We start from the raw sequence: 57671 nt of genomic DNA on the forward strand, positions 1-57671 counted from the left end.
GTAGTTTGTCTTTTCTTTTGCGCTATTGTACTAGTACATACAAAAAGCAATAGTACGACTGTAAGTCGTAGGCTATTTTTAAACATAATTTAAGATAGTTTAGTTAGTAATTTTTTATAAAACTATAAAAAAAATACAGTAAATACAAATAGATTTAATGAGCTTAAGTGTTGCTTTTATTAAGGGTAATTATTTTGTTTACTATTTTGGATATTATTTAAAACAAACATGTAGTGTTACTGAATAACTTATTAAGATATTAACGAGAATACCGCCTGAAAACCAATAGTTTTTTTTGTGAAAATCATCAAAATTACTTCATGCTGTTTTACTTTTTTTTAAAATTATTTAACAATTATATTAATAAAAAAAATGATTTATTATTGCTTTTTTAAATTTTACAGGATACCGTGATTTTACCAATCCATAAACATTAAGTAACTATTACTTTAAGAGGAAACATCTTTTTTGTTTTATTATTACAGTGTTATTCCATCATAAAAGTATGTTATAATTAGTTGTGTTAGAAACCATGTTGTATAGCATGGTTTTTTTATTTTTACTATTATATACCAGTGACTTTAATTTAGAATATTATTTTTTAAACAAGAGCTTTCCATCTTGGTATACTGTTATTTCTTTACCTTTTCCTCGAACTTCAAAATTTTCTCCTTTATACCAAATGCCTGACCCCGGTTTTTGATTTTCTAAAATATAGTCTTCACTTTGGAATTGTAGAACCATTTCTTCTTTTTCGTTGTAGAATTTCAAAATTAACTCTTGTCCTGTGCTAATGTTAATGGTATCTACACGTATTATTGGAGTTGGTAATGGTTTACTTTTTTTGATTCCGATGTACACAAGATACAGGTTGAAATAAGTAAAATAGAACCCAGGAGATATCGTAGCATGATGATTGATTTTTATTTGGTTCAAGATACCATTATTGTTGTTAAATTGCATTTGTTTACATCATAAAAATATTAGAAATTAAATCTTTTTATCAAAGTTTGCCTTCTTTAGTTCAACGAAATGATTTTTCAGTTTAAATTCTTCTTTCTATTGCTACAAATATTATTATATTCGTACTACAATTCCCCTCAGTGTACTGTTTATTTTAAAATTGTTAATGCTTTGTATTCTATGATTTCTAGAAAAGAGAGATTTAAGGTAGTTGTTTTTGTTCTTTTTTTATATTTATCAACTTTTACTATTAATGCTCAGAATTGTTCTGTAAACGCCGGTGTGGATTTTACTATATGTGAAACAGAAACACTTACGCTAAACGGTGTTTTGGGAGGGCAAATTGCCTCCTCTTTGTGGGTGCAAACTAGCGGTCCTTCTACCATTATACAAAATCCGAACAATGCAGTTACCGATGTAACCGGTATTGTTGGAGGTAATGTGTATACCTTTGAACTAACTGCAGTTTGTGGGGACACTGTCGCAGCAAATTCTCAGTCTATTTCAGTTACTGTAAATCCTATACCCATAGCTAATGCTGGAGCAGATATTGAAGGTTGCCCTGGGACCTACAATTTACAGGCTAACTCCTTTGATACTAGTTCGGGTGATGTCATTGGATATTGGATGGTGCTCGGTAGTAATCAGGCAGGAGTAACTTTTAGTGACAAAAGTTCTCCGACATCTAGTATTACCTTGTCGGATACTTCTGTAGGGACCACCACACTGCGCTGGACCATTGAAAATACTAAAACAAATTGTATAACCGAAGATACGATGGTCGTAACAAATTTTGGGGGAGAGCCTATAGCAATTGCTGGTCCTGATAAGACCTTGTCAAATTGTTACATGACAACAACCTCCACAGAATTAGATGGATCTATAGGTGGGGATGGAACTGGTTCGCAAATTGGTACCTGGTCTTTTGTTTCTGGTCCTAATGTGCCTAATATTTTAGACCCAAATGATGAAAAGACACGAGTTACTGGTCTTATCGAAGGTGTATACGTTTTTCGTTGGACGGTTACAGGGCCCTGTGCGACAGGAAAAGACGAAGTAACGATTACTGTTCCTCCAGCCACACAAGATATTACCGATGCAGTGGTTAAAAGAAGAAATATTAGATTTTGCGATCCTACTGTAACTACGGCTGTTTTAAAAGGAAATGTTCCAGAATTTGCAGGAGAAACTGTGCAATGGACACAGGTGGGAGGACCAACTTTGCCGCCAGGCTCGATTGTTAGCCCTAACAGTCCTACAACACAGGTAATTAATTTGGATGGCTCCTCTCCAAAGGTATATACCTTTAGGTATAGTATTATTGGAGGTGCTTCCAATTCAAATTGTATTTCGAGAAGTGAAACTAAAATTCATTTCAATAAACCATCGGTTACCATTGCGATTAATAATGGAAACGACATGGTGTTAAATTTAGACCAAACGGTAGTTAATGTTCCCTATTCGATAAAAGGAGGAAACCGTACTCGTTATGAAATTATTGCGGCACCCGATCCTTCTGGGTTAGTTTCTCTACAAAATGCAGGACAAAGTCCTTTGCGATTGGATTTAAATGCAGGGCCAGGTGTATATACCCTAAGAATGGTGCGAGATTCCCAAGGCGATGTGTTAACAGGTTGTAACCTAGCTTCTGATGAAATAAACATCACGGTGTCGCTTTCTCCCACAGATTCGAATGCAGGTTCTGATTCGGTACTCGATTGTGGGCAGTCTTCCACTTCCCTTGCCGGAAATCCAGTAAGTGTAGGAATCGCTACGTGGTCTCAGGTTAGTGGACCCAATACAGCAGTTATATCCGATATCAATATCCCGAATCCTACTGTAACTGGTTTAATTCCGGGAGAGTATGTGTTTAGATATGTAGTTTTTGCAGGGCCTAACGCACCAGTTTCTTCGTCTGATACAAAAGTAACCTATGCAACGCCACCGGTAGCAGATGCTGGCCCAGACGATTCCATATGTGCAGGAACCTATCAACTTCAAGGAAATACTCCAGAGCCAGGACAAACTGGTAAATGGACGGTAAATCCAAGTGCTGGGATTGTTTTTTAGACGATGCCCTGCCCAATACTTCGGTTTCTGGATTACAAAAAAATCAAACGTATGTATTTACATGGACCGTTAGTACTTTAAAATGTGGTAATGCCTCGGATGACGTAACTATCGACACTAAAGTCGTAGAAGCTCCTTCAAGAGCTGATGCAGGACCAGACCAATGTTTAAACACCGGCAGCTCTGCGATAGTTTTAACAGCAGTAGAAACGGAGACGCCATTTCGAGGAAAAGGAGAGTGGACCTTCGTTTCCGGGCCTTCCGTTCCAATAATTGTAGCAACAGGAGATTTTACAGCCAATGTGTCAAGTATGACTAGTGATGGAACTTACGAATTCAAATGGACGGTAAATGCTCTGTTTTGTTCTGCGTCTACAGAGGATACTGTTTTAGTTACCATAGGGCCAGATACTAGTATTGGTATCGATGCAGGTCCGGATCAAGAGGTTTGTTCGGATAGGGTAGTTATGGATGCGAATGTCCCTGCTGCAGGACTTTCCGGAAAATGGGAGCAAGTTTCAGGAAATGCGGGTTGGACGGTAGACGATATCCATAACCCAAAAGCTACTTTTACCAATTTAATCGAAGGAAAGTATAGTTTTAAATGGGTAGTTTCGAAAGGCAGTTGCGAGTCTTCGGAAGATCAGATTGATTTTTCAATTAGCCAAGGACCTACTCCTGCAGTTGCAGGCCCAATAGCAGATGTTTGTAATGCTGCTACCTTAACGCTTACGGGAAATATAATTACGCAAGGAACAGGAACTTGGACGGTAGTCTCTGGTCCGAATAACCCAACAATTGTTGATCCAAATGATCCTACCTCTGAAGTGAGAAATTTAATTAGTGGTCGTTATGAGTTTAAATGGACTAGTAGAAATGGTTTTAATTGCCCAGATTCGGAAGCTACAACTACAGCCGAAGTGGTTGCAGAAATTAATTTGGATGGTAAAGACCAAGAATTATGTGCAGCAACACAAGTTTTATTGGAAGCGAACAAAGGAGCTATTGGAGTTTGGACACAAACAGCACCTATAAATACTGCTGTGGTTTCTTTAACCACCACTTCAGATAATACTGCTATTGCAGAGCTAGATCCATTGGTGACCGATACGTATGTTTTTACTTTTACTGCGGGAACAACCTGTACGAGTTCCGATTCGCTAGAGATAAAGAATACAAAATTACCAGATACGCCATATGCTGGCCCAGACCAAGAAATTTGTACCGACACTACAAGCAGTGTAATCATGGCCGCTACGGGAGAACCTGGAAATTGGATTTTAGTAAGTGGTCCAAACACCCCAACGATTTCAGACGATACCGATAAAAATGCTACGATATCTAACCTTATCCAAGGGCTTTATATTTATGAGTGGAATGTCGGGTCTGCACCGTGCACAGAAATTAAAGATGTGGTTAGAATTAATGTGTATGATACACCGTCAATAGCAGATGCAGGTCCTGATCAAACAGGAGGTGCATCTGCTTGTCAAGTTTTACCGCAGTTAGATGCCGTGCCACCAACAACTGGTATTGGTACCTGGACGTTAACTGCGGATCCCTCGGGAGGAACTGGAATTATTATTGATAGCCCGAACGATCCGAAATCAACTCTTACAGTTAATAATCCTTTTACCTTACCGCTGGGTAGTTATGAGTTTACATGGACAGTTTCCAATGGAAACCCTGTATGTTCTGATTCTGTAGATACAGTTATTGTAGAATTTAATGAGCCTCCTGCCTCTGATGCCAATGCAGGACCAGATCAGGAGCTTTGTGATGCGGATACTACTACCTTATTTGGTAATACTATCAGCGTTGGGACTGGAACTTGGACACAAGATTCCGGACCAAGTTCTGCAGTAATTGCTAATCAATTTGCTCCTGAAACAGCAATTTCAGGCTTGCAATCGGGAACTTACGTTTTCCGATGGACCGTAACCAGTGGCGGTTGTAGTACTTTCGATACAGTAGAAATTAAAATATACGACGATTCTACCATAGCTACTATAGATGCAGGACCCGACCAAACTGTAGGACAGTTTGATAATATTTTTATGAGTGCTTCTGATGTCACTCCTCTAGTAGGGGAATGGTTGTTTAAGAATGGTCCATCCACACCTGTAATTATCAATAAGAATGATCCAAACACCCAAATTACTGGGGTTATTCCAGGAACCTATGAATTTACTTGGAATGTTTCTTTTGGCGTTTGTCCACCAAAAGAAGATACGGTGATTATTACCGTTACAGGAGTTACAGATATTAGTGTAGCAAAATCGGTAAGTGTACCAAATCCAATAATAGGATCTACGGTTACCTATTCGATAGCGGTTAAAAATGAAGGAATAAATGATGCTACTGGAATTGTTATTTTAGACGAGCTACCTGTTGGTATTTCGGTAGTAACAGGTTCTGTAAGCGATAACGGAGTTTTAAATCCAGGAAACAGAACCATTGAATGGTCTAATCTTGCTATTGATGTCGCTAATTCGCAAGTACTAACCTATGAGGCTACTGTTCTCGATCCTACCAATGTAGCAGACGAGTATAAAAATACCGTTAGCCTTCAATCTTTAAATGAAATTGATGAGAATCCAGATAATAATGAAGATAGTGTCGAATTAACGCCAGTATCTTTGGTAGATGTAATACTGACAAAAACAGTGAATAATTCGGCACCGAATGAAGGAGAAAATATTTTCTTCAGAATAACGGTAGAAAATAATTCTTTAAGTTCGATTACCAATACTGTTATTACAGACCTATTACCAACAGGTTTAACCTATGTGAATGCAACAACTACAACACCAAATTGGAATTATCCAAATTGGAATATTGGAACTATGTTGCCAGGAGCAAAAGAACAATTGATTATTGAGGCAACGGTCGATACTGGAACTGCCGGACAATCTATCACGAATGTTGTTTCGAATTCTCAAGACCAAGAAGATAAAAATTTAACGATAGATGACGACACTGAGACCATTCAGGTGACAAGTACAAATTTAGTTACTAAGAAAACAGTACAAAAACAATTAGTTGAAGAAGGAGAGACCATTTGGTTTACGATAAATGTAGCGAATAAAGGACCTGGGTTAGCCACCAATATATCGCTAACCGATGTTTTGCCTACTGGTTTAGACTATGTCGTCGATGTTGCAAGTCAAGGAACCTATAATTCTGGAACAGGTTTATGGAATATCGGAGATATCAAAAATGGAAGTGATGCCTCTCTGCGCTTATTTACTAAAGTGGGTGCTGGGACGCAAGGACAACGAATCACCAATACTACCACAGCAGCAAAGGGAGATCAATCCGATCCAATAACCGATGAAGATATTTTACAAGCTACCGTTTTCGTAAATACTTTTACAGACATTGTAGTAAACAAAGTAGCAGATAACCCAACGCCAAACGTTGGTGATATCGTGAACTATACAATAAGTGTTACCAATGCAGGTAATATTGCAGTGACCAATCTCGTCTTAACCGATTTGCTACCAAACGGATTAACCCATGTTTCTGGAAACACCTCTGTTGGCGTATGGTCTCCACCTAATTGGAGTGTTGCTGTAATTCAACCTGGAGTTACCGAAGTTTTAACATTAGAGGTTCTCGTAGGACCAGGGACAGAAGGACAATCCTTAACTAATGTGGTAACACACCAACAAGATCAATTTGACTTAAATCAGAGAGCAGACGATCTAGAGGAAACAGTAACCGTGACATTATCTGATTTGGTAACGGTTAAAACTGTTGACAATACTCTGGTTGGAGAGGGGGATGTGATTACGTATTCGATTGCGGTAACCAATAACGGCACAAGTGATGCTACTAATGTTAGTTTAATAGATGTTTTACCTAGTGAAGTAACCTATATTAGTGACAATAGCGCCGGAAACTATAATATTGGTTCTGGTCTTTGGAATATTGGTGATATTAGTTCAGGAGATACAGAAGTGTTAACAATTCTCGCTCGCACCAATACCGGTACTGCAGGGTCAAAAATTACCAATACTACCACTGCAGCGATTGGAGATCAATCTGACCCTAGTACCAAGGGTGATGTTTTAGACGCAGAGGTATATGTAGATAACGGAACGGATATCGTATTGCGTAAGGTAGTAAACAACAAAACGCCAAATGAGGGCGATACGGTTTTATATGAAGTGTCGGTGACAAACAATGGTACAATAGCCGCCACAAATGTAGTAATTACAGATGTTTTAGATGCAGGTTTAGTTCCTGTTGGAGGTGTCCCTTCAGAGGGTATTTGGTCGTATCCAACTTGGAATATTGGAACCATTGCTCCGGGCGTTACCGAAAATTTAGTTTTACAAGTTTTTGTTGCCAACGGAACTGCTGGACAAACTTTAGTAAACAGAATTTCAAATACACAAGACCAATTCGATCAAAATATAACGCCAGATGATACTGAGGAGTCTCTCACTGTTAATAGCTCGGATTTGATTACTGTTAAATCTGTAAATAATAGTAGACCAACTATTGGAGATACTGTTATTTATACTATCGCTGTAACTAATAACGGACCTAATGATGCCACTCGAGTTTCTTTAATAGACAAATTACCAAATGGCGTTACCTATATAAGAGATGATGCAAATGGTTCGTATAATGTGGGTTCAGGTGTTTGGTTTGCAGGTAATTTGGTAAATGGTGCTACCAAATTACTTAATATAGAGGTTAGTGTTGATAATGTTGCGGGTGGAACAACCATTGTTAATAAAACCACTGCAGCCGTGTCAGACCAAACAGATTTATCTACCAACGGGGATGTATTGGAAGCATCTTTATTTATCGATAATGAAACCGATATTGTGCTAGCAAAAACTGTAGATAACTCCAATCCAAATGAAGGAGATAGAATATCTTACACGATAACGGTTACCAATAACGGACCAATTGATGCGACAAACATTAGCGTTGCTGATATTCTTCCTTCCGGTTTAATTTACGTATCTAGCCTTGCTACTAATGGTGCCTATTTGAATTCGAATTGGGAACTACCTTCTTTATCAAAGGGTGCTACAGAAACCCTAATTTTGGAAGTTTTAGTGGATGGAGGAACCGCAGGTCAATCAATAACAAATACTATTTCTAATACACAAGATCAATTTGACACAAACATTACCACAGATGATTCGGAAGAAACCATACGAGTTACTTCGGCAGATTTGGTAACGGTGAAAACAGTTGATATTTCGGAACCATCAGAAGGAGAAAGTATCACATATACCATAACAGTTACCAATAATGGACCAGATGATGCTACCAATATTGTTTTAGTAGATAATTTACCAAATGGGGTGACGTATCAAAGTGACGATTCAAACGGTACTTATAATAGTGCCACTGGAGAATGGAAATTCCCAACACTTACAAACGGTGCTATTGCAGTATTAAATATTGTGGCATCGGTAGATGTGGGAACTTCGGGAAGCTTTATAAAAAACCATACCACAGCTGCACAATCGGATCAGACCGATACAACCACGAACGGTGATGTATTGGATGCTACCATTCACATAGACAACGCCGCAGATATTGTTATTTCCAAAACAGTTAATAATGCAACTCCAAATGAAAATGAGATCATCGAGTATACCATTAGTGTAGTAAATAATGGCCCTGTTCAGGTAACAGGATTATCAATTAAAGATATTTTACCAAATGGATTAACTTTTGTCTCTGCCACTCCATCTGCAGGTTTTTGGAATAATGCAGTGTGGAATGTAGGAACACTTGCCAATGGAGCTAATGCATCACTTTCTTTAAAAGTACGCACGAACCAAGGAACAGCAGGCTTATCGATTACCAATACGATTAACAACAGTCAGGATCAGTTAGATACAAATCTTACTTTAGATGATAATACCGAAACCATTGTTGTTTCAAGTGTAGATTTAATAACTACTAAAATTGTAGATATTACAAATCCAGAGGAAGGAGATACGATAACATATACAATTACTGTAACCAATAATGGACCTAGTGATGCAACTAATGTACGTTTAACAGATAACCTTCCTTTCGGAGTGAATTATAGCAGTGATAATAGTTCCGGACGATACAACAGTAGCACCGGAATATGGGATATTGGTTCACTTGCAAAAAGTAGTAGTGCTTCTCTCCAAATTCAGGCGCTGGTTGCCCCAGGAACAGCAGGAAAATCGATAACTAACAGAACTACTGCAGCTGCTGGAGACCAATCTGATTCGCAAACTACAGGCGATAGTTTAGAAGCAACCATTTTGGTTAAAAATGAGGCAGATGTTGTCATCGCAAAAGCAGTAAATACTAATACTCCTAGTGAGGGTGAAGAAATAATATACACTATTACAGTGACTAATAACGGTCCTATACCAGTAACTAACTTAGTGGTTGAAGATGTGTTGCCTTCGGGCTTAAGTTATATTCAAGGAATCGCCTCTGAGGGAACATGGATTGCACCAAAATGGAATGTTGGTACCTTAGCATCAGGAAACAGTGAAACCTTGCGATTAAGGGTACTTGTAAATTCCGGAACAGCAGGAACTGTATTAACCAATACCATTACCAATACACAAGATCAAATAGATACCAACCTAACACCAGATGACGCAAGCGAAACCATACGAGTTTCTTCTGCAAATTTGGTAACTATTAAATCAGTAGATAATAACACGCCGAGTGAGGGAGATACGATACAGTATACTATTGCTGTAACTAATAAAGGACCAAACAACGCAACCAACGTAGTCTTGACAGATATTTTACCAAATGGAGTTACCTATATTAGTGATACGAGTGGCGGAGCTTACAATAGTGGTTCCGGAATTTGGAATATTGGTGATGTTTCCAACGGTTCCTCTGTTGCATTAACAATTGTCGCTGAGGTTGACGCTGGCACCGCAGGAACTAGTATAACAAATACTACTTCCGCAGCAAAAGGAGAGCAATCGGATACAACCATCCAGGGCGATGTTTTAGATGCAACGATAACTATTTACAATACTACAGATATCGTCCTTTCTAAAACTGTAGATAATAACCTACCCAATGAAGGAGATATAATAGAGTACCAAATTACAGTGACTAACAATGGTGCGATTGCTGCAACCAATTTAATAGTGGAAGACGCATTACCATTAGGTTTAACTTTCGTGCAAGCAATACCTTCGGAAGGATTGTGGTCTTCTTCACAATGGAATATTGGAACACTAAATGCTGGGGCTAGTGAAACTTTATTACTTCGTGCTGTCGTTAATACTGGCACAGCAGGACAAACTATCGTCAATTCAATTTCCAATACACAAGACCAAATAGATGGGAATGTAACTCCTGACGACTTAGAAGAATCAATACAAGTTGCTAGCATAGATTTGGCTGTTACGAAAACGGTAGATAATGCAATTCCTATTGAATTAAGCACTGTTAATTACACGATAACAGTAACTAATAATGGAGTAAACCGTGCCACCAATGTGCGTATAACCGATGCTTTGCCAAATGGCGTAACGTATGTAAGCGATGATAGTTCGGGTGCCTATAATAGCGGTTCAGGAATTTGGACTATTGGTACTTTGCAAAGTGGAGAAACCGCTACACTCGTTATTGAAGCTAGGGTTAATATTGGTACCATTGGACAAACCATTACAAATACAACATCTAATTTATCTGCGGATCAAACAGATATGGACGTATCGAATAATGTAGGCAGTGTTTCTATTGTTCCCGATCGAGGGGTTGATTTGAGCTTGACCAAACAATTTGTAGATAATGATGGGGCACCAGTGAACGGAAATATTAAGACTTTTGAAATAATAATTTCTAATTCAGGAGCTTCCATTGCGACAGGAGTTGAGGTTACCGATGTATTACCATCAGGTTATAAGTTTGTCAATTACAGTTCTACAAGTGGTACCTATGACGAAACAACTGGAATTTGGAATATCGGAACCGTAGTACCTTCTGTAAATATCGTACTTTTAATAGATGTCGAAGTTCTAGGATCAGGGAATTACCAAAATTGTGCCGAGATTACCAAAATGAATGAAGACGATTTAGATTCTATTCCGGGTAATTCGGATCCAAATGAAGATGATTACGCTTGTGCTTCCATATCTTTTGGTTCAGACCTCGATTTAGGCCTTGAAAAAACCGTGCAAGGAAGTGCCAATGGATTTACCATTGGAAGTGAAGTTACCTTTCAAATCGAGTTAACTAATTACGGGTTATTAGATGTTAGAGAGGTAGTCGTTGAAGATATCGTACCAAACGGATATACGTTTACCAGGTATCAGGCAACCTCAGGAGTATATGATACCTCTACTGGATTCTGGACTATTACCAATATGATGAAAGACACTAGTGAGGTACTAACAATTATTGCCACGGTAAATAGTACCGGGAACTATGAGAATTGTGCTTCCATAGTTAGTTCTACCATTACGGATAAAGACCCTAGCAATGATCAAAGTTGTGCATCGATTAGTCTTACAGATCTAATCGACTTGGAGTTGGTAAAAATAGTAAGTACCAATAATTCGTATGCGCTAGATCAAGTAGATTTTACCATTCAAGTTTCTAACGAAGGTCCAAGCACTGCAACAGGTGTAACGATTCTTGATGTACTTCCTACTGGTTACGAATTTATATCCTACACCGCTAGTGTAGGAGTATACGATGCAACTACTGGTATATGGGATTTGAATACTAGTTTGAATTCAGGTGCTGTAGAAACTCTCGACATTACTGTAAAAGTTTTACCGTCTGGAAATTGGAAAAATACTGCGGAAGTTCTTACTGCAGGCCAACAGGATGCAGATTCTACTCCGGGGAATGGAAATCCTAATGAAGACGATTTCGATTCTGCAGATTTGGACGTAGATGTACGAGTAATTGCTCCAGAAGAATTTACACCTAATGGGGATAATATCAACGATACCTTTGTTATCCAAAATTTACAGATAGTATACCCTAATTTTAAAATCGTTATCGTTAATCGATGGGGAAATAAAGTTTACGAATACCAGCACAATGGAAATCCTAACAAAGAGCCTCTGTGGTGGAACGGTATTTCACAGGGAAGAATGAATACGGGTGATGGCATTATGCCAGATGGCTCCTATTTTTATTCTATTGAGTTTAACAATGGAGATCGCAAACCTATCACAGGGTGGGTTTATTTAAGACAATAAAATGCTAATTGATTGAAAATAATGAATAAAATCAAATTTATAGTTATACTGTGTGTTTTTGGTATTACCAGCGTATTCGCGCAGCAAAATACACAAATAACACAATATATGTATGCCATGCCGGTATTGAATCCTGCATATTCAGGTTCCAATGGAGTTCCGGTGGTTCGAGTATTAGGAAGAACCCAATGGGTTGATGTTGTTGGCGCTCCGAGAACTGCAGTTCTCAGTTTTGATACTCCTATCGGAAGATCTTTAGGATTGGGGGTATCGGTACTTCACGATAGGATAGGTCCAGTACGAGAAAATAGAATTACCACTGATTTATCTTATACCGTTTTTACGGGTTCAGAGGGGAGATTAGCTTTTGGTTTGAAAGCAGGATTAAATACCTTTGATTTAGGAACGTTAACTACCATTGATCCCGATCCAATAAATGTTCCCATTAATAAAACATCTGCTATCCTTGGTGCGGGAATTTTTTATTATACCGATAAATTTTATGCAGGCTTTTCTTCACCGAATTTACTAAAACTAAAATATGATGACTTAGATGTAGACGATAATATAAATACCGATGATACGGCACCATTTTATATTACTTCAGGATATGTTTTTGAAATATCCGATAATATTAAATTAAAGCCATCAACGATGTTGAAAATGGCCTCTGGGTCGCCTATTTCCATTGATTTGTCTACGAATTTATTGCTTAATGATAATTTAGAATTTGGTCTTTCCTACAGAGTAGATGATTCTCTTGCGGCAATGATGGGAATTCAAGCTACTCAAAAATTTAGAGTTAGTTATGCCTATGAGTATTCGTTATCCGATTTTGGTCGTTTTAATTCTGGTACCCATGAGCTTTTACTTATATATCAATTTAACAGAAGAGACATGAAAAGTCCTCGATTTTTTTAACCTAAATAGATATGCAGAAGCCTTATATTTTTACAGTATTTATTTTTCTAGCAGCTAGCAATCTTCTTTTTTCACAAGAGGATAAGTGCTCCGTTAAAAATTTAAATCTGAATTCCAAATACCAAGATTTTGATTTGTTTTCCTATACAGACTCTACAGTCATATTTTCTTCTTCTAGGAAAGAGAGGTCGATTCGTCAGCCTAAATGGAGTGGGAATAACCAACCTTTTTTAGAATTGTATACCGCGACGCTAGGAAAAAATGGAGAATTCTATGGCACAAAGAAGTTTTCTAAATCGATTAATACAAAATTCCATGATGCTGATGTAGAATTCACCAATGATTTAAATACCATCTATTTTTCTAGAAGTAATTATTTTAAAAAGAAATATGTGAAAGATTCTCTTGGAAGAAATTTAATTCAGTTGTACAAAGCCGTTCGCGATACCCAGGGAAAATGGGTGGAGCAGGAAATGCCTTTTTCCAACAAAAATTACCAAACTGGGCATCCCGCATTAAATGCAGACGAAACAAAATTATATTTTGTTTCGGATATGCCGGGCGGATATGGAGAGACTGATATCTATATGGTAACTATTTATCCGGATGGCAGTTATGGAAGCCCCATTAATTTAGGACCTAAAGTAAACACCAAAGGAAAAGAAGTTTTTCCTACAGTTTGGAAAAATAACGAATTGTATTTTTCAAGTGATGGTTATGTTTCTGGCCAGGGAGGCTTGGATATTTTTTCGGTTTCTTTAAACGAGGATGGCCTTCCTACTGCAGAAGCAAAAAATTTGCCTCGACCATTAAACAGTTACAGTGATGACTTTTCCATCTCTTTCCGAGATACCAAAAATAGTGGGTACTTCTCTTCTAATAGACCTGGGGGTAAAGGAGATGATGATATATATTCTTTTGAATGCAGTTGTATGCAATACATCAAAGGGATTACCTATAAAGAACCTAAACGATTAGATTCGATTCAGGCGATGGAGTATTATTTTCATGATGAAATGAAAAGAATACGTGATTCTATTCAGGGCGTCTCTACAAAAAGTTCTATTGCTATAGCGAATAATACGATCACAGAATCGAACACTAAATCTTTCATTGATAGTATATTACAGACAAAAACAGCCGGGAAAACTATATTACCGAATGTAAAAGTGAATTTATATCAAGAAAATACGGGTAAAGTAGATAGTGTTTTTAGTAATGCCAAAGGAGAGTTTTTGTTCAGCGTAAACTGTTTTGAAAAACTCGATCTCATTGCAGAAAAACCCCAATTTTCAAAAGATAGTATCCAAATTAGTTCTACCGAGCAAAATGCAGATACAATTTATGTAGCACTTACTCTTAAAGAGAAAGATATCTTAATTGAAAATAACGAACATGTCTTAAATATTGCACCCTTTTACTATGATTTTGACAGGGCGGATATCTCTACCCAATCGGTACTTAATATCTTAACCATTGTGGATATAATGCGAAAATATCCTAGTTTACACATTGAAATTAATTCGCATACAGATAGCCGAGGAAGTGATTCGTACAATATGGAATTGTCACAGAAGCGTTCTGCTGTAATGAAACAATGGATTCTCGCTAGAGGAATAAAAGAAGATAGAATTTCGACCAATGGATATGGGGAGTCAAGACTTACGAATAAATGTTCGGATGGAGTACCTTGTTCGGAAGACGAACATGCCATGAATCGCAGAAGTGAATTTATAATTACAAAATACACGCCACAGAAGTAAGAATAATATTTTTATTTGGTGTTCAGGGGTAACAAATGATAACTATTAATTTACGTTGGTTAGGCGTAAAAAGGTTAATTTTGCCTCGTATTAGGGAGATACAATATAAAAACTTTGAATTAGTTAGAACAAAACACCATGGTTTGCCCATGGTGTTTTTTATTGTATTTGCTAAGATTTATAAAAATGATAGCAAGGGGTTCTACACTATTTTTATACATTAGCCTCTAACAATTGTAAATTATTCATTTTTTCAATTAGGGCACCTGTAATCGCTACTACGGTAGGTTTGGGTATCTCATCGTCATCAAAAGGGAATTTACTTGTCGGATTTAGAATATCTTTTGTTTGCTCGCCAGGGTGTTGTACACTTAAAAATAATGTTTTTCCATCTGGGGAGAACCAAGGCCCTGTAAGTTCTGCGTCTGTTGGAGCAGAAGCCACACGAATAACTCTACCTTCGTCTTTGCCATACCTGGGAATTACGAATAAACTATTGTTTTTAAAGGGCATGTATGGCCTGTCTATTCTATTCATAGAACTTCCAGATATATCTGATGTAAACCATAAATTACCAGCCATATCAAAAGCCATATTATCCGGACACGAAAAACCATTTTCTTCCCCTCCAGCAATATAGGTAGAAGCTTTAAAAGTTAAAGCATCAAACGCACCTCTGTGTTCTTCAATTTTTAGAATAGACCCATGATAATCATTTTTTCTTTTATTGTTGGTTAAGGTGATTAGAATATTTCCGGTAATCGGATCAATTTCAATATCTTCCGGTCTATTAAGCGGGGTAGCACCCAATATTTTAGCAGCTTCTCTAGCTCGGATTAAAACTTCTGTTTGATTTTTAAACCTCTTCTGTAAGCTTGGTTGTGTTTCCCAATCTAAGGCTAGCCATTTTCCGTTTAAGGTATCTGCAACATATAAAGTTCCCTCTTTTAACGATCTTGGTTTCGAGGACACAAATTTATAAAGATGCTCATCGTTAGCATCATCCCCTGTGTACGCTACAACATGCTTATTAGGTAATTCGTATAGCGTACAACATTCATGCGCAAATCGTCCAAGCGCAATGTGCTTTTGCGCGGTTCCATCTTTTGGGTCGATTTCAACGACCCATCCATAATGTTCCGGGGGATAGTTATAAAATTTTTCCCATCCATAAGAGCTGGCTCTGTGCGAAGGATTATTATTGGCATCGTATACGGTTTCCCCAAAACAATCATCGTAATTTTCTTCACAAGTTATAAAAGTTCGCCAAGGCGTTAAACCACCGGAACAATTACTATTAGTTCCAATTACTGTGTTCTTACCCATAATAGCTTCGTCCCAGTTTAATGCTATTGGTGTTGAACCATTTATTCTTCTATTATGCGGATCATTTTCTACAATAGTCCAAGTGCCATTTGTCTCTTTAATTCGAACAATACTACCACCAACATTATACATTTCTTTGGTTACTTGTTCTTTAGTTCTGTGTGCCTCCGGATTCGTAAATTCTCGGTGGTTAAATCCAGATACAAACAATGGGTTTACCGATTCGTGATTCACCCATAGCAAACCATCTTTAGGATTCGTATCGTCAAGAGGAATAAAGCAGGTGAAATCATTATTAAAACCAAAGGTGTCTTTATCGTTAATTTTATCTCCCCATTTAAGTACTGTATGATAGTGTAAACCTTCTGTAAGTACTAAATCATCCCTGTCGGTAGGCGCAAGGTGTTTTAAAGCAATGGTTTTAAGTTTTTCTAGTGTCCTCTTGGATATTGTTCCCTTTTCAAAAGGACTAGTTGTGCTACTACAATTCACCAAAAACGGAGGAACGAATACTGCTCCTATGCTCGCTTTTCCTAAAAATGAAATAAATTTTCTTCTGTTATACGTCATTTGAACTTTTTAATAAATATTTTGAAATATCATAGAATTTATATGGGTTTCTTTGACCTAAGCAATTTGTAATATAATCCTATACCCATAGGATAAGGTTTGAAAAATAGCTATTTAATTTTAAAAATAATATTTCGTGAATGTTAAATTATTTTAAAATCCGCACCAGTAATCCTTGAATTGTATTGTCGTGCATGTTTAAAATAATAAAACCTGTAATTTTAAGGTAAGTAATTAGTATACAGAGCTAACATCAAATAACGTATGATTTAAATATTACTGGGTAAATTATCAGGGCTCTAAAACCCATTTTTTTGCTGCTTCAAATTCAGAAAAATCGAAAGCTTTTATCGAAACGCCAGGAAGTAAAAGGTCAGTAGTTTTGGCAAGCGTATCCATATATGCTACTTCGGAGACAATGGCATATTTGTGAAGTCTACCAAATATTTTTAAATCTACTTTTAAACCTTCTATGAGAGTTTTGAAATTTTCAATCGATGGGATTTCTAGAAATTTTATAACTAAATTGATTTTACTTCCCTTCTCTAAGTTTTCTAAAATTGAGGATAAGGCTGTCATTGCAGCATGATCTATTTTTTCATTATTTAGTTCTATCAAATAACACCGTGTGCCAAGCTTATCTATTGTTATACCCGTTAAGTAATCTTCTGGTAAGTATTCTTTGTTTTCTTTTTTTTCTAACCATGCAATCGCCGCTTCTTTGTCACTTTTAGGGAATGACTTAACTTCAAAAGAAGGAGTAAAAAAGTTAGCTATAGGAATGAGTTCCTTTAAACGTTTTTCGTCAGCGAGAATCGCATACTTTCGAATAATACCAAAACCCTTAAACTTGAGTTTAAAAAAACCACTAAGAGTAACAAGGTTACTAAAGGTAGGGAAGCTATCAAAAATGGCCAGTAAATTTATTTTCTCTCCTCTATCGTGAAATTCCTGAAAGGTACATGCCATTATATCAAAATCTTCTTCGGTTATTTCTTTGTGAATATTAAATTCGTAGGTACGGTCTGCAATTCTATATAATCTCATAGGTATGGATTTTAGGATACTTTTTCACTTTTTAGTACAATAATTTGGAGAAAAAACAAGTTGACACGCAGTTCCCAAAAGGTAAAGCTTTTGCTTGAAATTCTTAATCTTTACGATTCTTTACAGCCGGTAATAATAACAACTTTTGAGAAACATTTATGGGTTTTTTAAAGATACAAAAAAATTAACGTAGTAGAATTACAGAGCCAATATTTTACGATGTAAATATCTCTTTTTATCATATAAAAAAGACAGTTTTACACTATTAGAAGTCATTAAGCTTAGATTTACGAATGGAATCTTTTTGGGAATCGCTCCAACTTTTTTTGTTTTCATAGATGCCTTTGGATTCCCAGTCTCCATACATTGGATTTGGAAAAACAATAAATTTAGTGCCAAAATCATTGCGTAAACTGTCCACTATTTTATTTCTTTGCATGGTGCTTTTAAGGTCAAATTGCGCTGAGAAATCAGATAAGTTATCCCCTAAAAACAATGCTACTTTGTAATTTTTTAAAACTTCATCCCTTCTTTTTTGTTTGGCGCTAGTTTCTTTTTTTAAAAAACATGTTTTGCATCACAATTTGGAAGTTGCCATTTTTTAAGATTGTTTATTGTTTCTTGAAGTTGTTCATTCGATCGATTGGAAATATAAAATACAGAAAAACCTAAAGAATCTGCTAGGGTAAAGAATTCTACTGCGCCAGGAAGTGCTTTTGCTTTTTCCAATTTCCCCCATGTGATCCAATCTTTACTATTAAAATCAACATCTTTTTTTATTTGCATAGCACTGTAAGGACTATTATCTAGAACGGTTTCGTCGATATCGGTTATTACAGCATATTTAAACCCTTTTTCAAGTTTCATTTCTTTTAACTTTAAAGCGGCAATATTAAAAGCTTGATGCACAATGCTTTATATTCTGCAGCATTTTGTTGCCATAAAACTGCTAGCGAAGTATGCTCTTTTATCTTTTGAATGTCTGCTATCTCTTTTTTTTCATTTACCGTTGGTTTTGTTTTCGAACAACCATTTAATAGTAATATAACCACTATTAAAAGTTTAGTAATAGTATCTTTTGCGTTCATTGATTTTCATTTTTAACAATCTCACTTACTGTAAATATAGATATTTTAAATTTTTAAAATTACTTTTTACTTTCCTTAGAAATAGCCTATATCCCTTGTAAGTGCTATTTTACTTTTTACAAAATTTCCTGTACCAAAAGCTATTGGGTTTCCTTCCTCATTGTACAAAATCGATTCTGCGATAAAGAGATTTTTCGATTGGTGCTTTAATTTGCCGGTTGCCCTAAGTTTTCCTTGGTTTTCTGGTTTTGTTAAATTTACGTGAAACGATGTAGTAAGAACAAATACATCTTCCACGATAGAGTTAACTGCGAAAAAAGCGGCGTCATCTAACAATTTAAAGTATACGCTGCCATGAATAGCTCCGAGTGAATGAAAGTACTTTTCAGAAATAGTTAATCCTATTTCGGCACTTTCTTTTGCGATTTTGCATGTTGTGGTATTGTAGAGCATGGCGTTTACGTTTGCTCTAAGGTACATATTTTCTAGTTTTTCAAAATGTGATGCCATGTGGTAATGATTGTGATATTCTGTGCTAAAAAGTCTACTATTATAAAATGAGATTTTGTATTAAAATTGTGTCGGCTTCATAAAACGAAATGAAATTATTTTAAATAATTAGTAATCAAGTAGTTGTTTTTTATGATTATCAAGTAAATTTTTAATATTTAACATTTTTATAAGAGCATTACTAATTTTTATTTTCGAAAATTAATTAATTTTGCAATAGGATTTTAAATTATTGCGTATTAGTTTGAGTCCTTTTATGAACCCGTTATTTTTAACGGGTTTTTTCGTCTGAAAACTCTGGTTATTATCTTCATCGTATACACTGCATTGGGTCTGGAAATTTATAGCTATATTCTAAATATTGTTTACTTTTTTCATTACATACCTTTTTATAAGCTGTTGTTGCTGTATTTTTAAATTCTGGAGGAGTAAGGCCCAAGTTTTTGCTAGCCAAGCGGTAAAATTTTTCCCGTAAGGGATGTTTGTCTGCACAGCCATTTATGATTTCTCCCCAAATATTTTTATGAAGTATCGCTTGAATTAATCCAATGCAGTCGTCTCTGTGAATAAGGTTAACAGGAGCCATTGCATTGTCTAGGTTTTTTTATTTGCCAAAAATCGACCTGGTTGCCGATCATTTCCAATAAGGCCTGCAAAACGTACTATTGTTAGTCGTTCGCTAAAGGCTTTAGAGAGGATATTTTCTACTGCAAGAATAGCTTTTCCAGACTGTTTTTTAGGAGTACAAATCAAGTTCTCATCTACCCAAGAGTTTGTGTTGGGATATACGGAGGTAGAACTAATGAAAATTACCTTCTGCGTATTGTTTATAAATGGCAAAACACTCTCAATTTGCCTCTGGTATAGCGCTACTATATTCTCAGATCTCTTTGGAGGAAAGCTAATAATTATACTTTCACTGTCTTTTAAAAATAAGGCTAAAGAATCGTTTAAATCTTCATTTCCTAAGGCAAATGTAAAAGGTATTATTCCGTTATTTTTAAATAGAATTTCTTTGGATTTTGATGTAGAAGAGCCTTTAACTTTATATCCCGCACTGACCAGAGATTTCGCAAGTGGAAAACCAAGCCATCCACAGCCTAATATGCTTATTTGTTTATTTCCCAATTTACCATTTTTTATGTCGCTGTTAACTGTTAGTAGAAACAGCCTGTCTATTTTCTTTATTATACGTGGTATTATCAAAGATACGTTAGGATTTATTAAATCAAACAGATGGTTGGTCTTTTTTTGTGACAATCGATCTCTGTAAGTTAATCTACTTTAGTAAATTAAGAAACTGTTAACATGACTTACTTATCTTTGGACATATGAATTTTAGTAACACCTCAAACATTTTCACTGAAATTCTATTATTTTTACCACTTTAAAAAACTAAACATGCTTTATTTTATTACTGGAGGCGAACGATCTGGGAAATCAACTTATGGGGAGAAGTTAGCACTTTCTTTATCAAAATCTCCGGTTTACTTGGCAACTTCAAGAATTTGGGACGCTAACTTTAAACAACGAATAGAGTACCACAGAAATACTAGATCGGAGGCTTTTATCAATAGAGAGGAGGAAAAGAATTTAGCCACTGCAATTTTTGAGGATGAAGTGGTTTTGATAGATTGCGTTACTTTGTGGTTAACTAATTATTTTAGTGACTTAAATTCTAATCTGGAAGCCTGTTTAGCACTAGCAAAGGCAGAAATAGATAAAGTAGTTTCTATAAACGCTACGGTAATATTTATATCCAATGAAATAGGAATGGGGATGCATGCAAGTACTCCAGAAGGAAGAAAATTCACTGAACTTCAGGGTTGGGTAAATCAGTATATCGCAGAAAAAGCAACGAAAGCTACGGTGTTAATTTCTGGTTTACCATTGCATTTAAAATAATATAAAATGATAAAAAGTACTTCCAATCATCCATTAGAACTCGAGTTACAAAACAAAATAAATTCAAAAACCAAACCACAAGGAGCACTTGGAAAGTTAGAAACCATTGCTTTGCGATTGGGAAAAATTCAACATACTTTAACTCCAGAAATAACACAACCAACAGTAGTGGTGTTTGCGGGTGATCACGGTATAGCAGAGGAGGGTGAAGTGAACCCTTTTCCTCAGGAAGTTACCAGCCAAATGGTATATAATTTTTTATCTGGAGGTGCTGCTATTAATGTTTTCAGTAAAACCAATGCCATCGCTTTAAAAATTGTAGATGCAGGGGTAAAACACGATTTCACCTTTCATTCAAATTTATGGGACCAAAAAGTAGCTATGGGAACCAAGAATTATCGGTATGAGAAAGCAATGACAAAAAAGGAATGTAGTATTGCCATGGAAAGAGGAGCTATCATTGTTCAGAAGGTGTTTGATAATGGTTGTAATACCATTGGTTTTGGGGAAATGGGGATTGGAAATACTTCAGCAGCAGCTTTACTTATGAGTTATGTCACTAAAATTCCTATTGAAGATTGTGTTGGTGCAGGTACAGGTTTACATTCGGAGGGGATTCTAAGGAAAAAGGAGATTTTAAAGGAGGTGTTCGCAAAACACGCACCTGCGTCAGCTTTAGAAGCGTTACAGTGTTTTGGCGGTTTTGAAATAGCCATGATGTGTGGTGCTATGTTAAAAGCAGCTGCCCTTCAAATGGTTTTACTCATTGACGGTTTTATTGTGAATGCAGCTTTGTTGGTAGCTAAAGAATTGCATGTAGAAGTTCTCGATTATTGCTTTTTCTCGCATTGTTCTAATGAACAAGGGCACCGTAAGGTTTTAGAGTATTTAAACGTCAAGCCGATACTTGAATTGGATTTACGATTAGGAGAAGGAACAGGAGCCGCACTAGCCGTTCCTATCGTAAAAGCATCTTGTGATTTTTTGAACCATATGGCAAGTTTTGAAAGTGCGAAAGTATCGGATAAAACGTAAATCACATCGACCCTTCTTTTTTGAAGAATTCAATATTAGCGATTTAGTATATATAGCTTCCAAGACCTTAATTTTACTAAGATTTATCTAGTTTACTTTTGTTTTAAAAGTGAAATTTAATAATTTTACACAAAAAGAATGAGCTTAACTAGAAAAGACCAAACTTTAAAAGTTTTAATTGTTGAGGATGAGGTAACTATAGCCAGAAATTTGTTTTCCATAGTGTCTCAATATGCAACTGTAAAGATGGTGCATACCTACGAAGATGCGGTTGCGATTTTACCAGATTATAAACCTTCCCTGATATTATTGGATGTAAACCTTGAGGCAGTTCTAAAAATGGAATTGATTTTGCGGCGGAATACAAAGAAAAATACCAATTCGAAGTTATTTTTATCACAGCCTATTTTGATGGCCTAACTTTTTCTAACGCCAGTAAATTGACTCCTTTAAATTACATTATTAAACCATTCAAAAAATCACAATTAGTTATCACTTTAAAATTGATAATTGCAAAAATATGGATGGAAGAAACTAAAAGAGAAGATATTTCCAAGCATTTAGAGGAACTCACCCCGAATGAGAAGAGAATTCTTTACCTTGTGAGCTTAGGATTGTCTCCAAAACTTATTGCGCTAGAATCTAAAAAATCCACCAAATCTATATTTGACGCACAAAAATTAATAGAGTCTAAACTAGGATTGGAAAACTCGGAAACATCACTTCTAGAGTGGTCTATCGCACAAAGGGATCACATCTTACAGGTTTTGCAATAGAAATTAAATTTTGTAATCTTCTATCGGTACCTTTCTACGTTAAAGGGGGAAAGGTTTAAACTTGTTTGTTTATCCATCAGTAATTCTGATATCAATTTACCGGTTGCAGGAGCTAGGCTCCATCCCATCATAGCGTGCCCAGTTGCAACGGTTACATTATTGTACTCGGATAATCTTCCGAGGTAAGGAAGGCCATCGGGTGAGCAGGGGCGAAAACCAGATTGTGCCTTTTTAATTTCTGTATGGCTTAATTTTAGGTTTTTAAAATAAGATTCGGAAGTATTTACCATTCCATTGATTTTAGTCAATTTTATTTTTGTATTGTATCCACCTATTTCCATAGTTCCGGCAAATCTAGTAAATCCACGCATTGGTGTTACGGCCACTTTCGCCTCTGTTAAAATGGATGGAATTGTTATTCCTGTTTTCTGCATTGTATCAATAGCATATCCTTTTCCTGGTTGAATTGGAATCGTGATACCTAATGTTTTTATCAATTGTGCAGTCCAAGCACCACCTGCTACTATAATTTCGTCTCCTTGAATGCATTTTTCGTTGGTTTCTATTCCAGTGATTTTAGTACCTTTTTTGATAAATCTTTCTGCCTTTGTCTGTTCGATAAAAAGAACGCCTTTTTTTTGCAGATATGCCTTCATTTTAGCCATAAATTCGATGGGGCTCGAATGGGCATCGCAGTCATAGTGAATAGCGCCATCTACCTGTAGTTGCGCATTGGGTTCTATTTTTTTAACCTCGGATGAAGATAGTCTTGTAACCTGTAATCCTTCCTGTATTGCTCTTTGTGCAATAGACCATTCTTGATCTCCTTTTCTTTCTGATTTAAAGTACATTAGTAGTCCTTTTTTTTCAAAGTGAAAGTCAAAATCTTTGGAAGTCCTTAGATCTTCATATAGTTCTTTGCTAAAAAGATTTATGTCTTTTAAAATAGGGATAGCGGTAGCTACTTTTTTAGCATTTGCTGCCTTTTTAAACAAGTATAACCATCTAAAAAATTCAGTATTGAGTTTTGGTTGAATGGCGAAAGGACTGCTCGAATCTAACATCCATTGTATGCCTTTTGAAATTACTCCTGGTGCTGCTAAGGGAATAATATGACTTGGTGTAATTATTCCTGCATTAACATAGGAGGCCCCTGACGATAGGTTAGATTTATCTATAATGGTAACTTTATGCCCTTCTTTTTCAAGGTAGTACGCACTACATAATCCTATGATACCTGCTCCAACTATTAAAATTTCTTTTGCCATTAGTTAAATTACTTGAAATCCGTAAGCATAAGGATCTTCGGTGTCTATCGTTATGGTATTATGACCATAAACTCTAGCCCATCCTTGGATGCTTGGAACTATTGCTTTGTATTTTCCTACTTTAGTTTCTTGCGTTACTCTTCCAATAAACTTACTTCCAATATAACTTTCGTGAACATAATCTTCATTTAAGGAAAGCAGCCCTTTTGTGTAGAGTTGCGCCATTCTTGCAGAAGTTCCTGTGCCACAAGGACTTCTGTCAATAGCTTTGTCGCCATAAAACACAGCATTTCTACCAGAGGAACCTTCATGTACTGTTTTACCGGTCCAAAGGATATGCGATACATCTTTAATGGTAGCATCCTCGGGATGCATAAAATTATTCGGATATTTTTTAGCAATTGCACTTCGAATAATTGGAGAATATTGAATCAGTTTCGCAGCAGTATAGTTTTCCACTCCTTTGTAGTTTTTTTGAGGGTCAATAATGGCATAATAATTCCCGCCATATGCGACGTCAAAATGAATTTCTCCTAATTCAGGACATGTGATCGATAGGTTTTCTGCGGCCAAATAACTTTTTACATTTGTTAAGCGCACCCAGTCTACCTTGTTACCAGTTTGTTGGTATATTGCTTGTACAATTCCAGCCGGAGTTTCCATGCTTATTTTACCCGGGTATTTAGGCGTTATGAGGCCTTCCTCAATAGCTATCGTTATACTTCCAATACTTCCGTGACCACACATGGGTAAACAACCAGATGTTTCAATAAATACAATAGCAAAATCGTTATTTGGATTCTCTGGAGGATATAAAATTGAACCACTCATCATGTCATGTCCGCGAGGTTCAAACATTAATCCTTTTCTTATCCAGTCAAATTCAGTAATAAAGTGTTTTCGCTTTTCGTGAATACTTTTTCCTTTTAATTCTGGAGCTCCTCCAGCAATTACTCTTACAGGATTACCACAGGTATGGCCATCGATACAAAAAAATGTTTTTTTCATTGGTGAACTATACTACCAACCCACCATCTCCATGTTAGAAAAAATACCCTTCTACATTTTTTCAGTTCGGAGAGGTGAAGTTAGTTTACTATATTTTTGAATTGGTGAATTGGTTGTTAACTAATCTTTTAATCTTCAGCGTGTTTTCATTTTGCAGTGCCACCGGTAAGAGCGAATCTGGCCAATTTTGAAAACTAAAAGGTCTCACCCATCTTTTTATAGAGTTTGCACCAACAGCAGTGAATCTAGAATCTGTTGACGCGGGGTAAGGTCCACCATGAACCATGGCATTACACACTTCAACCCCGGTAGGGACACCATTAAAAATAAGACGACCCACTATAGAAGATAAGACGGTTATGATATTTTTATACTCTTTTATTTCAGAATTATTTCCAATTATAGTTCCGGTAAGCTGTCCTTGTAAACTTTGCAATACCGCTGCAATTTGGTTTTTATCTTTACATATAACCACAAGAGAAAATGGGCCAAAAACTTCTTCTTGAAATCTTTGATTTTTAAGGAAGTTCGTTGCAGTAATAGAGGCTATACTCGGTTGTCCGTAATTATCGTCGCAGTGATTTGTTGCAGTAATGGAAGAAACATGCTTCTGTTCTACAATTTTTTCTCTATTTTTTTCAAAGGCTCCTTTAATCTTAGGATGTAACATACAGCTGGGTTCCACAGCTATTATTTCTCTTTTTAGTTTTTTTAGAAATAGCTGGAGTGCTGCATCATCAATAGCTAATAATAAGCCAGGTTTAGTACAAAACTGGCCGCTACCGGTTGTTATCGAATTAGCAAATGATACGGCAAGTTCTTCTCCTCTTGTTTTTAATGCCTCCGGAAGTAATACTACAGGATTAATACTTCCCATCTCTGCAAAAACTGGTATGGGAATATCTCTTTTTGCAGCAATATCTAGTAAGGCTCTTCCTCCGGTAATACTACCGGTAAATCCAACCCCACAGGTAGCGGGGTGTTGTACTAGTTTTTGCCCTACCGCAATTCCTTTGGAATTCAGGTTAGAAAAAACTCCGTTGGGCATATTTGTTTTTTTTGCTGCTGTAACAATCGCTGAGGCAATTAATGTTCCTGTACCGGAATGCATAGGGTGTGATTTTACAATGACAGGGCATCCTGCAGCCAATGCTGACGCTGTATCACCACCGGCAGTGGAATATGCCAAAGGAAAGTTACTAGCTCCAAAAACCACTACCGGACCAATAGGTATGTTCATTTTTCTAATATCCGGTTTGGGAATTGGTTTGCGTTCTGGAATTGATGTCTCGATGCAAGCCTCTATCCATGAATATTCTTCAACAACATCTGCAAAAAGACGTAATTGTAACAAGGTTCTGGCTTTTTCTCCATGAGCTCTATTCTTTGAGAGTCCTGTCTCATTGCAATACATGTTAATTAGTGTCTCCCCTAAGTTTTCAATTTCCTCGGCAATTGTTCTTAAAAAATTAGCTCTTTGTTTCGCAGACGTTTCCTTGTAGAATGGAAATGCTTTTTGTGCTAACGATAACGCATCTTCTATTTCCTGATCACAAGCTTCATAAAAGATAGTAGTATTGTCGACTTTAGTTGCCGGATTATGGGTCTTAAAGGTTATAGTACCATTAGATGATTTTTGAAATCCAATATAGTTTTCTCCAGTTATTTTTACAGTGTTTGCTATTGTCATAAAATTGGTTCGTTTTGAATTTTTATAAACTACCTCTGATTGTCCGTTTCCTAAAACTAGTATTATAATTCTAAAATTACTGCTAACGAATCGAGACAGGGACGACTTTTGATACCTTTTTCGATGATTTGCAATACCTGTGCTCTTTCTTCCCCTATTAATTGCAGTCTTGGCTCTCTTACGTATGGAGTTCCAATACCTGTGGCAACCTCTGCTAGTTTTATGTTTTGTACTAATTTAGTACTTATATCTAATTCTAACAATGGTAAAAACCATCTGTAAATCTCTAGCGCTTTTTCAATGTTTCCTTTCTTAATTAAATTATAAATTGCTACGGTTTCCTGCGGGAAAGCACAAACTAGCCCGGCGACCCATCCGTCTGCACCAAGGACCAAACTCTCAAGAGCTAGTGTATCTACACCACTTAAAATCGATAATTTTTTTCCAAATTTACTTTTGAGTCTTGTGATATTAGAAATATCTCTGGTAGACTCTTTTACGGCTTTGATATTGGGGCAAGATGTTACTAATTCCTCCAACATATCGATAGTTACTTCGATACCATAGTCAATAGGATTATTGTATATCATTACAGGTAAATCAGTTGCATTTGCAACTTTTTTGAAGTAGGTAATTGTTTCTCTTCGGTCTGCTTTGTATCGCATTGGAGGTAACAGCATTAATCCGTTTACACCATTTTTTTTTGCATTTACAGCAGCTTTGATTGCTCCTTGGGTTGTCTGTTCTGCTATATTCATGATAACGGGAATTGTTCTGTTTACAATTCTAAGGGTTTCTCTACTTAAAATTTCCTTTTCTTTGGTACTTAACGTAGAGGCCTCCCCGAGGGTTCCTCCTAATATGATTCCATGAACTCCAGCATTCATTTGTGCTTTAATGTTCACTTCAAACATGGTAAGATCTAATGTATCTTCTCTTGTGAATTTTGTGGTTACTGCAGGCATTACACCTTTCCAATCTATGTGCATGGTTCTTTATTTTATTGCCAAAATTAATGGTATCAAGTATGTGTTATTTAGATACAATTACCCTAAATTGATATTATATTATCAATTTTATATAAATATATGTGTATAATAAGTATATATACTATATATTTCCGCTATGAAAGTATATCCTTTTAAAATTCCAAAAGCACAAAATATTGGTTTAATTTACCAAGAAGATAAAGAGATTGTGTTCTACGACAAGTTGCATCAACACGATGAAATTCAAATTAGTTACATAGCTCGCGGTGAAGGAACATTAATTGTCGGAGATGCTGTTAAAGATTATTCTTGTGGTGATATAATTGTTGTTGGGGCAAATCAACCACATTTGTTTAAATCAGATCTAAGGTTTTCAGAGGAGTCCTACATGATTTCTTTATTTTTTACCAAAGAATCTTTCGGTGAATTATTTTTTGAATTAGATGATTTTAAAATATTAAAAACCTTTTTCCAATGGGCCGCAGTAAGCTTTAAGGTAATCCAACCAGAAACCAGATTGCGTGCTTATTTTTCCGAATTGTCCTATCGAAGTTCCTTTGAAAGATTCATCATTTTTATGAAAATTCTAGAATTTATTACCTTCTGTGAGAAGGAAAAACTTTCTTCTATGTCTTATGCAAATGAACTTTCGGATAGAGAAGGGAAGAGGATGCGTAACATCATAGACTATACTTTAAATAATTTTCATCTCCCAACAAACCTTGCTACTATTGCTAGTATAGCCAACTTATCAACCAATTCTTTTTGTCGCTATTTCAAACAAAGAACCAATAAAACCTACACGGTATTTTTGAATGAAATTAGAGTAGAGTACGCATGTAAATTACTGCGTTCTTCTGATGCCTTAGTTTTAGAAATTTCGGAACGTTGTGGATTTAACAATATTTCAAACTTTAACAGGAAGTTTAAGGAATTAAAGGGGGTGCCACCATCCCAATATAGAATTGCACAGCCTAATTGAAAAAACAGATAATTTTTTGATAAAAATTAACAGTCATTAATTTCCTGTTAAGTATCTTTGGTACCGTTATTTTAGAATGCATGAAAAAATTACGTTTTTTAACCCTGCTATTTCTTGTCAGTGTTTATTGTAAATCCACGGCGCAAGAGACCTTACCTATTTACTTTGATTATCTATCCGATAACGTGTTTTTGCTACATCCTGCTGCTGCGGGAATTGGGGAATGTGCAAAGCTAAGATTTACAGCGCGTCAGCAATGGGTTGGACTTCAAGATGCTCCGGAACTACAAACCTTAAGTTACCATTCTAAAACAGGAACGGACTCCAAGGCAGGATTTGGTGTAGTCTTATTTAATGATAAAAATGGATACCATTCTCAAAAAGCCATACAGGGTACCTACGCTTATCATCTAGACTTTGGTAGTGAAAATTTATTTAACCAATTATCTTTTGGTCTGTCTATGTCCGCAGTGCAAAATCAAGTAGATCAAACTGGCTTTATAAACGACCCAACTATTAGTCAGGTGATAGAAAGTAGTGCCTACTTTAATGCTGACTTTGGAATGGCCTATCACTATGGAGGCTTTGCCTCTTATCTTACCGTAAAAAATCTATTTCTATCGGCTAAAGATAATCTGAATTCGAATTTTGAATCGTTTAACCTTAGAAATTATATTTTTGGTGCGAGTTACTTTTTTGGAAAAGAAGATTTCCTACAGTTTGAACCGTCTATTATGTTCCAATTTAAAGAGCAAACCAAGGAAAAAATAGGAGATTTAAACTTTAAAGTCTATAAGAAATTTGACAAAACGCAATTATGGGCAGCACTTTCTTATAGAAGAAGTTTTGATGGGCAAGTTTTTGGAGATGCCTCTTATGTATCGCCTATTCTGGGGATTAATTATAAAAAAATCATGTTCTCTTACACGTATACAAAACAAACAGGAGATATTGTTTTTTCTAACGGTAACTTTCATCAAGTCACTCTTGGTGTAGATGTTTTTTGCAGAAAAAGACGTGCCTCAGCGTGTCCTAATATAAGCAATGGATTTTAGAAGTTTGTAGTTGATATCGTAACGTTTTTGTATTCCTTTACGATCTCTTTTATCAGAGCGCTGTTTTTGTTGCATAGAAATGTATAGCTTGGTTTTGTATTGGTAAACCTGTTGAGTTTTTGTTCGGTAAGTATTTTTTTGGTTTGGTTTGCTACCGCATATCCTGAATCTATAATGCGTATTTCTCCTCCTGTAATTTGTTCGATTTGTTTTTTAAGATACGGATAATGCGAACAACCCAAGACAATACAATCTACATTTGCTGCTTGCATTGGAGCAAGATAGGTTTTTAAAAGACGATTCATTTCAGGAGTCTCTATCTTTCCGGCTTCAATTAATTCTACCAATCCTTCACCAATTTGTTCAGTAACGCTAATAGTACTCTTTAAAGTAGCTGCGGTTTTTTCAAATAGCGCACTGTTTAGCGTCCCTTTGGTAGCCAATACTCCTATAGAATTTGTTTTTGTATGTAATGCTGCAGGTTTGATAGCAGGTTCAATTCCGATGAAGGATATCGAGGGGTATTTTTTTCGCAAGGTTTGTATGGCATTTGTCGTAGCAGTATTACACGCTACCACAATTAGTTTACAACCTTTAGCTAATAAATAATCTGTATTTTTTACAGAAAATTGTATAATGGTTTCCCGATTTTTTTGCCCGTAGGGAGCATTTGCACTGTCGGATAAATAAATGGTGTCTTCCAGTGGTAATACCTTTTGAATTTCTTTCCAAATGGATATTCCACCTATTCCAGAATCAAATATACCAATAGGAGCCTCTCTTTGTTTTGTCATAGTAACAAAAATAAAAAACCTACTAGTATAAGTAGGTTTTTTGTAATAAAGGATATTTTGTCTTAAAATCCTAATTTTGATTTAACAGCATCGTAAATATCGTCTCCCTTGTCGTAAACGATTAAACCTTTACCTGGAGATGCGTCAAAAACATAAATAATTCCTTTTTCTGCTGCTACTGCTTTTATTGCATCCTCAGCTTTCTTTAATATAGGAAGAGTTTTTGCTTGGTATTTTGCTTGCATATCCTTACTAGCTGCTTGTTCCGCTTGTTGGATTTTTAATCGGTCTTGTTGCACTTCTGCTGCTCTTTTTTGATTTTCTTCTTGCGTTTGCGCTTTTCCTTCTGCTTCGTATTTCTTTACTTTAGCTTCTAGTTTTTTAAACATTGCCTCTATATCATCACGATAGGTTTTATTTAACTTTTCCAAATCAGCTTTCATTGCTTGTGTATCTGGCATTTCCGCTAATAATTTGTCAGTGTTAATATGTGCAGTTTTTTGTGCGTTTACAACACCGTTCATTCCCATCGTAAAAATTGCAACTAATAATAACGTTTTTAAATGTTTCATCTTTGTCGTTTTGATTTAATTTATTGTCTCTATTTTTTATTTATTTACTTTCGTTTTTCTTTTCTTCTTCTAATTTATTCTTTTCTTCTTTAGCTTTTTTTAATGCTTCTCGTTTTTCTTGTAATAATTTTCTCTTGTCTGCTTTGGCTTTCAGTGCTGCCTGTCTTTTTTCTTCTATCCTTTTAATTCTTTCTTCTCTTTCGGTAAGCTTTTTTTGTTTTAATGCTTCTTTTTTCGCTTTAGCTTCTTTTTGTTGTTCGGTTAAATTATCATCTTTTAACAATTCTTTTTTTGCTGCTATTTTTTCTTTCTTCGCTTGTTGTCTCTGATCTATATTAATCATTTTTACAATTAGGTCGCTAATATCGTGTTTTTTATTAGAATATAGCATTACTAATTCAGAAGATTTATCAAAAACAAAATCATATTTTTTTCTTGTTGCTATAGTTTGAACTGCATTATAAACCTGGTCTTGAACTGGCTGCACTAATTGCTTCCTTAGGTTAAACAGATCTCCCCTAGGGCCAAAGTATAAGGATTCTAATCTTCGCAGGGCTTCTTGTTTAATTTGAATATCTTCTTCACGTTCTTCGATTAAATCTTTGGTTAAAATTGCTTTTTCTGTGGCGAGATCACTTTTTATTAGTTCAATATTTCTCGCTTCTTTATCTAATTGATTTCTCCATTTCGTAACCTTGGCATTTAATGATTTTTGGGCTTCTGTATATTCAGGTATGTTTTGCAATATATATTCCATATCAATGTATGCAATACGTTGTGTTTTTTGACTAAACAACGTTGAAACTGTAAGTAAAAGAACGAAGGCGTATACGTTTTTTTTCATCATTATATAATGTGTTAAGGAAAAACCGTGCCAAAAAAACCTGACACCTTACAAATGTAAGGTTTTAGAACTGTCTTCCAATAATAAAATGTGTTTGCCAGCCAGATTTTTGAGGGTTAATTGTATTTTCAAGACCAGGTAACGGATCAAAGCCATGAGCAAAGTCGATACCTAGTAAACCAAAAGCGGGCATAAAAATACGAACCCCGAGTCCTGCCGAACGTTTTAACTTAAACGGATTAAAATCGCTAAAATTGTCATAAGAGTTACCAGCTTCTAAAAACCCTAATGTATAGATAGAAGCAGATGGTTTATCGGTTATGGAGTAGCGTAATTCTAACTGAAACTTATTGTAAATTGCACCTCCGTCAATATCACTAAGACTATTGTTTTCATATCCTCTTAAACCTACTACCTCTCTACCATCTAATTGTCCTTGCGCAATCCCATCTCCACCAACAAAATATCTTTCAACGGGGGTAAGACCTAATTCGCTATTGTAATATCCTAAGAAACCAATTTCAAAGTTAGACATTAGTACTAATTTTTTTGCTAATTCAGTATACCATTTTCCTTTGGCGGATATTTTATAATATTCTAGCCATTTGTATTTGTCGGCAAATAATCTTGTTCCTCCGGTGATCCTGGGTATGCATCATCAGGTCTTGAATAATCTTTATTGTTCAAGAGAGAGTATGGTATTGTAGCTTTGGCGCGTAGCGTAAAATCCGATCCATAGGTGGGGAATATCAAACCAGGACCAGCATCTTTTCTATTTAACGCTATGGTATACGCTAAATTATTTAAGTCACCTTGGCTTAATATGTCATTTGATGAACCCACGCGATACCCATAGTTGTTTAATTCAATTCGTTGGAAACTTATTGATTGTGATAACGAAAAATAATCATCCGGCCAACGCAATCGTTTACCAAGCCCTATTTGTGCACCAATAATACCTAAATTTTCATCTCTTATAACATTATTGGTTTGAAAATCAAAGCGATACTGATTCGAGTAATATACAGAGAAAGACAAGGATTGTGGCTTTCTTCCACCTAACCAAGGTTCTGTAAAGGAAAAACTATAGGTGCTGTAGGTTCTACTAGCTTGCAGACGAAGTGATAAACTTTGTCCATCTCCCATGGGAAGCGGTTTGTAAGCTTCCTTATTGAATAAGTTTCTTACAGAAAAATTGTTAAAAGAAAGACCAAGTGTTCCGATAAAAGATCCTCCACCGTATCCACCTTGTAATTCTATTTGACTTCCACCTTTTTCTACTACAGAGAATTCTATGTCGGTAGTTTTGTCTTGATAGTTTGGGTTAACATCTGGAGTAACATTCGCGTCAAAAAAGCCCAATTGCCCTATTTCTCGGATCGATCGGATGATGTTTTGACGACTAAATAAATCTCCTGGCTTTACTCGCAATTCTCTGTATATTACATGGTCGTTTGTTTTATCATTACCAACCACAGTTACTTTTTTAATAGTTGCCTGCTCGTCTTCACGAATTCTAATTTCTAAGGTAATCGAATCGTTTTCAACCTTGGTTTCTATTGGGTTGATTTGTGAAAATAAATAACCGTTGTTTTGGTAAAAACTTTGTAAATCTTGTGAGGTCGGTGTACCATCTCCAGAAATTCGTTCTTTGAGTACTTTTCCGTTGTAGACGTCTCCTTTTTCAATGCGTAACAAACTTTGAAGTTGTTTGTCTGTATAATTTTTGTTTCCAACAAACAATATATCTCCAAATCTGTACTGACGTCCTTCCTCTAGTCTAATACTTAAATTGATGGTGTTATCATTATTCCACGTTACATTATCGGATAATATTCTTGCATCTCTATACCCATTTTCACTATACTTTTCTAAAATTGCCTCCAAGTCTTCCTTGTAGTCTTCTTGTATATATTTAGAACTCTTCCAAAAACGACCTAACATTTTTTGTTTGGTGTTTTTCATGGCAGATCGAAGGGTTCTGTCAGACAATGCTTCATTCCCTTCAAAATTTATTTCTCTAATTTTTATTCGATTCCCGCGATCGATAAAAATACTCATACTTACAGTATTAACATCTGAGCTATCTTTTTTAGTATCTAGGTTTACTTTTGTTTTGAGAAATCCTTTATCGGTATATTTTTTGGTTATGTAGTTTTTGGTGGTTACAATAAGATTTTCTGTAACCATCATTCCTTTTTTTAGTTCTGTCTCTTTTAGAATTTCTTTTTTCTTCGATTTACTTATTCCTGAGATTGTCACATCGGTAAGCTGTGGAAGTTCTAAAACATCAAATTGAAGATATACTGTTTCGCCATCTAATTTTGAAATGTAAACATCTACTTGGCTGAACTGTTTACTTTCATATAATTTCTTTATGGCGCTAGTAAGTTTATCTCCAGGAAGTTTAATGGCTTGTCCGTTGATAAGGCCGGTGTATACTCTAACAGTTTCTTCGCTAAATTTTTGAAGACCGGTAACCGTTATACCTCCCAATATATAATCCTTTCCTTTTTCGTATTGGATAACATTGTTGTTTACAGCAGTAGTATCTTTAACTGTTTCTTGTGCTTGCGTATTTCCTATAGTTAAGGCACTAACTAGTAGTACTACTAAAAATGAAATCTTATTCATTGGTTTCAATCTGTTCACTTGTTTTTCCAAATCTTCTCTCCCTGTTTTGATAATCTAATATGGCGTCGTAAAGATGTTCTTTTCTAAAGTCTGGCCATAGTAAATCTGTAAAGTAAAATTCTGCATATGCCATTTGCCAAAGTAAAAAATTACTTATTCTTTGCTCTCCACTTGTACGTATCATTAAATCAACGTCAGGCAAATTAAATGTATATAAATGATTATTTATAATATTATTGTCAATTTTTTCAATTTCGATTTCATTATTAACAACTTTTTTAGATATGTTTCTAATAGCGTTAACAATTTCTTCCCTAGAACCATAGCTCAGCGCAAAGGTTAAGGTGATTTTGGTGTTGTTTTTTGTTTTTTCGATTACATTGTTTAGAACTTTTTGCGCTCTTTTTGGTAAGTTTTCCGTATTTCCAATAGCATTTACCTTCACATTTTTTCTAATAAATTCTGGTAATTCTTTCTGTAGGTTAATAATTAAAAGATTCATTAAGGCTTCTACTTCCAGTTTTGGTCTATTCCAATTTTCGGTAGAAAATGCATAAAGTGTTAGGTATTCAATGCCTAAATCGCTTGCAGTATCTGCCGATTCTCTGATTGCTTTTAGGGCGTTCCTGTGACCAAAAACCCTTTGCATCCCTTTCTTCTTCGCCCAACGACCATTTCCATCCATTATGATGGCAATGTGATTAGGTTTTTTGTGTGAATTAATACTAAGTAGTTTTTTGTCCATCTTTTATTTCGTTAGTCCACTGTAACACTGCGGTTTGCCAAAGGTATAAACTATTGCTAAACCAGAAAAGACATACCAATCATTTCCATTACCCGTAAAATTAAGGGCGGAGATTTCTGCAGTGCTGTAATCCAATTCATCGGTAAATGTGTATCTAGCGCCTATCTCAAAGGATATGGCTATATTGTTTATCAATTGTCCTTTAAACCCTACACCAACGGGTATACCGTATGAAAAATCGCTCCTAAAGAGCACATTATTATCGGGAGTTAAACTTTCAGGAGCTCTGTAGTTAAATGCAGCAAATTCAACAAAGAGATAAGGGGTGTATCTCGTTTTGTAGTTCGCAATGTTGTAGTCAAAATAATTTATTTCTATTCCAACCGCAATCTCATGAATCGTATTGCTAAAGCTTCTTCCTTGGTTTTTTCTATAGGCATTATCCGAGTCGATATCATTTCCTTTAATAGGAAGGTACGTATAAGTTCCTCTTGCTACTATTCTAGGATTAATGTTGTATTTGTATACAAGCCCACCAGCAAATTGGTTGGGATAAATATAATTTGTCCTACCAATATCCCCAATGTAATTAGACCCACCAAAAGAGAATCCAATTTCATGGCTTTGTGCCACGGAAACAAAAGTTACGAGTGTAAATAATATGCTTGAAATAAATTTTTTCATTGTAAAAATAGCTGGCAAATATAAGGATTTGTATTCGCTTTAAAAAGTTAATAATAGGTCTTTTTTGATTAACTTTTTTTTACATTTTTATTGTAGAATGCGCAACTTATAGTGACTCGTTTCTAGTATCTTCACCCCATAGTAATTTGCTTCTTAATGTTTTTAAATAGGATTCATTATTTGGTAAAATGCTTTTAATTGTAAAAGGCGCTTTTCGAATTTTAATCTTAATTTTTTTATTTGCAGTAGCAATTCTAGAGTCTAAGGTGATTAGAAAATCTTTTTCACGAGCACTTACCTCTAATTCAATAATCGTTTCGTCCGGAATTACAATTGGTCTTGCGTTCAGGTTGTGTGGCGCAATCGGGGTAATTACGATGCTTTTAGAATCGGGTAATATTACCGGTCCTTCGCAGCTTAAGGAGTATCCGGTAGATCCTGTAGGTGTACTGATAATTAGGCCGTCAGCCCAATAGTTTGTTAAGTATTCGCCATTCAAATAGGTTTTAACTCCGATCATGGAAGTGGTATTTCTTCTGGCTATGGTGATTTCATTTAACGCAAAGTCTATTTCCTCAAATGCTTTAATTTTGGGATCTGTTTCAATTTCTAGTAAAGTTCTCTCTTGGATGCTGTAATCGTTATTGAGTAGTAATTCGATTGCTTGTTCAATTTCGTTTTTTTGTACAATAGCTAAAAATCCTAATCTCCCTGTGTTAATTCCCATAATAGGATGTTGAGGTCTCTAACATAGGTAACTGCTCTTAAAATTGTTCCGTCTCCACCAATTGTAAATAAAACGTCGAAAGAAGAGGACAGATCATTAAAATGTGCGAAAGTTGGATATTTTTTATCCAATATGTCATGTTCTATGAGCAAGTCGTAAAAGGCTTTTTCAAAAAATACGACTATCTGTTTATTTCTTAGAATATCCAATAAAATCAATAATTCTTTCTCTGAAGATATGGTGTAAGCTTGTCCGTATATGGCTACTTTTTTCAAGATATGTAAATTTTAGGTGATATAATAATTGGATTACATGTCTAGATATTTCTTTAGATATCGAGCTCTGTCTTTAAGTTCTTCTAGGTAGTTGTCGTCATCGTGTTGTGTTAACACGGTATAGTCATACCTTCTGAAAGTTTGAATAATTTCATTAATGATACTCGTGGATACTTTTAATGTGATTTGAACAATATCTTGCCCTGCATGAGAGATATACATTCCTAAAAGCTTACTGTTATTGCTTTCGATTATTTGTGCTATTTCACTCATGGAATAGTCATCCTTGTTTTTTTGTATCATTAACGTTTCGCTTTCAATATGTAAAAAAGGACTGTCTGCAAAAGCATCGAGAATGTCACCTAATTCGTAGTAACCAACATAATTTAAATCTTTGTCTATTACAGGGATAAAATTACTATCGTTATCTGCAAAAAGTGCCACTAAGTCTAATAGTGTGGTATTCAGATGCGTGTAAAAGTGATCTAATAAATAGTCTAATTCTTTAATACTGTCTTCCTTGTTTTCGATGGTTTGAATGTCTCTTTTTGGCAGGCATCCAACTAATTTACCTTTTTTGAGTATTGGTAAATGCGTTAAAGGCAACTCCTCAAACAGTTGCTGCGCCGAAAGAATAGAAAAATCTAAACCAAGCTCTTGAATATCATTGGATATGAAATCATTAATTTTCATTAGTATCTATATAGGTTAAAATGATTTAATGAATTACTTTTGTAAGGTATTAATTAGTCGTTTTGTAATGACGTAAAATAGACTGAAACACCCATGACAAAGTTAAGTGTAAATATAAACAAAATAGCAACGCTAAGGAATTCAAGAGGAGGGAATGTTCCTAATTTGATAAAGGTAGCTGAAGATGTACAACACTTTGGTGGAGAAGGTATAACAATACATCCAAGGCCTGATGAACGGCATATTCGGTATCAAGATGCATACGATTTAAAACCTGTTGTTTATACAGAGTACAATATTGAAGGCAATCCGATACCACAATTTATGGATTTAGTCTTAGCAATAAAGCCAACACAAGTGACGCTTGTTCCAGACGGTGAAAACGTATTGACTTCCAATGCTGGATGGGATACCGTTAAACACCAATCTTATCTAAAAGAAGTTATTGCCGAGTTTAAAAAGGAAGGTATTAGAACCTCTATTTTTATTGATACAGATAAAAAATTAATAGCAGCAGCAGCCACAACAGGTACCGATAGAATTGAGTTGTATACAGAAAAATATGCTAGAGAGTATGAATTAGGAAACCAGGAGGCTGTTAATGCATATAAGGAAGCTGCAATATTGGCAAGTGATCTAGGGCTAGGGGTAAATGCTGGGCATGATTTAAATCTTGATAATATTAAGTTTTTTAAAGATAATGTACCGGGATTAGCTGAAGTTTCGATTGGGCATGCTCTTATTTCAGAGAGCTTATATCTCGGGATTGAAAACGTAGTTAATATGTATTTACATAGATTAAAATACTAACGAAGAAGTAAAAGGTTTCATGTAATGCAAGAACTGTATTCAAAAATTATAGGAGAAGGAAAGCCTCTGTTGATTTTACACGGCTATTTTGGAATGGGCGATAATTGGAAAAGTTTAGCTACTAAATTTTCGCAAATGAACTTTGAAGTTCATTTGATAGATCTCAGAAATCACGGTAGAAGTTTTCATTCGGAAGTTTTTAATTATGAGGTTATGGTTGCTGATATACACAATTATATTACCGCAAATAATCTTGAAAAGGTTTCTGTTATAGGGCATTCTATGGGAGGAAAGCTAGCGATGGCTTTTGCAGCCCAATATCCAAGCATAGTTAAAAAATTAGTTGTTGTGGATATCTCCCCAAAATACTACGTTCCGCATCACAATGAAATTCTTGCAGCACTCAATGCCGTTGATTTTTCAAAACAAAATACAAGAAAGTTGGTCGATGGTAAACTTGCGGAGTATATTGAAGAAGTTGGTGTGCGACAATTTTTGTTAAAATCAGTATTTTGGAAGGAGAAAGGGGTTTTAGATTTTCGCTTTAACGTAAAAGCACTTACAGTGAATAACAAAGAAGTTGGAAAAGAACTTGCTGCAAAAGCTTTTTATCTTGGTCCAACACTTTTTTTATCGGGAGAAAACTCTGCCTACATTAAAGAGGAGGATGTTTTGCTAATTAAAAAACATTTTTCAAACGCAGCCATAATTACTATACCTCGCGCAGGTCATTGGTTACATGCTGAAAATCCGGGCATTTTTTTTGACGAGGTTTCTAGATTTTTGCAATAGAAAATATATGGTAATTTGATGTTTTCGTTTTTTTGGTAAGTTCTTGATTTCTAACATCTCTTTATTACAGAAAGAACTGACAAAAATGCAGTATTATGGTTTTTGGTACAGTTATGGTATTGGTTATCTCTGAATGAAAAAAAATTAACAATGAAATTTTTATTGAAACTATTATTAACCGCTGTAGCTGTTATTTTTTTATCTAATATTTTACCCGGTATCTTGGTAGATAATTACACTACTGCAGTAGTTGTGGCTTTTACGATTGCATTATTAAATATGTTTGTAAGGCCTTTATTGGTATTCTTTACCTTGCCGGCAACAATACTTACATTTGGCTTGTTTTTATTTGTTATTAATGCAGTCATTGTACTTTTAGCAGGGAAACTAGTAACAGGTTTTGCCGTTAGTGGTTTTTTTACGGCACTATTGTTTAGTTTGTTACTATCCGTATTTAGATCTATGTTATTTGCATTGATCAAAGAAGAGTCATAGCGTAAATACAGAATAACAAACTCATAACCAGAGTTGAACCAAGTTATCGAATATATAAATGTGTTAAATACTACTTGTTGTCAAAAGTCTTGGTTCTCAATAAGAAAAGTAGTAATTTTGCACCCGATTTTAAAGAAACAGAATTTAAGATGAACATAACAAAAGAAAACGTAGATGCATTAAATGCAATTGTAAAAGTAGATATTGTTGCAGAGGATTATAAAGAAAAAGTAACAAAAGTACTTAACGATTATCGTAAAACTGCAAATATACCAGGATTCAGAAAAGGGCATGTGCCAATGGGAATGGTAAAAAAACAGTACGGTAAAGCGGTGATGATTGATGAAGTAAATAAACTTTTGCAAGAATCGTTGAATAACTTTTTAGTAGAGGAGAAGTTGGATATTTTAGGGAATCCATTACCAAAAGTTTCTAATGATTTTTCATGGGATAAAGATCAATTTTCTTTTGAGTTTGAATTAGGTTTGGCTCCTGAGTTTGATGTGGATTTAAAAGCTAGTAAGGTAAAGCAATACAATATAGTTGCCACCGAAGAATTAATCGACAAAGAGGTTGAAAACATTAAAGATCGTTACGGTAAATTGGTTTCTCAAGAAGAAGCAACGGAGGAATCTAGCTTAACAGCAACGTTTGTAAATGAGGAGAAAGACATCAATAATAAGGCGACCTTTGCTATATCGGATGTTAAAGGTAAGGTGAACAAGAAAAAATTAGTAGGTAGTAAAGTTGGCGATAGCATTGAACTAAATACCAAAAAGCTATTTGAAGACGAGACCAAATTACAACAAGTACTTGGGTTGTCTAAGGAAGAAATAGATGGGTTAGAGATAAAAGTAGTACTTACCATAGAGGAAGTTAATATTACCGAGCAAGCAGAGTTAGATCAAGAATTGTTTGATAAGTTATTTGCTGATGGAAGTGTAAAAACAGTAACCGATCTAAAAGAGAAGATAAAAGAAGATGCAGAAAAACAATTCCAACAACAGGCAGACCAACAATTGTTAAATTCGATTACAGAGTCTTTAGTTGAAAACACAAAATTTGACCTTCCAAGAGAATTCCTAGAGAAATGGTTGCAAACTGCAGGAGAAAAGGAGTTAAATGCTGAAGAAGCTGCAGCTGAATTTGAAAAGTCTGAAAAAGGGTTGCGCTATCAATTGATTGAAGGGAAGTTAATGAAGGAAAATAGTACTCTTGCCATAGATTATAAGGAGTTGTCCGATTATGCTAAAGGTTTTATCAAGTCGCAAATGGCCCAATTCGGGAATATGAATCCAGAAGAAAAAGAATTGGAGGATATAGCTGGAAGAATTTTATCGAACCAAGAAGAAGCAAAACGTCTTCAGGATCAATTGATGTCTCAAAAGCTTATTACATTTTTCAAAGAAAACATGAAATTTGATACGAAAGAGGTGTCCTACGAAGACTTCATCAAAGAGGTTTACAAGGTAGACGAAAAGTAATACATTATTTGTTTAAAAGCCTGAACAATTGTTCAGGCTTTTTTGCTTTCTACTTAACGTTACTTTTATTTTATACTTCTTATATTTACATATTAATAACTTGAAATAACTTTACAAATGGATTACGGAAAAGAGTTCGAAAAATATGCCACTAAACATCACGGAATAAGTAGTACCTATTTTGGAGAAATAACAAGCAGTCTTACTCCATACATTATGGAGGAACGCCAATTAAACATAACACAAATGGATGTTTTTTCTCGTTTAATGATGGATAGAATAATATTTTTGGGAACGGGAATTAATGACCAAGTTGCTAATATTATCCAGGCACAATTATTGTTTTTAGAAAGTGTTGATGCTAACAAAGATATTTCCATCTACATCAACTCTCCAGGAGGAGGAGTGTATGCAGGTTTGGGTATTTACGATACGATGCAATTTATAAAACCTGATGTTGCAACTATTTGTACTGGTATGGCAGCCTCTATGGGAGCTGTGTTAATGTGCGCAGGAGAGAAAGGGAAGCGCTCTGCGTTACCACATTCTCGAATCATGATTCACCAACCACTTGGAGGAGCCCAAGGACAGGCCTCAGATATGGAGATTACAGTGAAAGAAATTGGGAAGTTGAAAAAAGAACTTTACGATATTATAGCATTACATTCAGGGCAATCTTATGAAAAAGTTCACGAAGATTCGGATAGAGATTATTGGATGAAAGCAGAAGAAGCGAAAGCTTATGGTATGGTGGATGAAATCCTTGCCAGAAAATAAAACAGAAACTAATGCTGGTGAAATTAGTTCATCAGATAAATGAGGATATCATGTCGAAAGAAGAAAATTTACAATGTTCCTTTTGTGGTAGAAAAAAGTCAGAGACAAATTTATTAATTGCTGGATTAGATGCGCATATTTGTGATAAATGTATCGAACAAGCTTATGGTATAGTGCAAGAAGAAATAGCAGAGTCTAAAACGAGCACTTTGTCTAAAGATTTGACATTAAAAAAGCCTAAAGAAATAAAAGAATTTCTAGATAGTTATATTATCGGACAGGTGCCCACAAAAAAAGCGATGTCTGTGGCTGTATACAATCATTACAAACGATTATTACAACCTGTAGATGACGAAAATAATGTAGAAATTGAAAAGTCTAATATCGTTTTGGTTGGAGAAACAGGTACCGGAAAAACTCTTGTAGCTAGGACTATCGCTAAAATGTTGAATGTTCCTTTTTCTATTGTTGATGCTACTGTATTAACACAAGCGGGTTATGTTGGAGAAGATGTAGAAAGTATTCTAAGCAGGTTACTGCAAGCCGCTGATTACGATGTAGAAAAAGCAGAGAGAGGTATTGTTTTTATTGATGAAATTGATAAAATTGCGCGAAAAGGTGACAACCCGTCTATTACAAGAGATGTTTCCGGAGAAGGTGTGCAGCAGGCCTTATTAAAACTTTTAGAGGGTTCTGTTGTAAACGTAGCCCCCAAAGGTGGTAGAAAACACCCAGAACAAAAATTCATTGAAGTAAATACCAAAGATATTTTGTTTATTGCAGGAGGAGCATTTTCCGGAATAGACAGAATAATTAGTAAGCGTTTAAACATGCAAGCTGTTGGTTATAGTGCAAGTATAGACGAGGATAAAATTGACGAAAATAATCTATTGCAATACATTATTCCATCAGATTTAAAAAGCTTCGGGTTGATTCCAGAGATTATTGGAAGGTTGCCTGTTTTAAGCTACATGAATCCGTTGGATGCAAAAACGCTACGAGCAATTTTAACAGAACCGAAAAATTCTATCATTAAGCAATACCAAAAGCTATTTTCTATGGATGGTGTGGAGTTTTCTATGGAAGAAGAAGCATTACAATATGTAGTTGATAAGGCAGTTGAGTACAAGTTAGGTGCCCGAGGGCTACGTTCTCTTTGTGAGGCAATTTTAATGGATGCTATGTTTGATTTACCAAGTTCTCAAGAAAAAACCTTTGTTGTTGATAAGGCATATGCAGAAAGTAAATTAACTAAGAATGCGTTGGCAAAATTAAAAGCTGCTTCTTAATAACAGCAGTTTATTTAGTATAGTAAAAAAGTCTCGTTTGTAAACGGGGCTTTTTTTTCAAGTATTTTAATGTATGATACTATTTTTGAAAGGTAAGAAACGGTTGTATAAAGAAAGAGAAAAGAAATAGTCCCCTAAAAATATTTCTTTTCTCTTGTTGTCTATAATAAATTATGATGAATAATTATACTCAAATTTAATAAAGAAGCTTAAAAAAAAGAATACAATTAGATAACTAGCAAAATTTCATCGATTAGTGGTATGCTTTCTAGTGTTAGATACTTAGTGTCTTACGTCCCGATTAATGTAAGGTGCTAATTTACTCATTTAGTGATTTCTGACTTTTATTCAAGCGATGGTAGGGTGCTAAATTTTTGAATCCATATGTTTAATTCCTCGTTGCTGAGATTGTATTTTTTTACTAGTTTACTTTGCTCTGTTTGCAGGTGTTTTTTGTTGAGAATATTTTTTTCATACTCAGCAACTACTTTTTTTTGAAAGTTTTCCTCATAATTTTTTACTGTACTGCTTTTTTTCTTCTGTTCACTTGTTTTCACTGCATTGTTTTTTATGGAGTTTTCCATGTCCTTGTCACTCAAATAAGAGGTGTTTGCATCTTTGTACCAAATATCTTTATTTTCTTGGTATGCAAACTTGTTTACAGTGATAAAACGAAGTGCATTATCACTTGCGTCTAAGTTTTCAAGCGATGCACAATTCGATATGTCTAGTTCTTGCAATCTGTTGGTATTACAAAATAAATCAGTTAGAGCGGTATGTTTTCCTAAAATTAAGGTTTCTAATTGGTTGTTGTCGCAACTTACTGTGGTAAGGAGTGTATTGTCTCTTATATTAAGTTCTTTTAGCTGGTTGTAGGAGCAATTTAGAAACGTTAGATTTTTATTTTTTGAGAGATTTAAGTTTTGAATTTTATTATTACTACAGTCTAACCTTTTTAAATTGGAGAAGTGTTCAATACCCGAGAGGCTTTTAATGGCAGAAAATACATTTGGTAAGTTTTTATTATTCTCAGGATTGTTGATGTTTAAATTGATTATCGTTTCTGCATCACTTCGCAAAATATTGCCATTTAAGCCGTTAGAATCAAGGTTTAAATCAATGAGTGCTTCTTCAAATCCAATATCCGGAATTGGAATAGTTTCTTGCGAATAAATATAGGATAAGTGACTTACTAATACTATTATTATATAGTGTTTGCTGAATTTCATAATAAGGGGATTTGCCAACAAATTTATAGAATTTTATTCTTGTTTTCAATTTAAATAAGTGCTGCAATAATCCGTTATATTTGTAACCAATAGTTTTTGCAATTATGATTACACAAAGTACCATTGATAAAGTTTTTGAAGCTGCTCGCGTAGAGGAAGTTATTGGAGAATTTGTTCAGTTAAAAAAGGCTGGTAGTAATTTTAAAGGGTTAAGTCCGTTTACCGACGAAAAAACACCTTCTTTCGTGGTTTCTCCTGTAAAACAAATTTGGAAAGACTTTAGTACAGGTAAAGGAGGTAATTCTATTTCGTTTTTAATGGAACACGAGCATTATACCTATCCTGAAGCCATACGTTGGCTTGCAAAAAAATATAATGTAGAAATTGAAGAGACAGAGCAGTCGGATGCGCAAAAGCAACAAATGAATGAAAGAGAAAGTTTGTTTTTGGTTTCAAAATTTGCAAAGGATTATTGGCATGATCTTTTAATGAATAGTCAAATCGGAAGAGCAGTAGGGTTGTCTTATTTCAAGGAAAGAGGTTTTCGAGAGGAAGTAATTGAAAAATTTGATTTAGGATACTGCAAAGACGAATGGGATAATTTTACCAAAGCAGCACTTGCAAAAGGTTATGATTTAAAATATCTGAAAGAGACTGGGTTAACCATTGTAAAAGAGGGTGGAGCTGAGGTTAAGAAGTTTGATCGATTTAAAGGGCGTGTATTGTTTCCTATACACAGTATGTCGGGTCGAATATTAGGTTTTGGGGGCCGTATACTAACGAATGAAAAAAAGCGGCGAAGTATTTAAATTCTCCTGAAAGTAAAATTTATCACAAGAGTAAAATCTTATACGGTCTTTACCAAGCCAAAAAAGAAATCGCAAAACAAGATAATTGTTTTTTAGTAGAGGGGTATACAGATGTTATTTCTTTTCATCAGTCAGGGGTTGAAAATGTAGTTGCATCATCAGGAACTGCCTTAACACCCGACCAAATACGCTTAATTAATCGACTTACAAAAAACATCACTGTTCTTTTTGATGGAGACGCCGCTGGAATACGGGCTTCTATTCGAGGAATTGATCTCATTCTTGAGCAGGGAATGAATGTTAAAGTTGTTTCCTTCCCAGAAGGCGAAGACCCGGATAGTTTTGCTAAAGCACATTCTAATGAGCAACTTAAAGTCTATTTAGAGGAGAACGCATTAGATTTTATCGAATTTAAAGTATCGCTTTTAATGCGAGAGGCTAAAAACGATCCCGTAAAAAAAGCTGGTTTAATACGTGACATCGTGACGAGTATTTCTAAAATACCTGATGGGATTCAAAGAGAGGTATATGTCCAAGAGTGTGCTAGGATCATGGATATCTCCGAACGAGTTTTGTTTAGTGAATTAGCTCAATTGGTGCAAAAAGGAATACAGAGTAAGAATACTACCTCTATGGGGCAGGCAGAAATTCTCTCTAAAACCGAAAACCCACAGGGTTTAGTTAAAATTCCTGGAGATGGAAGTAAAGCGCCAAAAATTGATCAGCTAAGTATATTAGAGAAAGAGATTCTGCGAATTTTATTGTTGTACGGAAATGAAATTATTCATTTCGAAAACTGGGTAGATTCGCATGATAAACACGGAAGGCCTGTTTTAGAAAAAGAAGAGTACGAAAATACAGTGTCTAACGAATTGTATTTAAATCTGCAAGAGGATGAAATTGAATTTTCTAACGAATTGTTTAGATTGACGTATTTTGAGTTAGTACATCAATTAAATCAGAAAGAAAAAATTGTTATTGAGCATTTGGTGATGCATGAGAATACAGAGATTTCAAATTTAGTTACAAATATTCTAATGGATGAAGAAAGGTATACGTTGAGCAGTTGGGAGAGAAAAGAAGTCTTTGTTACCGATACGATAAAAATTCTACCCAAGCTTGTTACCGATGCAATCTTAAATCTTCGACGCGTTCTTATCGATAAAAAAATACAAGGAATTATGTTAGAGTTAAAAAATAATTCCACACCTGCAGATCTCGAAGAAATTGGAAATTACACCGAATTAAAAAAAATGTTATTTGACAAATTAAACAGAGTTGTTTAATTTTTATATTGTTTTCTCTTAGGTGTTTTTCTTGTTTTGCTAACTTATTTTTTTTTACTATATTCGCGCTGAAAAGAATAAGGAAAAAGTAATTATGATGATTAAGTTAAAGCAGTTCTTCGAACTTATAGCCCTACTAATAATGTTACCTTTTAATATTTCAAAAGGACACAAGAAAAAAGCTTACAAAAAAATAAAGCAACAGATGGTATCTGTTAATTTACTTTAAATTTTTCGGTATTTCACAAACGGGAATAGGGAGCATTTTATGTTGATTTATTCGGTTTAACCTGGTGTATATTTTAAAAACCTCTAGGTGTCTCCCTGTAAAATCTTCATTGGTTTTTTGTTGCGCTTGCATTTTCATAGCCCATTCCAATTCATCGTAGGAAGCTCCAATTTGATCTTCATCGGTTCTACTGTCTCCAAATAAACCGTCGGTAGGTTGCGCTTTTAAAATAGATTCAGGAACTTCTAAAAATTCTCCAAGTTGGTAAACTTCTGACTTTAAAAGATCGGCTATTGGACTTAAATCTACACCTCCATCACCGTATTTTGTGTAAAATCCAACGCCAAAATCTTCCACTTTGTTTCCGGTTCCTGCAACTATGCTTCCATGTATTCCTGCAAGATAGTACAATGTCGTCATTCGCAATCGGGCTCTAGTGTTAGCTAATGATAGATCTTTTTTGGGAGAGTCTTTTTCAGCTGGAATCACTTGTTTAAAATTCTCGAAAGTACTGGTTAAATCCACCTCTGTTTCTGAGACATTCTCAAAGCGACTTCTTAATTGTTTTATGTGTTCGTTAGCTCTATTAACCTGATTTATGTGTTGATGAATAGGCATTTCTACACACAGCGTAGGAAGCCCAGTTTTTGCACATAGTGTGGAGGTTACAGCGCTGTCTATACCACCAGAAACTCCAACGACAAAACCGGTAACCTTTGCATTTTCAGCATACTCTTTTAACCATTTTACTATATGCTCTGCTACTTTAGGTACATTCATTTTATACAATTATTAGGTGTTCAATAAAACTATTTTATTACTTTCGACGTTAAATCACATGTAAAGATACTAAAGTTAATGAAAAATATTTTACTTCTTGCAATGCTAATTTTTCTTTGTTTTTCTTGTGAAAAGAAGAAAAAAAATACGGCAATAGTTCCTGTATTTAGCCAAGATCTACAATTGCAAAGATTTGACGTTGATTTTTATAAAAATCAAACCAAAAGTTTAATGGATTTAAAAAAACAATATCCATATCTATTTCCAAAGCAAATAGAGGATTCTGTCTGGGTAAATAAACGAGTAAATCCCGAAGAATTGGAATTGTTTGCGGAAACACAAAATTTATATGCAAATGATGTATTTTTGCAAAAAGAATTGGTCTCTTTGTTTGCGCATATTCAGTATTACTTCCCTAAGTTTTTGCCACCAAAAATTGTAACCTTACTTACTGATATAGACTACGATAGTAGAATTATATACAACCAAGAACTTTTACTAATATCTTTAGATTGTTATTTGGGAGCTTCGCACGATTATTACTTTGATTATCCAGACTACATAAAACAAAATGCTACTAAAGAACACCTTATTGTGGACATAGCATCTACAATCATTACTAACCAGTATCCAGATTCTAGGGCTAGAACTTTTGTAGATAAAATGATTGATAAAGGGAAAAAAATGTACCTTTTAGAAAAGTATCTGCCAAATGTATCGACCCGTGAACTATTTGGATGTTCGGAGGAGAAATACCAGTGGGCAGTCGCAAATGAGGAGCAAATTTGGAAGTATTTCATTGAAAAAGAGTTGTTGTTTGATACAGATAAAAATTTAGACCGTAGGTTTTTAGATGTTGCGCCATTTTCTAAATTTTACTTAGAAGAAGATCGCTTTTCCCCTGGGAGAATTGGAGTATGGGTTGGTTGGCAAATTGTTACCTCTTTTATGAAAAATAATGACGTATCTTTGCAGAAATTACTAACGACTAGTAATGATGTTGTTTTTAAAAAATCTTTATATAAACCAAAGCGATAATGGGTGTAGTACATAAATCAGAAATTACATTTACGGTAGAATTAGACGAAAATAAAGTTCCAGAATACATAGCTTGGAATGCAGAAGATGGAGGCGTACACAATGAGCCCTCTAAAGCTATTATGTTATCGGTTTGGGACCATAAGAAAAAAGATACTTTGCGAATGGATTTATGGACCAAAGACATGCCTGTTGATGAAATGAAACAGTTTTTTCATCAAACTTTGGTCTCTATGGCAAATACGTTCGAAAGGGCAACCGACGATCAAAAAATGAGTGCGACCATGCGCGATTTTTGTGATTATTTTGCAGAGAAATTGGAGCTTATTAATAAAAACTAATTGGTAAAGCTATCTATGTACAGATAGCTTTTTTAATGTGTTTTTATGCGATGTAAGATGTGTTCATAATCGTTTTTGTTGTTTACAAAATCAAGATTTGAAACATCAATAACTAAAATATTTAGCTTTTCTTGCTGTGTTTGTATAAAGTTACTGTAGCCATCGTGAATTTGTTGTAAGTAGCTAGCCTCAATATTTTGTTCGTAAGTTCTCCCTCTTTTCTTAATGTTTTCAAGTAGTCGCTCAGTGTTTTGGTATAGGTAGACGTATAAGTCTGGTTTGGTAATTTCCTTGTACATTAAATCAAACATTTTTCGGTAAATCGAATACTCGTCGTTTGCAAGGTGATTTGTGCAAAAATTAAAGACTTGAATATGTAGTAATCGGATATTAAAAAGTTTTTGAATAGGTCAAATTGTGCAAGGTCATCGGATAACTGCTGGTACCGGTCTGCTAAAAAACTCATCTCCAACGGAAATGCAAATCTTTCCTGATCTGCATAGAACTTTGGTAAAAAGGGATTGTCAGCAAAACGTTCGAGTACTATCTTTGCGTTAAACTCATCTTCCATTAGTTTTGTTAAGGATGTCTTACCCGCCCCAATATTACCTTCAATTGCAATATAATTATACTTTTCAGTGATTGGAATTGGTCTTATGAGCTCCTCTTCTACTTTATGAATGCTGGTCTTGTCTTCGCAATTTTTTAAACAGTGGATTATTTTATTTTTTGATATGGGATGAATTTTATCAGCAGCTATATCCGCTAAAGGGATAAGTACAAATTTACGGTCTAAAATTTTTGGATGTGGTACAACCAGATCTTTTGAAAATATAATTTCATCATCAAATAAGAGAATATCGATATCTATACTTCTATCCGAATATTTCTTTGAATTACTTCTTGTTCTTCCTAGTTTTTTTTCAATTTTCAACAGACAGTTTAATAAAACTTCTGGTGGATGGTAGGTAGATACTTGTATACAGATATTGTAAAAATTAGCACTTTGAAATCCCCAAGATTCCGTTTCATAGATATTTGAAATTTTTAAGATAGCTCCGGCTTTTTCTGCAATCAAGTCAATCGCATCTTGCAAATTTGATAGCTTATTTCCTTGGTTTGTTCCTAAGGAGAGGTATGTAATTCGTTGTATTTTCATTGTCGATACAAAGAAAAATAAAAAATATTACTCCGACTATGAATCGGGAATTTTTTATTGGTATAATGTTTTATTGGTTGCCGATGTGTAAATTAATTGTAAACCTCTATCGATAGTGATTGGTTCCTGTAGTGAATGTTGAAAATAAAAAAGCTACCTGTGTTAGGTAGCTTTTCAAGTTTATTTTAACAAAAGATTACGCTTCTTTTTTAGGTTGTCGTGGTTTTCTATCATCACGCCTTTGGTCTCTTCTGTTGTCTTTATTTCTATCGTTATTTCTCGGTTTAGAAACATAGCCTTCCGGTTTTGGTAATAACGCTTTTCTTGAAACTTTCTCTTTTCTAGTTTTTGGGTCGATACCAAAGTATTTTACTTCTAAGATATCTCCCATATTAACTACATCTGTTACGTTGTTCGTGCGCTCCCATGCTAGTTCACTTACGTGTAATAAAACTTCGTTCCCTGGTGCTTGTGTATATTCGACAACCGCTCCAAAGTCTAAAATTTTAATTACTTTAACCTCGTAGGTATTACCTCTCTCTGGTTTAAATAGCATTGATTCTATACGATCTATAACTTTATCGATACCTTCCTGACTAACTCCTAAGATTTCCACAATTCCCTCCTCAGTTACAGGGTCTTCATTAATAACAATGGTAGTTTCCGTTTCTTTTTGAAGTTCTTGAATATGCTTCCCTCCAGGTCCAATGAAAGCTCCAATAAGTTCATTTGGAATAACTCTTGTTACCATTTTTGGAGCATGCGGTTTCACATCTGCTTGCGGACTTTCAATTGTGTCGGTTAATTTTTCCAAGATATGAAGTCTTCCATCCCTTGCTTGTTTAAGCGCTTTTACTAATATCTCGTACGAGAGTCCTTTGATTTTAATATCCATCTGGCAGGCAGTGATACCGTCTGCAGTTCCAGTCACTTTAAAATCCATGTCACCTAAGTGATCTTCATCTCCTAAAATATCCGATAAAACGGCAAAACGATCTCCATCAGTAATCAATCCCATGGCAATACCTGAAACTGGTTTTTTTAGCTGTACTCCAGCGTCCATAAGTGCCATCGTACCAGAACACACGGTAGCCATAGAAGAAGAACCATTTGATTCTAGTACTTCTGCTACCACTCTAACGGTATATGGGCAATCTTCAGGAATCATTCCTTTTAGAGCTCTTTGCGCAAGATTTCCATGACCTATCTCACGTCTTGAAGTTCCGCGTAAAGGTCTTGCTTCTCCTGTTGAAAATGGTGGGAAATTATAGTGTAAATAGAATTTTTCTTCACCTTGAACCGTTGGAGAATCAATCATGTTAGCGTCTCTTGAGGTACCAAGAGTAACCGTTGCTAAAGCTTGTGTTTCTCCTCTTGTAAAGATAGAAGAACCATGTGTTTTAGGTAAATAATCAACCTCACACCATATTGGTCTAATATCCGTGGTAGTTCTACCATCTAAACGAAGGCCTTCACTCAAGGTTAGGTCTCTTACTGCTGCTTTATGGGCTTTAGAGAAATACTTCTTAATTAAATCTCCGTAGTCTTCAATTTCTTCCTCTGTAAATGTCGCTATAATAGCATCCTTTACTTCAGAAAAAGCTTGCCCTCTTTCTTGTTTTGAGGTACCTTTTTTTGCAATATCGTAGCATTTTTGATACGCCGCTTCATGTATTTTCTTGGCTAATTCTTCGTCTTCTCTCTCTCCTTCGTATTCTCTTGTTTCTTTTTTACCAACTGCTTCTGCTAGGGCAACTTGCGCAGCACATTGTACTTTAATAGCTTCGTGCGCGAATTTAATTGCATCCGCCATTTCTTCCTCAGAAACTTCGTCCATTTCTCCTTCCACCATGGCAACAGAATCTGCAGATGCTCCGATCATCATGTCAATATCTGCTTCTTCCAATTGTTTAAAACTCGGATTGATAATAAACTCACCGTTAATTCTAGCAACACGAACCTCTGAAATAGGTGTTTCAAAAGGTATGTCTGATAATTGAATTGCGGTAGATGCTGCTAAACCGGCAAGTGCATCTGGCATTACATTTTCATCATGAGACATTAATTGAATCATAACTTGTGTTTCCGCGTGATAATCTTTTGGGAATAGTGGTCGTAGTACACGATCTACTAGTCGCATGGTCAATATTTCATCATTGCTTGGTCTTGCCTCACGCTTCATAAAGCCACCAGGGTAACGACCTGCAGCTGCAAATTTTTCTCTATAATCTACCGTTAGCGGTAAAAAGTCAATGTCTGGATTCGATGTTCTTGCAGATACAACTGTAGCAAGTAACATGGTGTCACCCATTCTAACAACAACAGAACCGTCTGCTTGTTTCGCTAATTTTCCAGTTTCTAATGTGATGGTTCTTCCATCTCCAAGATCTATAACTTGGCTAAATACTTTTGGAATCATAAAATGTTTTTTCTAATTTTCTGTAATTCGTTTTGTGTTGTTGTGTTGTGTATGTTGTTGTTTCAATGGAAGTATATAAGCATACTTTGTATTTACATCTTTTGTAAAGAATGATGTAAAAATAATGAATTTAATGTAATTATTTTAAAATAAAAAAGAGGCAGGAATTTCCTGCCTCTTTTTTGTTAAGGAATTATTTTCTAATACCTAGTTCTTTAATAATCGCACGATATCTGCTGATATCTTTCTTCTTTAAATAGTCTAGTAACTTCTACGTTTACCTACCATTTTAACAAGCGAACGCTCCGTGTTAAAATCTTTACGATTTTTCTTTAAGTGCTCTGTTAAGTGGTTTATTCTAAAAGTGAATAAGGCGATTTGTCCTTCTGCTGTCCCAGTATCGTTATTTCCTTTACCGTGTTTAGCAAAAATTTCTTGTTTTACTTCTTTTGTTAAATACATGCCAATATTATTTAAATGATTATTATGTATACAATGCTATTTACATTGAAGGTGCAAATATACAATGATTTTTTTTGTTGCTGCTGTTTTTGTTTAAAAAATATGCGAGGTTCGCTCGGTTTTACTTTTTAACATGTAGAATGAAAATTACCTTTTATAAAACTAGTTTCATTCCATATTTAAGGCGCTCTGTCTCTCGATGGTTTACGCTCTTATTGGTAAGTTTTGAATTAAGTCAATGTATAAGTTAATTTGCTTTTTTAGATCTTTTCTCTCGTAAATACCATCTAAAAATCCATGCTCTAAAACGAATTCAGATCTTTGGAATCCTTTAGGTAAATCTTTTCCTGTAGTATCTTTTACTACCCTAGGGCCTGCAAATGCAATTAACGCATTTGGTTCGGCTATATTTATATCTCCGAGCATCGCAAAGGAGGCAGTAGTTCCACCAGTAGTAGGGTCGGTACATAAAGAGATATACGGTATTTTAGCATCTGCAAGCTGTGCTAATTTTGCAGAGGTCTTTACCAATTGCATAAGAGATAAGGAAGCTTCCATCATACGAGCCCCTCCTGATTTTGACACCATTAAAAAAGGAATGTTATTTTTGATAGCGTAATCTATGGCACGAGCAATTTTCTCACCAACAACACTTCCCATTGAGCCTCCAATGAAAGCAAAGTCCATACAAGCAATAACGAGATCTTTTCCCATAGATTTACCTATGGCAGTGCGAACAGCATCTTTCAATCCTGTTTTTTCCTGTGCTTCTTTTAAGCGTTCTGGATATTTTTTAGTGTCTTCAAATTTTAGAGGATCCTTTGCAGATAACTTAGGGTTTAATTCCTCAAATTCATTATTATCAAAAAGTAATTCGAAATATTCTTTACTGCCAATACGAACATGATATCCATCTTCAGGACTAACATAAAGATTTTTCTTTAACTCTTCGGTATCGATAATTTTTCCACTAGGCGTTTTGTACCACAGGCCTTTTGGAGTGTCTTTTTTTTCTTCTGTTGGGGTATGAATACCCTTGTCTTTTCGTTTAAACCAAGCCATAATAAAATGCTTTTTTAGTTATCAGTATTTGGTTTTCTCTTTCACTGTTTTTTTGTGCGAAAACTACTATAATGTATTTACATTGTTAAGATCCTCAAAAGCTTGCTTTAATCTACTTTTAAAGGTTTGCTCTCCTTCACGTAACCATTTTCTTGGATCGTAATATTTCTTGTTTGGAATATCATCTCCATCAGGATTACCGATTTGAGACTGCAAATATGCAGATTTTTCCGTAATATAATCGCGAATTCCCTCTGTAAATGCATATTGCAAATCGGTATCTATATTCATTTTTATAACTCCGTAACCAATTGCCTCTCTTATTTCTTCCAAAGTAGACCCCGAACCACCGTGAAAAACGAAGTCTATTGTGTTTTCTGGAACATCGAATTTTTTAGAAATAAATTCTTGTGAATTTTTTAAAATTTTAGGGGTTAATTTAACATTGCCAGGTTTGTAAACTCCATGTACATTTCCGAATGCAGCTGCTATAGTAAACTGATCACTTACTTTTGATAATTCTTCATAAGCATAAGCGACCTCTTCTGGTTGTGTGTATAATTTTGAACTGTCTACATCGGTGTTATCAACTCCATCTTCTTCTCCTCCTGTAATTCCTAGTTCAATTTCTAAAGTCATTCCCATCTTGCTCATACGAGCAAGGTACTTCTTACAAATTTCTATATTTTCCTCAATAGGTTCTTCGCTCAAATCAATCATATGCGAACTGTATAAAGATTTACCAGTTTCTGCATAGAATTGTTCACTTGCATCTAATAAACCGTCTATCCAAGGAAGTAGTTTTTTAGCCGCATGATCGGTGTGTAGTATCACTGGTACTCCATAAGCCTCTGCTAATAAGTGAATATGTTTTGCCCCTGCTACAGCACCAGCAATAGCAGCCTTTTGGTTTTCATTTGATAAACCTTTACCAGCGTTAAATTGTGCTCCTCCGTTAGAAAATTGAATAATAACGGGTGCGTTTACTTCTTTTGCAGCCTCCAATACTGTGTTTATAGTGTTGGAACCTACTACATTCACCGCAGGTAATGCGAAACTTTTTTCTTTTGCTAATTTAAAAATCTCTTGAACTTCTTTACCAGTGGCAACTCCAGGCTTAATCATTTTGTGAAAATTATTTATAGTTGTTATCAAAAACAAATCTACACTTTTTTACTAAAGTAGGGTTAATTTTTTACGATAACGTTTTTCTTAAAAAGGGTAATTAATACCTATATTAAGTATGGAATCAGAGAAGTTGAAACTCCTAAACCATCGATTCTCCACCTCATATGGTTCGTGCATTTTAAATGCCAAATCTAGTCTTAGAATTAAAAAACTTAGGTCATATCGCGCTCCAAAGCCAGTGCCAATGGCAATGTCTTTTAGAGAGGATAAGCCATTAAAAGCATCTAAATCTCTATCTATTTCAGAGTTAGAGATATCCCAAATATTACCAACGTCTACAAATAAAGCGCCTTTAAAAGAGCCTAATATGTCAAATCGATATTCCAAACTACTTAAAAATTTAAGACTCCCGATGTTGTATTCTAAACCCGAGGTCTTCTTCCTGGTCCTAGTTCATAGGTTCTCCATGCTCTTATGTCGTTCGATCCTCCTGCAAAATAACTAACAGAAAACGGAATTTCAGAATTGTTGTAGTTAAAAATAGCACCGAGAAAAGTACGGTGTGCTAAAGTTGAATTTCCTCTTAAATTCCAATACTTTTTATATTCGATATCGGTTTTAAAATACTGGGCAAGCGGAATGTTTAAGATGGTTGTCTTACCTAAGTCATTTGTTTTATTCGATATAAGGCCTAAAATATTTCCTGAATTGGCGATTCGAAATTTAAAACTTGAAAATTCTTGGTCTTTAATGTTCTCTTGATTGTTGTAGGTAAAGCCATAGGCAATTTCAGGAATTAAAAAGTCTGAAGTGATAATATTTAGCCTTTCGTCTATGTTTAAAGCATCTACATAAGCATCTGGATTTGTTAGCCTAAATTCATCGCTGTCTTCTATTTCGGTTAAGATATCTTTAATGTCGTAGTATTCATCTGGGGTGTTTTCTGGGAAGACTAAATTCTCATCGTAGAGGTTAGCGATACTTTTAAGTTTTTCATATTCAGAGGCATAAACTAGAAAGTAATTTTCCACATTTAAATTTTTAATATACTGCCCGTTTATCAGTTCTAATTGAATGGTTTTCTGTTTATTGAATTTCCATTTATAGTCAATTCCAAGATTTATATTCTGTCGGTCTAAACCGATGTTTTTTTGGATATTGATACCCGTGTAAAATCTCGTTTTAGGAAACATTCGTTTCGGAACAAATTTATTTAACCCAAAAGGGGCAAGAAATCTTGGTACCTCCAGAGAAATGTCAGTTCCAAATTCCCATCCAGGACCATTATTAGAGTTAAAATAAGAACCAAGTAAGGAAACCTGAAAAACTTCGGCTCCTTTAAAAGTATTCCGATTCGTGAGAGAAAATCTTCCTGAAATATCAAAATTCCTGATATTAGAACGAGATAATTCCGTGTCAAATCCTAGCGTGTATTTTTCTATTGGAGTTAAATATATGTTGGCTTCTAGCTCTTCGTCATTCAGTTCTGTAAAGCGGATAGCGGTAGACTTAAAATTGTTTAATCCTCTTAGGTGGGTTCTTGTTAAATCAACAAGCGTATCACTATAAATGGTATTTGGCGAAATAAAAACAGATTGAGAAAGATATTTTGGGTTGTAACGAAGTTTTTGGTATGCTAAAAAATTTATGTCTTCGTAAGAAATAGAATCCGCAATTGGTTTGTCTTTTCTACTGTAACTGTAATCACTATACACATTGATAGATTTAATTTTTTGAACTCTGTAGGGTTTTGCCGAGTAGATACCATTATTTTCTATTATTCTGTCGGATATAACAAGCTCTACATCTGTCTTTAAATCGGTAGTGTCTGCATAAAATGCAATACTTTCGTTCTTCGTAAAGTGATAGATTCCATTGTTGCGGAATAATTTTGTTAACCTATCTGCTTCCTTGATAAAATTGGCATCATTGTATTGTTGTTTTG

At 35.1% G+C, this 57671-nt stretch carries 43 protein-coding genes and 6 pseudogenes (1 of these 49 only partly in view); 19 read left to right on the plus strand and 30 right to left on the minus strand.

The window, feature by feature from the left end:
- Positions 1 to 594: 594 nt before the first annotated feature.
- Complete coding sequence (locus BSU00_RS00150) at positions 595 to 963, minus strand: MliC family protein (RefSeq protein ID WP_105002601.1); 369 nt, start codon at positions 961 to 963, stop codon at positions 595 to 597.
- 180 nt (positions 964 to 1143) lie between these two features.
- Here BSU00_RS00150 and BSU00_RS12785 point away from each other — a divergent pair, with 180 nt between their 5' ends.
- From BSU00_RS12785 to BSU00_RS00180, 4 genes are read left to right on the plus strand one after another with little or no spacing between them, the layout of a single operon-like run.
- The gene (locus BSU00_RS12785) at positions 1144 to 3033 is read left to right on the plus strand and encodes a hypothetical protein (protein WP_146104768.1); all 1890 of its coding nucleotides are present in this window, start codon (positions 1144 to 1146) and stop codon (positions 3031 to 3033) included.
- The gene (locus BSU00_RS00170; RefSeq protein WP_105002605.1) at positions 2997 to 12236 is read left to right on the plus strand and encodes a gliding motility-associated C-terminal domain-containing protein; all 9240 of its coding nucleotides are present in this window, start codon (positions 2997 to 2999) and stop codon (positions 12234 to 12236) included. Before BSU00_RS12785 ends, BSU00_RS00170 begins: the two co-directional genes overlap by 37 nt.
- Positions 12237 to 12257: 21 nt before the next feature.
- The gene (locus BSU00_RS00175; RefSeq protein ID WP_105002606.1) at positions 12258 to 13157 is read left to right on the plus strand and encodes a type IX secretion system membrane protein PorP/SprF; all 900 of its coding nucleotides are present in this window, start codon (positions 12258 to 12260) and stop codon (positions 13155 to 13157) included.
- Positions 13158 to 13168: 11 nt separating this feature from the next.
- Positions 13169 to 14920, plus strand: a complete 1752-nt coding sequence (locus BSU00_RS00180; protein ID WP_105002607.1) for an OmpA family protein — start codon at positions 13169 to 13171, stop codon at positions 14918 to 14920.
- A gap of 213 nt (positions 14921 to 15133) precedes the next feature.
- Here BSU00_RS00180 and BSU00_RS00190 read toward each other — a convergent pair whose 3' ends face one another.
- The 8 genes and pseudogenes from BSU00_RS00190 to BSU00_RS00225 form a co-directional block, all read right to left on the minus strand.
- Positions 15134 to 16816: a PhoX family phosphatase gene (locus BSU00_RS00190; protein ID WP_105002609.1), complete on the minus strand. Its 1683-nt coding sequence runs from the start codon at positions 16814 to 16816 to the stop codon at positions 15134 to 15136.
- Between the two features lie 291 nt (positions 16817 to 17107).
- Positions 17108 to 17863, minus strand: a complete 756-nt coding sequence (locus BSU00_RS00195) for an STAS/SEC14 domain-containing protein (protein WP_105002610.1) — start codon at positions 17861 to 17863, stop codon at positions 17108 to 17110.
- Between the two features lie 265 nt (positions 17864 to 18128).
- Positions 18129 to 18407, minus strand: a pseudogene (locus BSU00_RS13595) (HAD family acid phosphatase); the annotation flags it as partial.
- Positions 18408 to 18421: 14 nt separating this feature from the next.
- Positions 18422 to 18730: an HAD family acid phosphatase gene (locus tag BSU00_RS13600; protein ID WP_105002612.1), complete on the minus strand. Its 309-nt coding sequence runs from the start codon at positions 18728 to 18730 to the stop codon at positions 18422 to 18424.
- An 11-nt stretch (positions 18731 to 18741) separates the two neighbouring features.
- Positions 18742 to 18951: a hypothetical protein gene (locus BSU00_RS00210; protein ID WP_105002613.1), complete on the minus strand. Its 210-nt coding sequence runs from the start codon at positions 18949 to 18951 to the stop codon at positions 18742 to 18744.
- 75 nt (positions 18952 to 19026) lie between these two features.
- Entirely contained in the window at positions 19027 to 19461 is a 435-nt protein-coding gene (locus BSU00_RS00215) for a PaaI family thioesterase (protein WP_105002614.1), read from the minus strand.
- A 310-nt stretch (positions 19462 to 19771) separates the two neighbouring features.
- A complete protein-coding gene (locus tag BSU00_RS00220; RefSeq protein ID WP_105002615.1) occupies positions 19772 to 20047 on the minus strand; it encodes a hypothetical protein in 276 nt (91 codons plus the stop codon).
- Positions 20048 to 20055: 8 nt separating this feature from the next.
- Positions 20056 to 20589 carry a hypothetical protein gene (locus tag BSU00_RS00225; RefSeq protein WP_146104769.1) on the minus strand — a complete coding sequence of 178 codons (534 nt, stop codon included), beginning with the start codon at positions 20587 to 20589 and terminating at the stop codon, positions 20056 to 20058.
- 273 nt (positions 20590 to 20862) lie between these two features.
- Here BSU00_RS00225 and BSU00_RS00230 point away from each other — a divergent pair, with 273 nt between their 5' ends.
- The 4 genes from BSU00_RS00230 (at position 20863) to BSU00_RS00245 (ending at position 23177) form a co-directional block, all read left to right on the plus strand.
- Positions 20863 to 21366: a bifunctional adenosylcobinamide kinase/adenosylcobinamide-phosphate guanylyltransferase gene (locus BSU00_RS00230; RefSeq protein ID WP_105002617.1), complete on the plus strand. Its 504-nt coding sequence runs from the start codon at positions 20863 to 20865 to the stop codon at positions 21364 to 21366.
- A gap of 6 nt (positions 21367 to 21372) precedes the next feature.
- Positions 21373 to 22401, plus strand: coding sequence for a nicotinate-nucleotide--dimethylbenzimidazole phosphoribosyltransferase (gene cobT, locus BSU00_RS00235; protein WP_105002618.1), 1029 nt, complete (start codon positions 21373 to 21375; stop codon positions 22399 to 22401).
- Between the two features lie 138 nt (positions 22402 to 22539).
- A complete protein-coding gene (locus tag BSU00_RS00240; protein ID WP_105002619.1) occupies positions 22540 to 22821 on the plus strand; it encodes a response regulator in 282 nt (93 codons plus the stop codon).
- Between the two features lie 83 nt (positions 22822 to 22904).
- The gene (locus BSU00_RS00245; RefSeq protein WP_146104770.1) at positions 22905 to 23177 is read left to right on the plus strand and encodes a hypothetical protein; all 273 of its coding nucleotides are present in this window, start codon (positions 22905 to 22907) and stop codon (positions 23175 to 23177) included.
- Positions 23178 to 23197: 20 nt separating this feature from the next.
- Here the strand turns inward: BSU00_RS00245 and BSU00_RS00250 are convergent, their stop codons facing one another.
- From BSU00_RS00250 to BSU00_RS00265, 4 genes are all read right to left on the minus strand, one after another.
- On the minus strand, positions 23198 to 24445 hold the full coding sequence (locus BSU00_RS00250; protein WP_105002621.1) for an FAD-binding oxidoreductase: 1248 nt from the start codon (positions 24443 to 24445) through the stop codon (positions 23198 to 23200).
- A gap of 3 nt (positions 24446 to 24448) precedes the next feature.
- Positions 24449 to 25453, minus strand: a complete 1005-nt coding sequence (locus BSU00_RS00255; protein ID WP_105002622.1) for a 4-hydroxyproline epimerase — start codon at positions 25451 to 25453, stop codon at positions 24449 to 24451.
- Positions 25454 to 25541: 88 nt separating this feature from the next.
- Positions 25542 to 27143: an aldehyde dehydrogenase (NADP(+)) gene (locus BSU00_RS00260; RefSeq protein WP_105002623.1), complete on the minus strand. Its 1602-nt coding sequence runs from the start codon at positions 27141 to 27143 to the stop codon at positions 25542 to 25544.
- A gap of 62 nt (positions 27144 to 27205) precedes the next feature.
- Positions 27206 to 28132, minus strand: a complete 927-nt coding sequence (locus BSU00_RS00265) for a dihydrodipicolinate synthase family protein (protein ID WP_105002624.1) — start codon at positions 28130 to 28132, stop codon at positions 27206 to 27208.
- Between the two features lie 136 nt (positions 28133 to 28268).
- Here BSU00_RS00265 and BSU00_RS00270 point away from each other — a divergent pair, with 136 nt between their 5' ends.
- Both BSU00_RS00270 and BSU00_RS00275 read left to right on the plus strand, forming a co-directional pair.
- Positions 28269 to 29114 (plus strand): AraC family transcriptional regulator, encoded by an 846-nt coding sequence (locus BSU00_RS00270; RefSeq protein WP_105002625.1) that lies wholly within the window; start codon positions 28269 to 28271, stop codon positions 29112 to 29114.
- 80 nt (positions 29115 to 29194) lie between these two features.
- A complete protein-coding gene (locus BSU00_RS00275) occupies positions 29195 to 30169 on the plus strand; it encodes a type IX secretion system membrane protein PorP/SprF (protein WP_105002626.1) in 975 nt (324 codons plus the stop codon).
- On the opposite strand, the gene murI is transcribed toward BSU00_RS00275, so the two are convergent.
- From murI to BSU00_RS00315, 8 genes and pseudogenes are all read right to left on the minus strand, one after another.
- On the minus strand, positions 30166 to 30963 hold the full coding sequence (murI, locus tag BSU00_RS00280; protein ID WP_105002627.1) for a glutamate racemase: 798 nt from the start codon (positions 30961 to 30963) through the stop codon (positions 30166 to 30168). The two genes, BSU00_RS00275 and murI, sit on opposite strands and share 4 nt — an antisense overlap.
- A 62-nt stretch (positions 30964 to 31025) precedes the next feature.
- Positions 31026 to 31535 (minus strand): OmpH family outer membrane protein, encoded by a 510-nt coding sequence (locus BSU00_RS00285; RefSeq protein ID WP_105002628.1) that lies wholly within the window; start codon positions 31533 to 31535, stop codon positions 31026 to 31028.
- Positions 31536 to 31575: 40 nt separating this feature from the next.
- The gene (locus BSU00_RS00290) at positions 31576 to 32382 is read right to left on the minus strand and encodes an OmpH family outer membrane protein (protein ID WP_233188525.1); all 807 of its coding nucleotides are present in this window, start codon (positions 32380 to 32382) and stop codon (positions 31576 to 31578) included.
- A 61-nt stretch (positions 32383 to 32443) separates the two neighbouring features.
- A pseudogene (gene bamA, locus BSU00_RS00295) lies at positions 32444 to 35013 on the minus strand (outer membrane protein assembly factor BamA).
- Positions 35006 to 35758: an isoprenyl transferase gene (locus BSU00_RS00300; protein WP_105002630.1), complete on the minus strand. Its 753-nt coding sequence runs from the start codon at positions 35756 to 35758 to the stop codon at positions 35006 to 35008. Before BSU00_RS00300 ends, bamA begins: the two are co-directional and overlap by 8 nt.
- Positions 35759 to 35761: 3 nt before the next feature.
- A complete protein-coding gene (locus BSU00_RS00305; RefSeq protein WP_233188526.1) occupies positions 35762 to 36442 on the minus strand; it encodes a DUF6089 family protein in 681 nt (226 codons plus the stop codon).
- A gap of 106 nt (positions 36443 to 36548) precedes the next feature.
- A pseudogene (locus BSU00_RS00310) lies at positions 36549 to 37444 on the minus strand (NAD kinase).
- A gap of 33 nt (positions 37445 to 37477) precedes the next feature.
- Entirely contained in the window at positions 37478 to 38137 is a 660-nt protein-coding gene (locus tag BSU00_RS00315; protein WP_105002631.1) for a CBS domain-containing protein, read from the minus strand.
- Positions 38138 to 38230: 93 nt separating this feature from the next.
- Here BSU00_RS00315 and BSU00_RS00320 point away from each other — a divergent pair, with 93 nt between their 5' ends.
- The 6 genes from BSU00_RS00320 to clpX all read left to right on the plus strand — a co-directional run bounded on the left by BSU00_RS00320 (position 38231) and on the right by clpX (position 43784).
- Positions 38231 to 38947, plus strand: a complete 717-nt coding sequence (locus BSU00_RS00320; protein ID WP_105002632.1) for a pyridoxine 5'-phosphate synthase — start codon at positions 38231 to 38233, stop codon at positions 38945 to 38947.
- Between the two features lie 24 nt (positions 38948 to 38971).
- Positions 38972 to 39739 (plus strand): alpha/beta fold hydrolase, encoded by a 768-nt coding sequence (locus tag BSU00_RS00325; RefSeq protein ID WP_105002633.1) that lies wholly within the window; start codon positions 38972 to 38974, stop codon positions 39737 to 39739.
- A gap of 150 nt (positions 39740 to 39889) precedes the next feature.
- Positions 39890 to 40234 (plus strand): phage holin family protein, encoded by a 345-nt coding sequence (locus tag BSU00_RS00330; protein ID WP_105002634.1) that lies wholly within the window; start codon positions 39890 to 39892, stop codon positions 40232 to 40234.
- Between the two features lie 149 nt (positions 40235 to 40383).
- A complete protein-coding gene (tig, locus tag BSU00_RS00335; RefSeq protein ID WP_105002635.1) occupies positions 40384 to 41718 on the plus strand; it encodes a trigger factor in 1335 nt (444 codons plus the stop codon).
- Positions 41719 to 41835: 117 nt separating this feature from the next.
- Positions 41836 to 42495 (plus strand): ATP-dependent Clp endopeptidase proteolytic subunit ClpP, encoded by a 660-nt coding sequence (gene clpP / locus BSU00_RS00340; protein ID WP_105002636.1) that lies wholly within the window; start codon positions 41836 to 41838, stop codon positions 42493 to 42495.
- A 50-nt stretch (positions 42496 to 42545) separates the two neighbouring features.
- Positions 42546 to 43784, plus strand: coding sequence for an ATP-dependent Clp protease ATP-binding subunit ClpX (clpX, locus tag BSU00_RS00345; protein ID WP_105002637.1), 1239 nt, complete (start codon positions 42546 to 42548; stop codon positions 43782 to 43784).
- Positions 43785 to 44128: 344 nt separating this feature from the next.
- Here clpX and BSU00_RS00350 read toward each other — a convergent pair whose 3' ends face one another.
- A complete protein-coding gene (locus tag BSU00_RS00350; RefSeq protein ID WP_105002638.1) occupies positions 44129 to 45013 on the minus strand; it encodes a hypothetical protein in 885 nt (294 codons plus the stop codon).
- Positions 45014 to 45117: 104 nt separating this feature from the next.
- On the opposite strand from BSU00_RS00350, the pseudogene dnaG reads away from it, so the two are divergent.
- A pseudogene (gene dnaG, locus BSU00_RS00355) lies at positions 45118 to 47108 on the plus strand (DNA primase).
- A 220-nt stretch (positions 47109 to 47328) separates the two neighbouring features.
- Here the strand turns inward: dnaG and nadE are convergent.
- Positions 47329 to 48117: an NAD(+) synthase gene (gene nadE, locus BSU00_RS00360; RefSeq protein ID WP_105002639.1), complete on the minus strand. Its 789-nt coding sequence runs from the start codon at positions 48115 to 48117 to the stop codon at positions 47329 to 47331.
- A gap of 78 nt (positions 48118 to 48195) precedes the next feature.
- On the opposite strand from nadE, the gene BSU00_RS00365 reads away from it, so the two are divergent.
- Positions 48196 to 49155: a gliding motility lipoprotein GldB gene (locus tag BSU00_RS00365; RefSeq protein ID WP_105002640.1), complete on the plus strand. Its 960-nt coding sequence runs from the start codon at positions 48196 to 48198 to the stop codon at positions 49153 to 49155.
- Positions 49155 to 49496 carry a gliding motility protein GldC gene (gldC, locus tag BSU00_RS00370; RefSeq protein ID WP_105002641.1) on the plus strand — a complete coding sequence of 114 codons (342 nt, stop codon included), beginning with the start codon at positions 49155 to 49157 and terminating at the stop codon, positions 49494 to 49496. Before BSU00_RS00365 ends, gldC begins: the two co-directional genes overlap by 1 nt.
- Before the next feature lie 32 nt (positions 49497 to 49528).
- Here the strand turns inward: gldC and folK are convergent.
- The 7 genes and pseudogenes from folK to BSU00_RS13610 all read right to left on the minus strand — a co-directional run.
- Positions 49529 to 50655, minus strand: a pseudogene (gene folK, locus BSU00_RS00375) (2-amino-4-hydroxy-6-hydroxymethyldihydropteridine diphosphokinase).
- Positions 50656 to 50851: 196 nt separating this feature from the next.
- A complete protein-coding gene (locus BSU00_RS00380) occupies positions 50852 to 53074 on the minus strand; it encodes a polyribonucleotide nucleotidyltransferase (RefSeq protein WP_105002642.1) in 2223 nt (740 codons plus the stop codon).
- Positions 53075 to 53267: 193 nt separating this feature from the next.
- Positions 53268 to 53536 (minus strand): annotated as a pseudogene (gene rpsO, locus BSU00_RS00385) (30S ribosomal protein S15).
- Positions 53537 to 53740: 204 nt separating this feature from the next.
- Positions 53741 to 54598, minus strand: coding sequence for an acetyl-CoA carboxylase, carboxyltransferase subunit beta (gene accD / locus BSU00_RS00390; protein ID WP_105002643.1), 858 nt, complete (start codon positions 54596 to 54598; stop codon positions 53741 to 53743).
- A 66-nt stretch (positions 54599 to 54664) separates the two neighbouring features.
- Positions 54665 to 55723 carry a class II fructose-bisphosphate aldolase gene (gene fbaA, locus BSU00_RS00395; RefSeq protein ID WP_105002644.1) on the minus strand — a complete coding sequence of 353 codons (1059 nt, stop codon included), beginning with the start codon at positions 55721 to 55723 and terminating at the stop codon, positions 54665 to 54667.
- Positions 55724 to 55810: 87 nt separating this feature from the next.
- Positions 55811 to 56113 (minus strand): BamA/TamA family outer membrane protein, encoded by a 303-nt coding sequence (locus BSU00_RS13605; protein WP_255402246.1) that lies wholly within the window; start codon positions 56111 to 56113, stop codon positions 55811 to 55813.
- Between the two features lie 35 nt (positions 56114 to 56148).
- Positions 56149 to 57671: the 3' portion of a BamA/TamA family outer membrane protein gene (locus BSU00_RS13610; RefSeq protein ID WP_255402247.1), read on the minus strand. It continues 559 nt past the right edge of the window; only the last 1523 of its 2082 coding nucleotides appear in the window; its start codon lies beyond the right edge, outside the window; the stop codon is at positions 56149 to 56151.

This window comes from Tenacibaculum sp. SG-28, from assembly GCF_002954385.1.
Taxonomy (GTDB): domain Bacteria; phylum Bacteroidota; class Bacteroidia; order Flavobacteriales; family Flavobacteriaceae; genus Polaribacter.

Bases quoted from the DNA above. Each gene is read 5' to 3' on its own strand.
- BSU00_RS00320 (WP_105002632.1), top strand. From the start codon at position 38,231: ATGACAAAGTTAAGTGTAAATATAAACAAAATAGCAACGCTAAGGAAT.
- BSU00_RS00300 (WP_105002630.1), bottom strand. From the start codon at position 35,758: ATGGACAAAAAACTACTTAGTATTAATTCACACAAAAAACCTAATCAC.
- clpX (WP_105002637.1), top strand. From the start codon at position 42,546: ATGTCGAAAGAAGAAAATTTACAATGTTCCTTTTGTGGTAGAAAAAAG.
- BSU00_RS00290 (WP_233188525.1), bottom strand. From the start codon at position 32,382: ATGATGAAAAAAAACGTATACGCCTTCGTTCTTTTACTTACAGTTTCA.
- BSU00_RS00275 (WP_105002626.1), top strand. From the start codon at position 29,195: ATGAAAAAATTACGTTTTTTAACCCTGCTATTTCTTGTCAGTGTTTAT.
- BSU00_RS00350 (WP_105002638.1), bottom strand. From the start codon at position 45,013: ATGAAATTCAGCAAACACTATATAATAATAGTATTAGTAAGTCACTTA.
- BSU00_RS00255 (WP_105002622.1), bottom strand. From the start codon at position 25,453: ATGAAAAAAACATTTTTTTGTATCGATGGCCATACCTGTGGTAATCCT.
- BSU00_RS00380 (WP_105002642.1), bottom strand. From the start codon at position 53,074: ATGATTCCAAAAGTATTTAGCCAAGTTATAGATCTTGGAGATGGAAGA.
- BSU00_RS00365 (WP_105002640.1), top strand. From the start codon at position 48,196: ATGAAAAATATTTTACTTCTTGCAATGCTAATTTTTCTTTGTTTTTCT.
- BSU00_RS00330 (WP_105002634.1), top strand. From the start codon at position 39,890: ATGAAATTTTTATTGAAACTATTATTAACCGCTGTAGCTGTTATTTTT.
- BSU00_RS00230 (WP_105002617.1), top strand. From the start codon at position 20,863: ATGCTTTATTTTATTACTGGAGGCGAACGATCTGGGAAATCAACTTAT.
- murI (WP_105002627.1), bottom strand. From the start codon at position 30,963: ATGACAAAACAAAGAGAGGCTCCTATTGGTATATTTGATTCTGGAATA.
- BSU00_RS00170 (WP_105002605.1), top strand. From the start codon at position 2,997: ATGGACGGTAAATCCAAGTGCTGGGATTGTTTTTTAGACGATGCCCTG.
- BSU00_RS00325 (WP_105002633.1), top strand. From the start codon at position 38,972: ATGCAAGAACTGTATTCAAAAATTATAGGAGAAGGAAAGCCTCTGTTG.
- BSU00_RS00215 (WP_105002614.1), bottom strand. From the start codon at position 19,461: ATGGCATCACATTTTGAAAAACTAGAAAATATGTACCTTAGAGCAAAC.
- cobT (WP_105002618.1), top strand. From the start codon at position 21,373: ATGATAAAAAGTACTTCCAATCATCCATTAGAACTCGAGTTACAAAAC.
- accD (WP_105002643.1), bottom strand. From the start codon at position 54,598: ATGGCTTGGTTTAAACGAAAAGACAAGGGTATTCATACCCCAACAGAA.
- BSU00_RS00240 (WP_105002619.1), top strand. From the start codon at position 22,540: ATGAGCTTAACTAGAAAAGACCAAACTTTAAAAGTTTTAATTGTTGAG.
- BSU00_RS00175 (WP_105002606.1), top strand. From the start codon at position 12,258: ATGAATAAAATCAAATTTATAGTTATACTGTGTGTTTTTGGTATTACC.
- tig (WP_105002635.1), top strand. From the start codon at position 40,384: ATGAACATAACAAAAGAAAACGTAGATGCATTAAATGCAATTGTAAAA.
- BSU00_RS00190 (WP_105002609.1), bottom strand. From the start codon at position 16,816: ATGACGTATAACAGAAGAAAATTTATTTCATTTTTAGGAAAAGCGAGC.
- BSU00_RS12785 (WP_146104768.1), top strand. From the start codon at position 1,144: ATGATTTCTAGAAAAGAGAGATTTAAGGTAGTTGTTTTTGTTCTTTTT.
- gldC (WP_105002641.1), top strand. From the start codon at position 49,155: ATGGGTGTAGTACATAAATCAGAAATTACATTTACGGTAGAATTAGAC.
- BSU00_RS00305 (WP_233188526.1), bottom strand. From the start codon at position 36,442: ATGAAAAAATTTATTTCAAGCATATTATTTACACTCGTAACTTTTGTT.
- nadE (WP_105002639.1), bottom strand. From the start codon at position 48,117: ATGAATGTACCTAAAGTAGCAGAGCATATAGTAAAATGGTTAAAAGAG.
- BSU00_RS00260 (WP_105002623.1), bottom strand. From the start codon at position 27,143: ATGACAATAGCAAACACTGTAAAAATAACTGGAGAAAACTATATTGGA.
- BSU00_RS00220 (WP_105002615.1), bottom strand. From the start codon at position 20,047: ATGGCTCCTGTTAACCTTATTCACAGAGACGACTGCATTGGATTAATT.
- clpP (WP_105002636.1), top strand. From the start codon at position 41,836: ATGGATTACGGAAAAGAGTTCGAAAAATATGCCACTAAACATCACGGA.
- BSU00_RS00250 (WP_105002621.1), bottom strand. From the start codon at position 24,445: ATGGCAAAAGAAATTTTAATAGTTGGAGCAGGTATCATAGGATTATGT.
- BSU00_RS00195 (WP_105002610.1), bottom strand. From the start codon at position 17,863: ATGAGATTATATAGAATTGCAGACCGTACCTACGAATTTAATATTCAC.
- BSU00_RS00285 (WP_105002628.1), bottom strand. From the start codon at position 31,535: ATGAAACATTTAAAAACGTTATTATTAGTTGCAATTTTTACGATGGGA.
- BSU00_RS00265 (WP_105002624.1), bottom strand. From the start codon at position 28,132: ATGCACATAGATTGGAAAGGTGTAATGCCTGCAGTAACCACAAAATTC.
- BSU00_RS00270 (WP_105002625.1), top strand. From the start codon at position 28,269: ATGAAAGTATATCCTTTTAAAATTCCAAAAGCACAAAATATTGGTTTA.
- fbaA (WP_105002644.1), bottom strand. From the start codon at position 55,723: ATGATTAAGCCTGGAGTTGCCACTGGTAAAGAAGTTCAAGAGATTTTT.
- BSU00_RS00180 (WP_105002607.1), top strand. From the start codon at position 13,169: ATGCAGAAGCCTTATATTTTTACAGTATTTATTTTTCTAGCAGCTAGC.
- BSU00_RS00315 (WP_105002631.1), bottom strand. From the start codon at position 38,137: ATGAAAATTAATGATTTCATATCCAATGATATTCAAGAGCTTGGTTTA.
- BSU00_RS13600 (WP_105002612.1), bottom strand. From the start codon at position 18,730: ATGAAACTTGAAAAAGGGTTTAAATATGCTGTAATAACCGATATCGAC.
- BSU00_RS00210 (WP_105002613.1), bottom strand. From the start codon at position 18,951: ATGAACGCAAAAGATACTATTACTAAACTTTTAATAGTGGTTATATTA.
- BSU00_RS00150 (WP_105002601.1), bottom strand. From the start codon at position 963: ATGCAATTTAACAACAATAATGGTATCTTGAACCAAATAAAAATCAAT.